This window comes from Mesorhizobium sp. PUT5 (assembly GCF_052216645.1).
Classification (GTDB): domain Bacteria; phylum Pseudomonadota; class Alphaproteobacteria; order Rhizobiales; family Rhizobiaceae; genus Mesorhizobium.
This window is the reverse complement of the sequence record NZ_JBQOSO010000003.1, coordinates 3,903,446-3,957,873: the sequence shown is the minus strand read 5'-3', so window position 1 is coordinate 3,957,873 and position 54,428 is coordinate 3,903,446. Positions and strand designations below refer to the sequence as shown.

Sequence of the window (54,428 nt, the reverse complement as noted above, 5' to 3'; positions counted from 1 at the left end):
GGCGACACGGTGACGGTGATGCTGTCCAACACGCCGCCCATGCTGGAGGCGCATTTCGGCGTGCCGATGGTCAAGGCGGCGCTGCATTGCCTCAACACGCGCCTCGATGCGGCCGTCGTCGCCTTCCAGCTCGACCATGCGGAGGCCAAGGTGGTGATCGTCGACCGCGAGTTCTCCGCAGTGGTCAAGGAGGCGCTGGCCATCGCCAGGGTTCGGCCGCTGGTCATCGACTATGACGATCCCGACTACGGCGACGACGCGCCCTATCCCAAGGGCGAGCGCATCGGCACGCTGGACTACGAGGATCTCATCGCCGGCGGCGATCCCGATTTCGCCTGGTCGATGCCCGACGACGAGTGGGACGCCATCTCGCTCAACTACACATCCGGCACCACCGGCAATCCCAAGGGCGTGGTCTACCACCATCGCGGCGCGGCGCTGATGGCCTACGCCAACACGATCCATGCGGGCATGGGCAAGCATTGCGTCTATCTGTGGACATTGCCGATGTTCCACTGCAACGGCTGGTGCTTTCCCTGGACGCTGGCGGTGCAGGCGGGCACGCATGTGTGCCTGCGCTGGGTGCGGGCCAAGGCCATGTACGCGGCCATCGCCGACCACGGCGTCACCCATCTGTGCGGCGCGCCGATCGTCATGTCGCTGCTCATCAACGCCGCCGACGAGGACCGGCGCGGCTTCCCGCAGACGGTCACCTTCAACACCGCCGCGGCACCGCCGCCGGAAGCGGTGCTGTCGGGCATGGCGGATGCGGGTTTCGCCGTCACCCATCTCTATGGGCTGACCGAGACCTACGGGCCGGCGGTGGTCAATGAGTGGCACGGCGAATGGGACGCGCTCGACAAGGCCGCGCGCACGGCCAGGAAGGCGCGCCAGGGCGTGCGCTATGCCGCGCTGGAGGACCTGACCGTGATGGACCCCGAAACGATGGAAAAGACGCCGGCCGACGGCGAGACCATCGGCGAGGTCATGTTCCGCGGCAACATCGTCATGAAGGGGTATCTGAAGAACCGCAAGGCCAGCGACGAGGCCTTCGCCGGCGGCTGGTTCCACTCGGGCGACCTCGGCGTCATGCATCCGGACGGCTATATCCAGCTCAAGGACCGCTCCAAGGACATCATCATCTCCGGCGGCGAGAACATCTCCTCCATCGAGGTGGAGGACGTGCTCTACAAGCATGCGGCGGTCGCCTCCTGCGGGGTCGTCGCGCGCCAGGACGACAAGTGGGGCGAGGTGCCGATCGCCTATGTCGAGCTGAAGCCGGGCAGGAGCGCCACCGAGGCCGAGATCCTCGAACATTGCCGCGCGCTGCTGGCCCGCTTCAAGGTGCCCAAGGCGATCATCTTCGCCGAGATCCCCAAGACCTCGACCGGCAAGATCCAGAAGTTCCGCCTGCGCGAGATGGCCAGGGAAGCGGCCAAGGGCGCCTGACGGCAGCCTGTCCGCCGTCGGGCGCCGGGAAGAACACATCGTCAGGCATGCGCGGGCTTCATGGCCCGCGGATTGCTGGACAGCGCGAGCGCCGCCCCGCCCAGCACGACCAGCGCCATCGCGCCCAGCACGAAGCCGTCCTCGAGCGTGGGCTTCAGCACCATGTCGGCGACGATGACCAGCATGACCGAATAGTCGAAGCGCGCCGCGCTCAGGATGCGCCGGCCCTGCGCCAGGGCGGCGGGGGTGACGCCATCCTTGGCGATCATCTTGCCCATCCTTTCGGCGGTGGGCTTGAACACCAGCATGCCGACCGAGAAGGTGACGAAGTAGCCGGCCAGGCCGATCACGATCCAAAGCTCGGAAAAGCCGACCCAGAAGCCGCACATGACCAGGCCGAAGGCCAGCGTCAGCAGCGACAGCGGCGCGAACAGGCGGTTGCCCAGCTCTCCCGTGGCGCGCATGGCCTGCAGCATGGCCTCGACATTGCCGGCGCGTTGGGCGCGGACGGCCAGCAGCATGAGCGTGAAGCCGCCGCCCACCCACACCAGGGCGCAGGCGATGTGAAGGAATTTGACGATCGAATACCAGTCCATGATATGTCCCTTGCGTTGCTGTTGGAAGCATTGCCCGTGACGGGCGGAGCGGCGGGAGCGATGCCCTGGCCGCCTTGAGGAGCGGGCGTTTACCACCGGGCCTGTTTCGGGACGATGCCGGCCCGGCGCCGGCTCTGTTTCAGGCGGTGCGGCTGAGGCTGCCGGGCGGCGCGGTGCGGGCTGCCCGCGCGGAAAAATCCGCCTGCCATTAAGCCGCGGTTAAGCTTTACGGGCGTTTACTGTGGGCATCCAGTGATCTGGATTCTTACCGAGTGGTTGGAGCCACTTTGTTTGACGCCTCCCTGTTAAACTCCTGAGAGCCGCCTCATCCGCGGCTCTTTTTTTATTCCGGCCGCCACCAATCCGCCGTTAACCGTTTGTTAAACATGCGCTTGCCTTGGAACGAGACGAGGCGCATTTTCGCGGCCCGGTCATATAGGGTGCGGGCCGGCGGCGAAGCCGAATCGGTGCACGACAGGCGGGCACAGGGTGGTGTTTATGAACGAACCTTCGAGGGAAAGCGCGAAGACGATCAAGCTGGCGGAGCGCCGGGTTTTCTCGCAATCTTTCAAGCCGCTCTACGGCGAAGGCATGGGGCTGGTGGAGCAGGCGGCGGAATATCTCGACGGCAAGGGCCGGGTCGAAGCCAAGACGCTGTCGCGCCTCGGCGCCACGCTCTATGCCGCCGAATCGATGCGGCTGACCACCCGCCTCATGCAGATCGCGTCCTGGCTCCTGCTGCAGCGCGCCGCCAATTCCGGCGAGATGACGCGCGACCAGGTCGCGTCCGAGAAGGTCAAGGTCCGGCTCGATACCGCTTCCGCGCATGAGGACGCCGCCGGCTGGAACGAACTGCCGCCGGATTTCCTCGACCTGGTGCAGCGCTCGCTGCGGCTGCAGGCGCTGGTGCGGCGCATGGACGAGGAAATCTATGGCGGCGGCGCGGCGCGGCGGCCGGCGGCCGGCCGCTGCAATCCCGTGTCCGACCAGATCACCCTGCTCAACACCGCGTTCGGGCGCGGCTGACCTTTCCGTCCCGAAGTTTCCGGTTTGTTCACATTTTGCTGGCATCGCTGGCCGCCTCGACTAGGCTGGGGGCGATGGGACAGGCGATTCGAATCATCGGCATCGATCCGGGGCTGCGGCGCACCGGCTGGGGCATCGTGGAAAGCCTCGGCAACACGCTGCGCTTCGTCGCCTCCGGCACCGTGCGCTCCGACGACAAGGCGGCGCTGGCCGCAAGGCTGTGCCAGTTGCACGACGGCCTCGCCGAAGTGCTTTCGGCCGCCATGCCGCATGAGGCGGCGGTGGAGCAGACCTTCGTCAACAAGGATGCGGTCGCGACCCTGAAACTCGGCCAGGCGCGCGGCATCGCCATGCTGGTGCCGGCGCGCGCCGGGCTCGCCGTCGCCGAATATGCGCCGAATGCGGTCAAGAAGGCGGTGATCGGCGTCGGCCATGGCGACAAGAAGCAGATCCACATGATGGTGAAGGTGCTGCTGCCGAAGGCTTCCTTCGACACCGAGCATGCCGCCGATGCGCTGGCGATCGCCATCTGCCATGCCCATCATCGCCAGAGCGCGGCCTATCGCATGGCATTGGCCGGATAGGTTTGTTCTTGACTTGTTCCTGTCTGCCGGGTAAGTAATACCTTTGAGGTATTACTGATGCGGGTGACTGAAAAAGGCCAGGTGACGATTCCGAGGAACGTTCGCCGCAAGCTGGGGATCGTGCCGGGAAGCGAGGTCGAGTTCAGCCTCCAGGATGATGTCGCCATCCTGCGCCGGGCGTCGCCTTCCGATGTCGGGGGCGAGGTCGCGGAATTCATGGATCACATTCGCCGGCACAAGGGAACCATGGATCTCGGCGGCATGAGCGCCGACGAATTCCTCAAGCTGCTGAGGGATTGATGCCGACGCTGGTCGACACGAACGTGCTGATCGATCTGTTCGACGTGGGCAGCCCGTGGGAAGATTGGTCGACCCGCGCCATCGAACGGCTGCGAGCCCAGGGGCCCATCGTGATCAATCAGGTCGTCTATGCCGAGATGGCGGCGGGGTTTGCCCTGGAAGCGCGTCTCGACGCGGCATTGTCCCCGTCGCGCTTCGTCCGGGAGGATTTGCCGTGGGAGGCGGCATTCGTTGCCGGGCACGCCTTCCTGGCCTATCGCCGCGGCGGCGGCCCGAAGCGCTCGCCCTCGCCGGATTTCTATATCGGGGCCCATGCGGCCATACGTGGCTATTCGCTGCTCACACGGGATCTGCACCGATACCGGGCCTATTTTCCAATGTTGCGGATCGTCGCCCCGGAAACACACCCATGAGATGGAGCCTTCGATGATCGGCAAGCTCAAGGGCACTCTGGAGGAAGTCGACGAGGACCATTGCCTCATCGACGTGCACGGTGTCTGCTATGTCGCCTTCTGTCCCTCGCGCACGCTGGCAGCGCTTCCCGCGCCCGGCGATGCGGTGGTGCTGTTCATCGAGACCTATGTGCGCGAGGACATGATCCGGCTCTACGGCTTCCAGTCGGCGCTGGAGCGCGAATGGTTCCGCCTGCTCATGAACAACGTGCAGGGCGTCGGCGCCAAGGTGGCGCTGGCGGTGCTGTCGACGCTGGCGCCGGCCGACCTGGCCAATGCGATCGCGCTGCGCGACATCGCCATGGTCAGCCGTGCGCCCGGCGTCGGCAAGAAGGTGGCCGAGCGCATCGTCACGGAATTGAAGAACAAGGCGCCCGCCTATGCCGGCGAGGCGACCGGCACCATAGGCCTCAAGCAGGAACTGGGCGAGGGCGTGGCGCCCGCGCCGGTGGCCGACGCGGTCTCGGCGCTCACCAATCTCGGCTATTCGCGCGACATCGCCGCCAATGCGGTCGCGGCGGCACTGAAGACGGCGGGCGAAGGCGCGGATTCGTCCAGGCTCATCCGCCTCGGGCTGAAGGAACTGGCACGGTGATTCCTTGATTGGAGAGACATTCCTTACTATGATCGTAGGGTAAGGAGAAGCGCCATGGGTATGATCGGCAGCATTACATCTAAAGGCCAGACGACCGTGCCGAAGGAAGTGCGGGACAAGCTCGGGCTGGCGCAAGGGGCGCGCATCGAGTGGATCGTCGAGGGCGACAAAGCGATCGTCAGGCCACGCAAGCTGCGTGCGGTGGATCTTGCCGGTATCCTGGGTCCGCCTCCTTCGGGTAGGTCGTTGAGTATCGAAGAAATGGACGAGGCCATCATGGAGGCCGTCGCGGAGGACGATGAACGCATCCAGCGCGAATGGCATGAGGGCATCGATTGATCGGGGTCGATACCAACGTGCTTGTCCGGCTCGTCGCTCCGGACGATCAACGCCAGAATGAGATGGCTCGCATCTTTTTCGCGGGACGGACGGTGAACGATCCCGCCTTTGTCAGTTCGATCGTCCTCGCCGAAACCGTATGGCTTCTCCGGCGGCACCTCGGCTATTCCCGGGCTGCGGTCGAGAATCTGGTGCGCAACCTGCTGGCTAGCGACGATTTCGTGCTGGAGCATGGCGACCGGCTCGCCGTGCTACTTGACGAGCCGGCTTCGGCACGCTCGCAGCTTGCCGATCATCTGATAGCATGGTCGGCTGAAAGGATGGGCTGCACGGCTACCGTCACTTTCGATAAGGTTGCCGCCCGGCGCGTCCCTTCCATGGAACTTCTGTCTTGAACCCTTCTCCCCGCCTGATCAGTTCCGAAAAGCGCGGCGAGGACGCCGACCAGACGCTGCGCCCGCAGACGCTCGACGATTTCGTCGGACAGGCGGCGGCGCGCGCCAATCTGAAGGTGTTCATCGAAGCGGCCAAGACGCGCGGCGAGGCGCTCGACCATGTGCTGTTCGTCGGCCCGCCCGGCCTCGGCAAGACCACGCTGGCCCAGATCATGGCGCGCGAAATGGGCGTCAACTTCCGCTCGACCTCCGGCCCGGTCATCGCCAAGGCCGGCGATCTCGCCGCCCTGCTGACCAATCTGGAGGACCGCGACGTCCTGTTCATCGACGAAATCCACCGGCTGAACCCGGCGGTGGAAGAGATTCTCTATCCGGCCATGGAGGACTTCCAACTCGACCTTATCATCGGCGAGGGGCCGGCGGCGCGTTCGGTCAAGATCGACCTCGCCCGCTTCACGCTGGTTGCCGCCACCACGCGGCTCGGCCTGCTCACCAATCCGTTGCGCGACCGTTTCGGCATTCCGGTGCGGCTCAATTTCTACACGGTGGAGGAGCTGGAACTGATCGTGCGGCGTGGCGCGCGCATCCTTTCCATGCCGCTCGGCGACGACGGCGCGGTGGAGATCGCGCGCCGCGCGCGCGGCACCCCGCGCATCGCCGGACGCCTGCTCAGGCGCGTGCGCGATTTCGCCTCGGTCGCGGGGGCCGAAAAGGTCACGCGGCACGTTGCCGACGAGGCGCTGTCCAGGCTGGAGGTGGACTCGCTCGGGCTGGATGCGCTCGACCGGCGCTACCTTTCCATGGTCGCGCAGAATTTCGGCGGCGGGCCGGTGGGCATCGAAACCATCGCGGCGGCCCTGTCGGAGCCGCGCGACGCCATCGAGGACATCATCGAGCCCTACCTGCTCCAGCAGGGCTTCATCCAGCGTACGCCGCGGGGCCGCGTGCTGGCCGCCAACGCCTGGCGCCATCTGGGCCTGGAAGCGCCCGTGGAGCCGGGGCAGGATCGCTTCGACTTCTGAAAAAACCACCCGGCCGCGGCCACGAGCGGCCTGGCAACCGGCCCGCTTCGACCCGGCGGGGCCGCTATTGTGGAGACCTTCCGCCTGTGCCAGCATGCCGGGCTGGAGGAACGCCGGCGGCCGGGGCGCTGTCGCAGGGTTCGAACGCCTCGCCCCCAGTTGCGGCTGCGCCGCCCGACGCTCCCCCGCTTGCGGCGCGAAGCAAAGGGCCGCGCAAGGCAAAGGGAGAGAGACATGCTCGACAAAGCCCCCACCGCGAGGATGCAGGAACTGCTGGACAAGTTCGGCGCCGCGCTGGCGGGCGGACGCATCGACGAGGCGGTCGAAATGTTCGCCGACCAGTGCTACTGGCGCGACCTCGTCGCCTTCACCTGGAACCTCAAGACGATGGAGGGCCGCGACCAGGTGCGCGACATGCTTCTCGCCCGGCTCGCCGACGTCAGGCCGTCGAACTGGCGGGTGGCCGAGGGCGAGGAGGCCACCGAGGCCGACGGTGTGGTGCAGAGCTGGATTTCCTTCGAGACCGAGGCGGCGCGCGGCTATGGCCTGATCCGGGTCCGGGACGGCCGCATCTGGACGCTGCTGACCACCATGGCCGAACTGAAGGGCCATGAGGAGAAGGCCGGCTTCACCCGTCCGCTCGGCGCCAAGCACGGCCAGAATGTCGGCGTCAAGAACTGGATCGAGGAGCGCGAGGAGGAACTCCGCACGCTCGGCTTCGAGAAGCAGCCCTATGTCGTCGTCATCGGCGGCGGCCAGGGCGGCATCGCGCTCGGCGCCAGGCTGCGCCAGCTCGGCGTGCCCGCCATCATCGTGGAGAAGAACGAGCGCGCCGGCGATTCTTGGCGCAAGCGCTACAAGTCGCTGTGCCTGCACGACCCCGTCTGGTACGACCACCTGCCCTATATCGACTTCCCCAAGAACTGGCCCGTCTTCTCGCCCAAGGACAAGATCGGCGACTGGCTGGAGATGTACGCCAAGGTGATGGAGCTGAACTACTGGTCCTCCACCGAGGCCAGGTCGGCCCGCTGGAACGAGGACAGGAAGGAATGGGAGGTTGTGGTCGACCGCCACGGCGAAAAGATCACGCTGCGGCCCAAGCACCTGGTCTTCGCCACCGGCATGTCGGGCAAGCCGAACATCCCCGCCTTCAGGGGCAGCGACCGCTTCAGGGGCGAGCAGCACCATTCCTCCAGACATCCCGGCCCCGACGCCTACCGCGGCAAGAAGGTCGTCGTCATCGGCTCGAACAATTCGGCGCACGATATCTGCGCCGCGCTCTACGAGGCCGGTGTCGATGTCACCATGGTTCAGCGCTCCTCGACGCATGTCGTCCGGTCGGACACGCTGATGGACGTCACGATGCAGGAGCTTTATTCCGAGCGCGCGGTGCAGAACGGCATGACCACGGCCAGAGCCGATCTCATCTTCGCCTCCCTGCCCTATGCGGTCCTGCCCGAGATCCAGAAGCCGCTCTACGACAAGATCCGCCAGATCGACGCCAAATTCTACGAAGACCTGGAAAAGGCGGGCTTCCTGCTCGATTTCGGGACGGACGATTCCGGCCTGTTCATGAAATATGTCCGCCGCGGCTCGGGCTACTATATCGACATCGGCGCCTCGCAACTGGTCATCGACGGCAAGATCAAGCTGGCCTCCGGCCAAGTGGAGGAGATCACCGAGGATGCCGTCAGGCTGGCCAACGGCACCGAGATCGCCGCCGACGTGATCGTCTACGCCACCGGCTACGGCTCCATGAACGGCTGGGTGGCCGACCTGATCGACCAGGAGACGGCCGACAGGGTCGGCAAGGTCTGGGGCCTGGGCTCGGACACGCCGAAGGACCCCGGCCCGTGGGAGGGCGAGCAACGCAACATGTGGAAGCCCACCCAGCAGGAAGCGCTATGGTTCCATGGCGGCAACCTGCACCAGTCGCGCCATTATTCGCAATTCCTGTCTCTGCAATTGAAGGCGCGCATGGAAGGCATCCCGACGCCGGTCTACGGCCTCCAGCAGGTGCATCACACCAAGTAGGGCTGCGGCATCAGCGGCGGCTTGCCAGGAAGGCTTCTATCTCGGCCAGGGTGCTGTTGCCTTCCATGGGGCCGATCCTGCCGACGGCAAGCGCGCCGGCGGCATTGGCGCGGGCCAGCGCGTCGCGGAAGCCGAAGCGGCCGGACACGGTAAGCGCCACGAAGGTGGCGCAGAAGCAGTCGCCGGCGCCGGTGGGGTCCACCACCTCCACCGCATGGCCTGCGAGTGCTTCCACGGCCCCGCTTGGGTCCGATCCGATGCAGCCCTGCGCCCCGCGCTTCAGCACCACGCAGCGCGCGCCCCCGGCATGCAGGCGCGGCGCGAAGTCGGCGAAGGATTCGCCGGGAAACAGCACCTCGGCGTCTTCGCTGCTCGGCAGCACGTAGGCCGCGAGGCCGAGCAGCGCCGTCACCGTTTCCATATAGGCCGGGTCGGCCAGCAACTCCTTGCGGACGTTGGGGTCGAAGGAGATTTCCACGCCGGCCGCGTGCAGACCCCGGCATATTTCCAGCGCGGCTTTCGCCATGGAGGGGTCGCCCAGCGTCGAGCCCGAGATGTGAAAGACGTCCGCGCCGAAGCCGCACACGGCTTCCACGGCTTCGGCCCCGGCCGGGAAGCGCGCGGCGGCCGAGCGGGCGATGTTGAACACGAAGTCGCGGCTGCCGTCGCTGTTGTAGCTGACGAAGGCGGTGCCGGTCGGAACGCCGGCCACGGTCCTGACCAGGTCGCGGGACACGCCCGCACTTGCCAGGCGCTCGCGCAGCACCTGCCCGAAGGCATCGTCGCCGACCGCGCCCGCGAATATCGCCCTTGCCCCGATCCGCGCCGCCTGGTCGATGAAGATGGCCGGGGCGCCGGAGGGGAAGGGGCCCATATAGGTCGCGGCGCGGCGGTTGCGGCCGTCCCGCTCGGTGCAGACGAACTCGACCAGAAGCTCGCCCAGAGAGCCCACCGAACCCGTCGAAAGCGCTGCCGGCTTCACGTCCATGCCCGTCTCCGAACAATCTTTTGGCGCGTAAATATCATAATTTCGGCGCGGAAATTTGAATTTGATTCCCGGCTTGACCGGTGGCAATTTCGCTGGATATGCACACGCCCTGCACGGCTGGCAAGCGGTCGGGCAAGGGGTCGAGAAGGCGGGAACCATGACGAGGAAGCGCGTGCGGACCATGGAGGAGTTCGCCGTGGCCGTGGGCCTGTCCCGGCCGACGGTCTCGAAATATTTCCAGGACCCGGCCTCGGTGCGGGCCAAAGTGCGCGAGCGCATCGAGGCGGGGCTGAAGGAGACCGGCTTCCGGCCGAACCTGTTCGCCGTCAACCTGAACCGCCGCCGCACCAAGATCATCGGGCTGATCTTCCCGAACTCGCTCGATCCCTTCTACATGGGCCTGCGCCGCCGCATCGAGAGCGAAGCGGCGAATGCCGGCTACCTGCCCTTCGTCTTCTCCTCCGACGGCAAGGCCGAGATGGAGGCGCAGGCGCTCGAAACGCTGACCTCGCTCAACGTGGCGGGCGTGCTCATGGTGCCGGTGGGCGGCGATGCGGCGCACCGCGCCAAGGTCAAGGCGCTGGCCCGCACCGTTCCGGTCGTCTTCATGGACGCCCCCTTCGATGCCGAGGAAACCTTCGTCGGCACCAACAACGCGCAAAGCATGGCGCTGATCACCGACTACCTGACCCGGTTCGGCGAGCGACCGTGCTATTTCGACATGCCCTGGGTCAATTCCAACGGCGAGGGGCGGCGCGACGCCTATGTCGCCACCATGCGGCGGCGCGGGATGGAGCCGCTGCTGGTCGAACTCAGGCACTCCATGAGCTGGGATTTCGAGCGCTATGCGTTCGAGGAGGCCAACCGCGTGCTGGGCGAGGGCGGGTTCCCGAGCCGGATCGTGCTGTGCGGCAACGATCGCGTGGCCTTCGGCGTGCTGGCGGCGGTCAACCAGGCCGGCATCAAGGTCGGCATCGAGCCCGGCTGCGAATTGCGCGTGGCGGGCCACGACAATCAGCCCCTGTCGGAATATATCTGGCCGCCGCTGACGACGGTGCAGCAGAACACGGCCGAGATGGGAAGGATCGCCATCAACCTGCTGCTTTCGCGGCTGGACAGTTCGCGCGTGTTCGACGCGCCGCCGACGCGCGGCGCCCACATCCTGCTCGACGCCGAACTGGTGCTGCGCGCTTCCGCGTGAGGCGGGCGGCGGGGCGCCGGCGTCAACCGCCCACCATGAGCTTGACCACTTCGTCATGGGTGGTTTCGGAAATCCTGCGCTCGCCGGCCGTCACGCCGCGCCGCAACACGATGATGCGGTCCGACACGGCGAAGATGTCCTGCAGATTGTGCGAGATGAAGATCACGCCGCGCCCCTGCGCCTTGAGCTGGCGGATGAGCGAGATGACCTTGCGCTGCTCGGGCACGCCCAGCGCCGCCGTGGGCTCGTCCATGATGAGGATCTGCGCGTTCCAGTAGACGGCGCGCCCGATCGCCACCGCCTGCCGCTGGCCGCCGGAGAAATTGCTCACCGGGGCGTCCAGGCGGCTGACGTGGAAATCCAGCACCGCCATGGTTTCGCGCGCCGCTTCCGCCATGGTCCTGCGGTCGAGCACGGGCAGGAAGCCGAGGGCCCGGCGCATCGGCTCGCGGCCGAGGAAGATGTTGGCCCCGATCGACAGGTTGTCGGCCAGGGCGAGGTCCTGGTAGATCGTCTCGATGCCCTTGTCGCGCGCCTCCTGCGGCGTGGTGAAGGAGACCGGCTCGCCCTTGATGCGGATTTCGCCGGAGGAGGGCCTGAACACGCCGGAGATGGTCTTGATGAGCGTGGTCTTGCCGGCGCCGTTGTCGCCGGCCAGCGCCACCACCTCGCCGGGGTGCACCACCATAGAGAAGTCGCTCAGCGCCTGCACCGCGCCGAAGTTCTTGGACAGGTTGCGAACCTCGAGCAGGGGCTGGACTGCGTCATTCATCCTGCCTGCCTCCGCTGAAGCGGCGCTGCGCCTGGTCGATCAGCACCGAGATGATGATGACCACGCCGACGCCGATGAACTGCCAGAACGGCTCGACATTCACGAATACCAGCCCGTACTGGATGATGGCGATGACCAGCGCGCCGGCGACGGTGCCGAGGATGGTGCCCGATCCGCCGAACAGGCTCGCCCCGCCGATCACCACCGCCGCGACGCTGTCGAGCAGCAGGGGCTCGCCCGCCTGGGCGGCGCCGGCGTTGAAGCGCGCCGAATAGAGCACCCCCGCCAGGCCCGCGCATGCGGCCGAGAGCACATAGAGCCGCAACTGGTGCCACTTGATGTCGATGCCGGCGCGCCGGGCGGCCTGCGGGTTGGCGCCGATCGCGTAGTTGTGCTGGCCGAAACGGGTCTGGCTGAGCAGGTAGTGCATCACCAGCACGACCACGATGGCGATGATGACGATGTAGGGCACGTTCATGACGCGCCCGTTGCCGATGGTGGCGAAGAAGGAGTTGCTGACCGGCACGGTGGTGCCGCCGGCCAGCAGGAAGGCGACGCCGCGCGCCACGCCGAACATGCCGAGCGTGCCGATGAAGGGCGGCACGCGCAGGCGCGAAACGAGAAGCCCGTTGATGAAGCCGGGAATGCAGGCCACCAGCACCGCCGCCAGCGTGCCCAGCAGGACCGCCAGCGGCATGCCCATCGAGGCGGTGGCGGCATTGATGGCATGGGCCGCAACCACGGCCGCCAGCCCCATGATGAAGCCCACCGACAGGTCTATGCCGCCGGAGATGATGACGAAGGTCTGCCCCACGGCCAGCAGCAGCGGGGCGACCGCGAAGATGGCGATGGATTGCAGGTTGAACGGGTTGAGGATGAAGGTGCCGCCGAAGCTGACGCGGGCCCAGACCTCGAAGCCGATGATCAGCGCGGCAAGGAACAGCCACGCCCTGAGGTCGGCGATGCGCTGGACCAGGCTCTTGGCACGGTCGGCGTGGTCGGCTTGCGGCCTCGCATGGGCTTCGCCGGCCGGCGCCTTGCTTTCGGTTGTCGTCATCTATCCACCTGCCGGGGCTCACCCGCCGGGAATTTTCTTGCCGGGTGCCGCCCTTCGGGCGGGCATGAACGGCTTCCCGGCAGAACCGGGAAGCCCGTCATTCGCTCAGTCGGAATAAATGTACTTGGCCACGTTCGGATCGTCGACATTGTCCTTGTCGATCACGGTGAAGCCGGTGCCGATCAGAACCGGGATCGACTGGCCGGTCAGATGGGCGAAGGCCGCGACCACGCCGAAATAGCCGATCTCGGCCGGATGCTGGGCTATGGCCTCGTCGACCAGGCCGGACTTGATGTCTTCGACGATGCTGGTGGGCGCGTCGAAGGCGACCACCTTGATGTTGCCGGTCTGGCCAGCCTGCTTCACGCCGTTGCCGGCGCCGAGCGCGGAGAACAGGTTGGCCCCGAACACGCCCTTGAGGTCGGAATTGCGCGCGAACATCGCCTGCAACTGGCTGGCCGCCTTGTTGGCGTCGTCTTCGTTGAACTGCGTCTCGAGCACGGTGATCTTGGGGAAGTGTTCGGCGATCTCCTCCTTGAAGCCCTGCTCGCGCTGGTCGGTGGTGGAGATGCCCGGCTTGACGTTGGAGACGTAGACCTTGCCTTCCTCGCCGATCGCCTTGGCCAGCGACCGCGCCGCTATGCGCCCGCCGAGGATGTTGTCCGATGCGATATAGGAGAGCGGGAAGTCGGCGTCGCCGGAACCGGTCTGGTACTTGCCGTCGCCGATGAAGGTGTCGACGGTGATGACCGGTATGCCGGCGTCGAAGGCCTTGCGCAGCGGCTCGATCAACTGCCTGGTGTCGGTGGGCGCGATCAGGATGGCGGAGGGCTGGCGCGCGATCACCGCGTCGAGCACCGGAACCTGCAGCACCGCGTTGAATTCGGGCGCGCCCTGGAACGCCAGTTCCACGCCCAGCGCGTCCGCGGCGGCCTGCGCGCCCTTGCGCATGGTGATGTAGAAGGCGTCGGTGGTCAGGCCGGGGATCAGGGCGATCGTGAATTTCTTCTCGCCCTGTGCAAGGCCGGGGCTGACGGTCAGCCCGAACGACGTGGCGACGACGGCTGCCGCGGCAGTCTTGAGAACAGTACGGCGCTCCATGGTTTCCTCCCTGAATGAGCTTTGTACGAACCTGTGACTGAATGACGATTTGGTCTGCCCGCTCGGTGAAGTGACGGATCACGCCGGCAAGCGGCTGGCACCGAGTGCAATTTCCTGTGCAGTCCTTTCTCTTTTCCCGGCCGGCGAGGGCCTTGTCCTCCAGGGGGCGGAAGCGCGGGCACGGCCTGGTGTCCAGGCCCTCCTTCCGTTCCCGATCTTGTCGCGCTGGCTTCGCCCCCGGCGCCGTGCCGTCCTCCACGGCGACCAGATTAGCATGCCGCTGGAGGAGTTGGAGTCAATATAGTTGATGCGCGAAAATGTGAAAATTTACGCGACGAAAGATCGGGCGGCAGGTACCCTGTCCGAAATTCACGGCAAGGTTCCGGATTGGCCGACGGCCGTTCGATGGTCTTTTCCGGGTTCAGGAGCGAAACCCCATGAAGGCACTTGAGGAAGTGGTGCGTCGCAACCGGGCGGGCGAGGCGGTGGCGCTGACGGCCGTCTGCTCGGCCCATCCCGACGTGCTGTCCGCTTCCCTGCTGCTCGCCGGCGAGGCGGGAAAGACGCTTCTGGTCGAATCCACGAGCAACCAGGTCAACCAGTTCGGCGGCTACACCGGGATGCAGCCCGCCGATTTCGTCGGCTTCGTGCACCGGCTTTGCGACCGGCTGGCCGTTGGGCGCGATCACGTGCTGTTCGGCGGCGATCATCTGGGGCCGCAGGCCTGGCGTGCGGAGGACGCCGCGTCTGCGATGGCGAAGGCCAGGGACATGGCGAGGGCCTATGTCGAGGCCGGGTTCTCCAAGATCCATCTGGACTGCTCCGAAGGGTGCCGCGGCGAGCCTGCGCAGGTGGGCGACGAGCTGGCGGCCGCGCGCGCCGCGGACCTGGCCGAGGTCTGCGAGACGGCGGCGGCCGATGCCTCTGCGATCAGCTATGTCGTCGGCACGGAAGTGCCGCCGCCGGGCGGCGCGCGCGGCGGCGGGACGCACCAGCCGATCGAGGTGACGACGCTGGCACGCGCGGCGGCGACGCTGGACCGGCACGACGCGGCGTTCCGCGCGCGGGGGCTGGAGGCCGCCTTCCGGCGCGTCGCCGGCCTGGTGGTGCAGCCCGGCGTCGAATTCGGCCCCGATCATGTCGACCTGTTCGATCCGTCCGTTCCCGACGAACTGTCGTCGGCGCTTGCGGGCCGTCCCGGCATCGCCTTCGAGGCGCATTCGACAGACTATCAGCCCGACACCGTGTTCGCCGAACTGGCACGCCGGCACTTTGCCGTGCTGAAGGTCGGGCCCGCCCTGACCTTCGCCTATCGGCGCGCGGCCTACGCCCTCGATGCGCTCGTGCGCCTGTGCCGTCCCGCCACGCCGCTGCGGCCGCTGCCGCAGCTCATGGACGAGCTGATGCTGTCATATCCGGATCATTGGCGGGCGCACTATTCCGGTACGGAAGACGCCGTCGCGCTGCTGCGTCACTTCGGCTATGCCGATCGCATACGCTACTACTGGGCCAGGCCCGAGGCGGCAGCCGCCGTTGCGGATCTCGAAGCGGCATTCGACGCGCTGCGGCCGGCCGACCCGGTCCTTCTGCAGCACTTCTCCCGCCACGTGGCGGAGCGGGCGCAGGCGCTGCGCGAAGCCGGGTATTCCCCGGCCAAATCCTTGATCTTCGCCGAGGTCCAGTCGGCGCTCGCGCCCTATCTCGCGGTCGCCCCCGGCGGCCAGGGTCTTGATCAGGGCCGGTGATGCTGTCATCGGGTTCATGGGCAGCCACCACCTGTCTGCCCGGGATGGAAGAGGAAGCGCAATGGTCGATCATGCTGAAACGGCGGACCTGGCCGCCGGCCTGTCGGGCGCGCTCACGGATTTCGGCCACCGGCTGATGGCGCGCGTCTACTATGCCGACACCGATTTCTCCGGTGTCGTCTACCACGCCCGCTATCTGGAGTTCCTGGAGCGCGGCCGTTCCGATTTCCTGCGGCTGGCGGGCGTGCACCATACGGAGCTGGCCGAAGGCAAGCATGGCGAGCGCATCGTGTGGGTGGTTCGGCGCATGGAGATCGACTTCCGCGCGCCGGCGCGCATCGACGACATCCTCACCGTGGAAACGCGCACGCAAGGCATTTCGGGCGCGCGCATCGTCATGGCCCAGCAGTTGAAGCGGGCGGACGAGGTTCTGGTGGAGGCCAGGGTCGAGGCCGCCATCATCGGCGAGGGCGGCCGGCCGCGCCGTTTTCCCAAGGAATGGGTGGCGGCCTTCATGCCTCGCACGGCGGCCGCGCCGGACCGCCGCTGAGGCGGTCAGTTCCCGGCCTGTTGCGCCAGTTCGGCGAGGCGCTTTTGGGCCGAGGGCGGCAGCGGCGGCGGATTTTTACCCTGCGCGGCCTCCACGAGCAGGGCGTCGCAGGCCGCCTCGGTTTCGCCGATCAGGCGGCGCATGAACTCGTCCTTGGCAAGGCCGGGCGGAATGGGCGGCAGGAAGCGGGCGCGGATGGTGCCCGGATAGCGCAGGAACTTGCGGCGCGGCCAGTAGAGACCCGCCACATGGGCCACCGGCACGACCGGCAGGCCGAGCTGCATGTAAAGCTCGACGATGCCGTATTTGTAGGCGGGCTCCGCGCCCGGCGGGCGGCGCGTGCCCTCGGGATAGATGATGAGCTGGCGCGGATTGCGCGCCATTTCCTGCTTGGTGGCGGCCACCACCTGCCGCAGCGCCTTGGCGCGGTTGCCGCGGTCGACCGGTATCATGCGCATCTTGAGGATGTACCAGCCGAAGAACGGGATCCAGGTCAGCTCGCGCTTGAGGATGTAGAGCGGGTCGCGGAGGAAGGGAAAGAAGGCGATCGTATCCCACAGCGACTGGTGCTTCGGCGCCAGGATGAAGGAGCCCTGCGGCAGGTTTTCCAGGCCGGTGATGTCGCTGCGGGTGCCTGCGATCTTGTCGTAGAGCCACAGGCTGCTGCGCGACCAGAATTTCGGCACGAACCAGGCGCGGCGGCGCGGCGCCAGGAAATAGAAGGGCGCCCAGAATATCATCTGGGCGATCATGCTGGCGTAGAAGGCCAGGTTGAACGCCAGCGAGCGGATTTGAAGCATGCGCGGAAAGCCCGGTGGGAGACCCGCGCTGGTTACACCAAACAGGGCCGAAAAGGAAAGCGCAGACATGCGGGCACCGCTGCCCGGCGCCGGCCAGACGTCGCGGCGGTTCAGTTGCGGTGCGGGCCTGCGTCGGCGAGCGCGATGCCGCCGGCCGTGGGACGAACCGGCACCACGCCGCGTGCCAGCGCCAGCAGATATTTGTTGTATTCGGTGAAAAGAACCCGCAGCGCCTCCGGCTTGGTCAGCCAGCCGCCATTGCCGAGATTGGCGTTGACCACGGGATAGGGCTCCAGCCGGGCGCCGTGCAGCAGGCGGCCCATCTCCAGCAGGCTGCGCGGCATGTGGTAGTTGTTGGTGACGAGGATGATGCTGCCATAGGCGTGGCTCTCCACCCATTTGGCGCTTTCCTCGGCATTGCCGATCGTGTCGAGGGCGGCGTGGTCGATGTCGACGCAGCAGGAGAAAAGCTGCTTGTCGCCGCCGATCGCCTTCTGGAGCTGGCGCCGGCTGGCGGCCGGATGCACGCCGCTGATCAGCAACCGCTCGCCCTTGCCCGATTCCAGAAGATCCAGGGCGGCGTCGATGCGTGACTGGCCCCCGGTCAGCACGATGATGGCATCGGCCTTTTGCGGGTCGGCAGGCGTGCGCAGATGGCTGACATGGCTGGCGAACCAGCCGAAACCGCCGAGAAAGGCGATTGCCGACGCCGCCAGGAGCAGCAGGCCGGCGCGCAGGCCCATGCGCGCGCGCGGCGAAGGCCGCGCAGCACCGACCGCCACCGGCGCGGCGCCAGCCGTTTCGATGGAATCAGAGCCCTTCATCATGCCATGGTTAACCTTGAACCGCCGCCTTTGACAGGGGGCGCTACCCCACATTGCGTTACGGCGGGTTTCCGTTGCGTGAAGTGGGCGCGCGCTCGCCGTCGCCTCCTCATCTCAGCCGTCCGTCTGACGCTCGTCAATGTCGCTCAGATAGGCAATCACCGTGGCGTGCGACGTGCCTGCCGTCAGCGCGCCGATCACCGCGACCATCAGGGCGACGCCGAGATAGCCGCTCCAGCCGATGGCGAAGGTGCCGAACAGCGCCGCGGCCTGGTCGGCCTGCGGGGTCGCCATGTTGCGGCCCGCCCACCAGGAGAAGGCGACGAAGACGAGGATCGCCGCCACGCCGCCGGCCACGGCGCCCTTCATGCCGGTGACGAGGAACTGATGGCGGAATTCGCGCGCGATGAAGCGGGCCTCGGCACCGACGAAATGCAGCACCTCGATGATATGCCCGTTGCCGGCCATGGCGCCGCGCGTGGCGAACACCACCGTCAGCACCGTCGCCGAAAGCATCAGCGCGAGCACCGCGATGCCTGCCGTGACCGTGGTGTGGGCCATCGCCACCAGCCGGTCCACCCAGGTGCGGTGGTCGTCCAGCGTGGCGCTGGGCAGTTTCTGCGCGAGCGCCTGGCGCATGGCGGCAAAGTCGGGCGGCCCGGCCTGGTCGATGGTGACGACCACCAGCCGCGGCACCGGCAATTGATCGATGTCGAGGCCGGGGCCCAGCCAGGGCTCCAGCAGGCGCGCGGTTGCGGCACGATCGACGATCTTGGTGTTCTTGACGCCGGGGAAGGCGGCGGCGATCTCGGCGGCGGCGGCAAGGGCCGCCTCCATGTCGAGCCCGTCGGCCGGCTTGATCTGCACCGTCGCCTCGCGCGAGATCTGGTTCTCCCAGATGGCGGCGGTGTCGCGCACCAGCGTCACCGCGCCGAAGGTCAGGCAGGACAGGAAGGTCATGATGGCGATGACGCAGACCAGCGCCCGCCCGGCGATGTTCTGTGCCGGCACCAGGGGCGCCATGCGGCGCTGCATGCGCGCCTTGGGATAGGCGTCCGGCACGTCGTGGATGTCGTCGTCTTCGGCGGGCAGCTCAGTCATAGATGTCCAGCCTTCCGCCCGACAGGATCAGACGCCTTGCGTCCACCTGGTCCATGAGGCCGAGATCGTGGGTGGCGATGACCACGGCGGTGCCCAGCCGGTTCAGCTCGATGAACAGGCGCAGCAGGCGGCGCGCAAGCTGCGGGTCGACATTGCCGGTCGGCTCGTCGGCCAGCAGGATCTCGGGCTGCTCGATCAGGGCGCGGGCGATCGCGGCGCGCTGCTTCTCGCCGCCCGAGAGCACCGGCGGCAGCACATGCATGCGCTCGCCGAGGCCCACCCATTTCAGCAGTTCCGTCACGTCGGTGCGGTAGCTCGCCTCCTCGCGCCCGCGCACGCGCAGCGGCAGCGCGACATTCTCGTAGGTGGTCATGTGGTCGAGCAGGCGGAAGTCCTGGAACACCACGCCAATGCGGCGGCGCAGCAGCGGCAGTTCCTGGCGGGTGATGCGGGAACGGTCCTTGCCGAAGACGGTGATGAGCCCGCGCGTCGGCTTCAGCGACAGGAACAGCAGCCGCAGCAGCGTGGTCTTGCCTGCGCCCGAAGGGCCGCTGAGGAACTGGAACGAGCGCTCCGGGACGTGCAGGGAAATGTCGCGGAGGATCTCGGGTCCCATGCCGTAGCGCAGGCCGACATTTTCGAAGCGGATCACGGCAATGGACCTGGAACTGCGGACGGGAACGGCGGCCGGCCAGGCGAGGGCCGTCCTTCGCCACGACCATCGGGCGCCTTGGTTAACCGCAGGTTAAATTTCAATGCATTTCGACTCGGCAAAACGGCTCCGGTGGCAAAACATTAATCATTTTCATTTACGCGCCGGTAACGGACAGCGATCGCGGACGGACGAGACCGGCCAATAGACGGGATCTTCATACCCCATGCCCGACAAGCGTAGCGCACGCCGGGTTTCCGGCGAAATCATGACCGGGCAGGAAGCCGGCCCGGAGCGGCGGCGGCGCATGGCGGCGCCCGGCCTCGACATAGTGGACGCCGATTTCGAGATTCTGGAAAGCCCGGCGGCCGGGCGGCGTTCGCGCCCTGCGCCCCGCGATTTCGTCTCGGCCGGGGATGGGCCGCCGCGCGAAGGCATGGCGATGCTGCGCAGAAACGCAGCGCCGCAGGCACGCGGGCAGGCCTCTCGCGGCGGGCCGATCTTCTGGACCGCCGGCCTTTTCCTGGTGCTGGTGGCCTTCTGGATCGCGGGCGGTCATGCGCTGGTGCGCGGCCTGCCGCTCTTCGCACAACAGGACGCGGCGGCCGTGCTCAGCATTTCGGGCGTCACCTCTCGTGTGGACGGGACCGGACTGCGGCCCGTGCTTCTGGTGGATGGCGAGGCCGGCAACGACGGCGCCGCCGCCGTGCCGCTGCCGCCGCTCGACATCAAGGTAACGGGCAATGACGGCCGCATCACGCGCTACAGGCTGGGGACATCCGGCCGTCCCCTGGAGCCGGGCGAAAGATTTGTCTTTTCCAGCCGCGTCGAGGTGCCTAGAAACGGGGTCACGGCCGTCACGGTCGGTTTCGCCGAATAGGCGTCTTGAAGGGAAGGGCGTTGCATGCCGGTCGTTCGCGGCAAGAACATCGAGGTTCTGTATTCGGCGTCGGCCATCGCGCGCCGCAACCTGGAACTCGCCAAGGAGATCGCCGCGCGCGACTATCACGACCTTTTGGTCATCTCGATCCTGAAGGGCTCATTCGTCTTCGCCGCCGACCTGATCCGGGCCATGCACGATGTCGGCCTGTCGCCGGAAGTCGAATTCATCTTCATCTCCAGCTATGGCGCCGGCACCACCAGCGGCGAGGTGAGGGTGCTGCGCGACATCGACAACGAGGTCGCCGGCCGCGATGTGCTGCTCATCGACGACATACTCGAATCGGGCAAGACGCTGTCGTTCACCCGCGAGCTGATGCTGTCGCGGGGCGCAAAAAGCTGCTCCGTCGCCGTGCTGCTCGACAAGCGCATGCGCCGCCAGACCACGCTCAACGCCGACTATGTCGGTTTCGACTGCCCCGACTATTTCGTCGTCGGCTACGGCATGGATGTCGGCCATGCCTTCCGCGAGCTGCCCTTCGTCGGCGTGGTGACGGGCGACGCCTGAGATCGCCCCGGCGGGACGTATTTCAGCGAAAGTTTAACTATTGGGCGCCATTGTCCGGCGCATGACAAAGCTTCTGATCGTCGAGGACGACGAGTCCGTCCGCACACTTTCCGCCCGAGCGCTGGAGCGCGCCGGTTACAGCGTCGAACTTGCCGCCGACGGCGCGCAGGGGCTCGACTGCATCCGAGCCGCGCAAGGCGGCTACGATCTCGTCGTCTCCGACATCCGCATGCCGGAGATGGACGGCATCGAAATGGCGCAGGCGGCCGCCGCCGCCTTCCCGTCGCTGAAGATCATGCTGATGACCGGCTATGCCGACCAGCGCGAACGCGCCGAGGAACTCAACGGCATCGTGCTGGACGTGATGCAGAAGCCGTTCACGCTGGCCGAGATCCGCGACAGGGTCGGCCGCGCGCTGGCCCTGGCCGCGCAGCCGGCGGCCTGACGGGGAGCTATTTCAGCTCCAGCAGCCGTTCGAGATAGGAGCGTTCGATTTCGGGCGAGAGCGCATTGCCCAGCCGCTTTCGGATGGCTTCGAGGATCTGACGGGCGCGCTGGACGTCGATCTCGTCCGGCACCTTCACCGAATCGCCGAAATCCGGCCCGTTGGTGGCGCGCGGCCGGCCGAGCGGGTCGCGGTCGGCATTCTGCCCGCGGGCCCCGCGGCCGCCGCTGCCCTCGTCGCCCTGCATGGCCTGCAATTGCTGCATCATGTCCTGGGCGCCCTTGCGCAGCGCCTCCAGCGCGCGGCCCTGCTGGCCCACGGCGCGCTCGCCGCGCCCCTCGCCAAGCGCCTGCTCGGCATCGCCCATGGCGCGGCCGGCCTCGCCGAAACCTTCGTTGGGCGCCAGGCCCATGCCTTCCAGGCCCTTCCCCAACTGCTCGAGGTCACCCTGCAGCTTGCCCTGGCCCTCCTGAAGCTGCTTCAGCGCGTCGGCGAATTCCTGCGGCGTCATCGGCCTGCCGTTGCGGCCCTGGCCGCCCTGTCCGTTCTCGCCCCGCTGCCCTGGTTGCTGCCCCTGCTGGCCGTCCTGGCCGAATTCGTCCTGCCCTTCCTGTCCGTTCTGGCCGCGCTGCATCTGGTCCAGCCGGAAGGTCTCGTTCATCATTTCCTGCTGGCGGCGCATGATCTCGCCGAGCTTGTCCATCTGCTGGCGCAATTCGCCGTCCTGCTGGCCCGGCTGCTGGCTGCGGCCGGCTTGCAGATTGTTCATCATGTTTTCGAGCTGCGACAAAAGCTCCTGGGCCTTGTCGCGGTTGCCGGACTTGGCCAGATTCTCGATCTGGTCCATCAGGCGCTTCAGGTCGCTCTCGCGCAGTTCCTGGCCATCGGGCGGCATCTGCATGGCGTTGGGGTTCTGCTTGTTGCGCTCGGCGAACTCGCGCAGGAACTCCTCCATCGCCTGGCGCAGCTCCTTCATCGCCTTGTCGACCTCTTCCTCGCTGCCGCCGTTCTTGAGCAGATCCTGCAGGTTCTGCTGCGCCTGGCGCATCCGCTTTTCGGCGGCGGAAAGATCGCCTTCCTCGATGCCGAGGGCGATGTCCCACAGATAGGAGACGACGCCGCGAAGCTGGTCGTCGGTGCGGGCCAGCTTCAGCCGGCTGCGCGCGCTCATCAGCGCCAGATAATGCGCCATGTTGTCGAACGTGTCTTCCGGGCGCAGGGTGATGGCGTCCATGAGATCGAGCACGCGCGGCTTGGCGTTGGCGTCGAGCCCCAGCAGGCGGCGCTGCTCGATTACCGCGCGCGCCAGCGGGTTGGTGAAGGGCCGCTCCGGCAGGGCAAGCGTTTTTGTCTCGCTTCTGCCGCTCTGGCCGGCGTCGTCGGTCGCTTCCAGCGTCAGGCGGATGGCGCTGCCCGCCCACACGTGCTGGGTCAGGTCCTTGATCGTCTTGGCGGCGTCGGTCTTGCCGCCGCGGCGGGGCAGGGCGAGCGGCATTTCGGGCGGCCCGTAGAGCGGGCGCGCATTCGGCGCCTGCGGGTCGGCCAGCGCGAATTCGGCCTTGGCGGAGGCCGCGCCATAGTCGTCCTCGATCTTGTAGTTCAGCTCGAACGCGCCGTTGACGGCACGCTTGGGCTCGCCCGCGAAGCTGATCTGCGGCGGCCGGTCGGGAACCACCGTGAAGGCCCAGTGGCCCAGTTCCTGCTCGCCCGATTTCAATATCAGCGTGCCGTCGGCGTCCAGCCTGCCGGCGAAGCGGCGGGCGGCCGCTGTCGCGTCGCCGGACGCCGAAGCGGTCTGCGGCCCGGCTTCGGGCTGTTCCGGCGCGATGGCGCGGCTGGCGCCGGCCTTGTCGGTATAGTCCAGCGTCTCGTCGCCTGCGCCGCCGGAAATGCGGAGCGCAACGGCACTGCCGGCGGGCACCGTGAAGGAACTCGTCGCCTGGTTGACGCCGGCGGTGAGCAGGATCGGCGGCTTGCCGGTGTAGGCGGGCGGCGTCACCCAGGCGTCGATGCGCGCCGGTACGGCCTCGGCCGTGGCACGCGGCCGGAAGGCGTCGGCGACCCGCCCGCCAAGCGGGCCGCTGGAGAAGGCCAGCGCCACGACGAAAAGCAGCGCCACCGCAGCGCGCAGGCCCCACGGGTCGCGCTCGGGAATGCGGGTGCGCGGCAGATCGGCGCCCAGCGCGCCCAGCCTTTGCGCCATGCGCCGCTGGTGCTCGCGCCAGAGCGCCCGCGAAAAGCCGGTCTCATGCCCGCTCGGGCGGTCGGTCTGGGTGCGGAGGGGAGCATGGAGAAGCGCATTGGCGGCCTCGATGCGGCGGTCGATCTCCAGCGCCTGCGGCAGGCGGAAGAAGCGCAGCGGGTAGAGGCAGGCGAGGCCGGACAGGCCGAAAAGCGCGAGGACGGCCAGCCGCGCGGTATCCGGCAGGCGCGCGAACAGGCCGAGCCAGGCGAAGGAGAGGAAGAGCCCGGCCACCAGGACGAGCGGCAGCACCAGAGGCCAGCCGCGTTCCAGCACCATGACCGCGCCGGTGGCCAGCCGGCTCGCGGCCAGGCGCGCCCGGAGGCTACGATCGTCGTCTGCTGCGGGTCGTTGCGTCATCGGCCTTTCGTCATCGGCCCTTCGTCAACGGGCCTTGCTTTTCGAGGCCGGGCCAGGCGGGCGCGGCCCCATCGCAAAAGCATAACAGCAAACACGGCAAAGGCGAGGCAGGTTCCGCGAAAAGGCGGCGATCGCCGTCCCGCCCGCTTCTATAGCCAGTCCGGCAGACGGTCCAGGCCGATCAGTTCCTCATAGGTGCCGCGGGGGCGCACCACGGCGAAACGGTCGCCGTCGACCAGCACTTCCGGCACCAGCAGGCGGGTGTTGTAGGTGCCGGCCTGCACGGCGCCATAGGCGCCGGCCGTGCCCACGGCGATCAGGTCGCCGGCCTGCAGGCGCGGCAGGTCACGGTCGAGGCCGAGATAGTCGCCGGTCTCGCAGACCTGGCCGACGACGTCGACCTTCATGCGTGGCGCATCGACGGGTGGCTGCACGACCGGGCGGATGCTGTGGAAGGCTTCGTAGAGGGTCGGCCGGATCAGGTCGTTCATGGCGGCGTTGACGATGAGGAAGTTCTTCGCCTCGCCCTCCTTCACGTAGATGACTTCCGAAACCAGGATGCCGGCATTGCCGGCGATCATGCGGCCGGGCTCGAACATCACCTTCAGGCCCAGCCGGGCGACATGCTTGCGCACGATGGCGGCATAGGCGTCGGGCAGCGGCGGCGGGTCGTTGTCGGCGCGGTAGGGAATGCCCAGCCCGCCGCCGAGGTCGACATGCTCGATCGCGTGGCCGTCGGCGCGCAGCGTGCCGACAAGCTCGGCCAGCAGCCCGAACGCGTCGTCGAAAGGCTGCAGTTCGGTGATCTGGCTGCCGATATGCATGTCGATGCCGGCGACCTTGATGCCCGGCAGCTCGGCCGCGCGCGCATAGACGGCGCGCGCGCTCTGCCGGGCAATGCCGAACTTGTTCTCCGCCTTGCCGGTGGAGATCTTGGCGTGCGTCCTGGCGTCCACGTCCGGATTGATGCGCAGCGACACCGGCGCGGTCCTGCCCAATGCCACGGCGCGGGCCGATAGCAATTCCAGCTCCGGCTCGGATTCGACGTTGAAGCACAGGATGCCCGCTTCAAGGGCGAAATCCATCTCGCGCGCCGTCTTGCCGACGCCGGAGAACAGGATTTTTTCGGCCGGGATGCCCGCCGCCAGCGCCCGCCGCAACTCGCCCTCCGAAACCACATCTGCACCGGCGCCGAGTTTGGCCAGCGTCTTCAGCACGGCCTGGTTGGAATTGGCCTTCATGGCGTAGCAGACGAGCGCGTCGAGGTCGGAAAAAGCTTCCGAAAAGACGCGGAAATGGCGCGTCAGCGTGGCGGTCGAATAGCAGTAGAAGGGCGTGCCGACCTCAGCGGCGATGTCGGGGATCGCCACGTCCTCGGCGTGCAGCACGCCGTCGCGATAGTCGAAATGGTTCACTGTGTCCGGTCCGAAGCGCTACTGGATGAGCTTGTCGAGGATGAAGGGCTTGTCGGTCTCGGGTTTCTGCGGCTCCGGCGGCAGCGGCTGCTTGGCCTTCTCGGCATCCTTGCGCGCCTGAACGGCGGCCTGGTAGGGCGTGTCGAGGCCGCTCCTGCGCCCGCAGGCGGTCACGGCCATCATCGTGGCCAGAAGCGCCAGCGTCACCACCATCCTGCCTGCGGTCATCGGTCCACCCGTGCGTGCTGTTCGTGTGATGCTTCTAGCGGAGTTGCGCGCCCTTTGCACCCCGCTATCAGGCCTTGGCCAGCCGCTTCTTCCAGTAGCGGACCTGCTTTCTCACCTCGGCCGGCGCGGTGCCGCCGAAGCTCGAACGGCTCTTCACCGAATTCTGCACCGTGAGCACGGAAAAGACGTCGTCCTCGATGCCCGGATGGATGGAGCGCAGCTCTTCCAGCGAGAGCTTCTCCAGCCCCGCCTTTTTGCTCTCCGCCAAGGCCACCGCACGCCCCGTGACGTGGTGCGCCTCGCGGAAGGGCAGGCCGAGCCGCCGCACCAGCCAGTCGGCGAGATCGGTGGCGGTGGAATAGCCGGAGCCGGCCGCCTTTTTCATGGCCGCCTCGTTGACGGTCATGTCGCGCACCATGCCGGTCATGGCCGCCAGCATCAGGTCCAGCGTCTCGGCCGCGTCGAAGACGGCTTCCTTGTCTTCCTGCATGTCCTTGGAATAGGTCAGCGGCAGTCCCTTCATGACGGTGAGCAGGCCGATGAGATGGCCGTTCACGCGGCCGGTCTTGGCCCGCACGAGCTCGGCCGCGTCCGGGTTCTTTTTCTGCGGCATGATGGAGGAGCCGGTGGAGAAGGAGTCGGACAGCCGCACGAAGCCGAATTGCGGCGTCGACCAGATGACGATCTCCTCGGCCAGCCGCGACAAATGCGTGGCGCAGATCGCGGCAAGCGACAGGAATTCCAGCGCGTAGTCGCGGTCGGAGACGCTGTCGAGCGAATTGCGGGTCGGCTCGCGGAAGCCGAGCGCGCGCGCCGTCATGTGGCGGTCGATCGGAAAGCCGGTGCCGGCGAGCGCGGCCGCGCCCAGCGGGCTCTCGTCCAGGCGCGCAAGCGCGTCGCGCACGCGCGACAAGTCGCGCGAAAACATCTCCACATAGGCCATGCAATGGTGGCCGAAGGTCACCGGCTGTGCCGTCTGGAGATGGGTGAAACCGGGCATGACGGTGGCGGCATGTTCTTCCGCGCGCTCCAGGAAGGCGGCGATCAGGCCCTTCAGCGCTTCCGCGACCCGGAAAAGCTCGTCCTTGACCCAGAGGCGGAAATCCACCGCCACCTGGTCGTTGCGCGAGCGCGCCGTGTGCAGGCGCCCAGCCGCCGGGCCGATCAGCTCGGCGAGGCGGGCCTCGATGTTCATGTGGATGTCTTCGAGCCGGGTCGAGAACTCGAACCTGCCCTCCTCGATCTCCTTCAGGATCGTGTTCAGTCCGTGAGCGATCTTTTCTTGATCGGCGGCCGAAATGATGCCTGTCTTGGCCAGCATCTCGCTGTGGGCGAGCGAGCCGCGGATGTCCTGCGCGTAGAGCTTCCTGTCGAAGCCGATCGAGGCATTGATCGCTTCCATGATCGCCGCGGGGCCCGAGGCAAATCGTCCGCCCCACATCTGGTTGCTGGCCTTGCTGTCGTCCATCGCTATAACCCGTTGCTATAACCCGTATCGGGAGCAGTTTTGAAAATGGCAGAGCGCAAACGACTCTTTCCGACCCCGCGCCTCGTCCTGGCGGCCCTCGTGGCGGGGGCGCTGGCGGGCGTGGCCGCGGTATATGTCAAGGAAAGCCACCTTGGCAACGACGGACAGGACCGGGTAGCGGCCGCGGACCAGGCCGAGACAGGCGCGAGCACCGCGGACGCGGCTGCCTGTGCGGCCAAGGCCGGCCGCGCCAAGACGGTGGCCGCCGCGGCAACGGGGCAGGTGGCCGCGCTGATGGCGGCCGAGCCGCCGCAATCGGTCAAGGGTTTCGCCTTCGACGGGCCCGACGGCAAGAAGATGACGATCGCCGACTTCAAGGACAGGAATGGGGCCGGCCGGACGCTGCTGGTCAATCTGTGGGCGACTTGGTGCGCGCCCTGCCGCGCCGAGATGCCGGCGCTCGACGCGCTCCAGCGCGAGATGGGCGGCGACAGGTTCGAGGTGGTGGCCGTCAATGTCGACACAGGCTCCGACGAGAAGCCGAAGAAGTTCCTCGAGGAAATCGGCGTCAAGTCGCTCGGCTTCTACCGCGACGCCTCCATGGGCCTGTTCAACGAAGCCAAGCAGCGCGGGCTGGCGCTCGGCCTGCCGGTGACGCTGCTGGTCGACGGCGAAGGCTGCCTGATCGGCCACATGAACGGGCCGGCGGAATGGGCCGGCGCGGACGCCAGGAAACTGGTGGAGACGGCGCTCGGCGGCTGACGCGGCAGGCTTGCGCCGCGCCATCCGGTCCGGCCGGCGCCGCTCAGGTCAGATACTGGCCGCCATTGGCCGTCAGCGTCGATCCGGTGATGAAGCCGGCCTCGTCGGAGGCGAGGAAGACCACGCAGCGCGCGATCTCCTCGGCTTCGCCGAGTCGCCCGACCGGGATCTGCGCGATGATGCCCTCCCGCACCTTTTCCGGTACGGCCATCACCATGTCGGTGGCGATGTAGCCCGGGCAGATGACGTTGACGGTGATGCCGGCGCGCGCGCCCTCCTGCGCCAGCGCCTTGGTGAAGCCGATGTCGCCGGCCTTGGCCGCCGAATAGTTGGCCTGGCCCATCTGGCCCTTCTGGCCGTTGATGGAGGAAATGGTGATGACGCGCCCGAACTTCCTGTCGCGCATGCCCCCCCACAGCGGATGCGTCATGTTGAAGACGCCGCTCAGGTTGGTGCCGATCACCTCGTCCCACTGCTCGCGCGTCATCTTGTGGAACATGGCGTCGCGGGTGATGCCGGCATTGTTGACCAGCACGTCGACGGGGCCGAGGTCGGCTTCGACCTTGGCGATGCCTTCCGCGCAGGCGTCGTAGTCGGCGACCGACCATTTGTAGACGGCGATGCCGGTCTCGGCCTTGAACTTCTGGGCCGCCTCGTCATTGCCGGCATAATTGGCCGCAACCCGATAGCCGGCCTTCTTCAGGCCCACCGAGATGGCGGCGCCGATGCCGCGGGTGCCGCCGGTGACGAGTGCTGTCCTGCTCATGCTGCTGCTCCTCCAACAACTGTTCGGACAGTAAAGCGGGCAATGGGGCGCAAGAGCAACAGAAAAATCGGAGGGTATGAAAATAGCGGAGTTCGTCGGGAAAAGAAGGAATTGCAGGCAAAACGCAAGCAACTAACCGGGACCAAATGTCCCGGCCATCCACACGGCATTATAGGGCAGCCTTATTCTTCGGCCGCCCTGGTCCCTACATGGCTTCCACGCACATGGCCACGCCCATGCCGCCGCCGATGCACAGCGTGGCGAGGCCCTTCTTCGCGCCGCGCCGCTTCATCTCGAAGACGAGCGTGTTGAAGATGCGCGCGCCCGAAGCGCCGATCGGGTGGCCGATGGCGATCGCGCCGCCATTGACGTTCACGATGTCCGGGTTCCAGCCCAGGCCCTTGTTGACGGCGCAGGCCTGCGCGGCGAAGGCTTCGTTGGCTTCCACCAGGTCGAGGTCGCCCACCGACCAGCCGGCTTTCTCCAGGGCCCGCTTCGAGGCGGGGATCGGGCCGGTGCCCATCACGGCGGGATCGACGCCGGCAGTCGCCCAGGAAACGATGCGGGCAAGCGGCGCGATGCCGCGCCGCGCCGCTTCGGCCTCGCTCATCAAAAGCACGCCGGCCGCGCCGTCATTGATGCCGGAGGCGTTGCCGGCCGTCACCGTGCCCTCCTTGTCGAAGGCGGGCTTCAGCTTGGTCATGGCGTCCAGCGTCGCGCCGTGGCGGATGTATTCGTCCTGGTCGACGATCGTGTCGCCCTTGCGGCCCTTGACCGTGACGGCCACGATCTCGTCCTTGAACCTGCCGGCCTTCTGGGCGGCCTCGGCCTTGTTCTGCGAGGCGAGCGCGAACTGGTCCTGGTCCTCGCGGGTGATCTGGAACTGGCGCGCCACGTTCTCGGCGGTGACGCCCATGTGGTAGCCGTTGAAGGCGTCCCACAACCCGTCCTTGATCATCGTGTCGATCATCTTGTAGTCGCCCATCTTCACGCCGGCGCGCAGGTGCTCGGCATGCGGCGACAGCGACATGGATTCCTGGCCGCCGGCCACGATCACGCTGGCGTCGCCGGTGGCGATCTGCTGCATGCCGAGCGCGATGGCGCGCAGGCCCGAGCCGCAGACCTGGTTGAGGCCCCAGGCGGTGGTCTCCTTGGGCAGGCCGGCCAGCACGGAGGCCTGGCGGGCGGGGTTCTGGCCCTGCGCGGCCGTCAGCACCTGTCCCAGGATCACCTCGTTCACCTCGGCCGCCTCGACGCCGGCGCGCGCCAGCAGTTCCTTGATGACCAGGGCGCCCAATTCATGGGCCGGCACGGCGGCGAAAGCGCCGTTGAAGGAGCCCACGGGCGTGCGCGCCGCGCTGGCGACGACGATGGAGCTGGAAGCGGACATGGCGGTCTCCGGAGGACGATTTCGATAGATGATGGACTTTTCTTGCCCTTTCCCGCGCCCGAGTCAAACCGGAAATGGCCGCAGGCGACCCGCCGGATCGGCCATGTTGCAGTGCAACAAACGGCGGGTGTCCCGGCTGTGCCATCCATGCTGCGCAGCATTTTGCGCAGCAAAAAAACCGATGTTGTTTCCCGCACTGCACAAACCGCTTGGAATTGCGGAGGTTTTGCGCATATCCTCGGCCCACGCGCAATCGTTACCGGCGGCCCGCAGGCCTGCCGGTGTCCTCGGGAGGGATGCGGATGGCAGCGAAAGACGGGCCGGTGGTCATCAAGAAATACGCCAACCGCCGCCTCTACAACACGGGCACGAGCACCTATGTCACGCTCGAGGACCTGGCCGAGATGGTGAAGAAGGGCGAGGAGTTCACCGTCCAGGACGCCAAGACGGGGGAGGACATCACTCACCCGGTGCTGACCCAGATCATCTTCGAGCTGGAGAACAAGGAGGGGCAGAACATGCTGCCGATCCCGTTCCTGCGCCAGCTCATCGCATTTTACGGCGACCAGATGCAGATGATCGTGCCGTCCTTCCTCGAACAGTCGATGATGGCCTTCACCAGGGAGCAGGAGCGCCTGCGCGAGCAGATGAAATCGGCCCTGGGCAAGACGCCGATGGACATGATGAAGCTGTCGGCGCCGATGAAGGCGATCGAGGAGCAGACGCGCCGCAACATCGAGATGTTCCAGAACGCCATGCGCATGTTCACGCCCTTTCCGCCGGCGGGCGTCGGCCCCGCTGCCGCGTCCGAGCCGGCCGGGAAGGAGGAGGCGAAGGCATCGGAAAAGACCGACGATCTGCTGGAGCTGAAGGAGCAGATCGCGGCCATGCAGCGCAAGCTCGACAAGATGTCGTGATAAGGGCGCCCGGGACGCCGGACGGCTGAAACAAGACGCGCTCAGGTTCGCTCGGGCTTTGCGTTCGTCATCCCGGCCGACCGGAGCGCAGCGGAGGGAGAGCCGGAACCCGTTCCGTGATCTCGAAAGGTTCCGGAATGGGTCCCGGATAGCCGCTCTCCGCTGCGCTGCGATCGGCTTCCGGGATGACGCGCGGAGAGGTGTGCCGCTCTATCCGAAACTGTCCTTGTAGCGCTCGCGCAGCACGTTCTTCTGCACCTTGCCCATGGTGTTGCGCGGCAGTTCGTCGGCCACGAAGATGCGGCGCGGCTGCTTGAAGCGGGCCAGCCGGCCGGCGATGCCGGCAATGAGCGCGGCCTCTTCCGGTTTTGCGCCGGCTTTCGCCACCACCACGCCGACCACCGCCTCGCCGAGGTCGGGATGCGGCACGCCGATCACCGCGGATTCGGCGACGCCGGGCTGCTCGTCCAGCACCAGCTCGATCTCCTTGGGGTAGATGTTGTAGCCGCCGGAGATGATCAGGTCCTTGGCGCGGCCGACGATGGCGACGTAGCCGTCGGCATCCATCGTGGCGAGGTCGCCGGTGATGAAGAAGCCGTCCGGCCTGAACTCCTGCGCGGTCTTTTCCGGCATGTTCCAGTAGCCCTTGAAGACGTTGCGGCCTTTCACCTCGATGATGCCGACGTCGCCCCGGGCCACCGGCGCGCCGGTTTCGGCATCGGCGATGCGCAGGTCCACCCCCGGCAGCGGCAGGCCCACGGTGCCGGCGCGGCGTTCGCCGTCATAGGGATTGGAGGTGTTCATGTTGGTTTCGGTCATGCCGTAGCGCTCGAGGATCCTCTTGCCCGTTCGCGCCTCGAACTCGCGGTGGGTCTCGGCCAGAAGCGGCGCCGAGCCGGACACGAACAGCCGCATATGGGCGGTCAGCGCCCTGTCGAGCCGCGGGTCGGCCAGCAGCCGGGTGTAGAAGGTGGGCACGCCCATCATGGAGGTGGCGCGCGGCATGTTCGCCACCAGATCGTCCATGTCGAGGCCGGGCAGGAAGATCATCGACCCGCCGGCCAGCAGCATGACGTTGGTGGCCACGAACAGGCCGTGCGTGTGGAAGATCGGCAGGGCGTGCAGCAGCACGTCCTCGCCCGTGAAGCGCCAGGCGTCTACCAGCGCCTCGGCGTTGGACAGAAGATTGTCGTGGCTGAGCATGGCGCCCTTGGAGCGTCCCGTGGTGCCGGAGGTGTAGAGGAAGGCGGCGAGGTCGTGCGGCCCGCGCGCGGCCGGCGTGAAGGTTTCGGGCTGGCCGCGGGCGAGATCGGCCAGCGTGCCGGTGCCGTCGGCGTCGAGCGTCAGCAGGGCCGCCCCCGCTTTTTCCGCCACCGGCGCGAGGGCCGCGCGCGCCGCGCCGTCGCAGATCAACAGCCTGGCGCCTGCGTCGGTGACGAAATACTCCACCTCGGCGGGCGTGTAGGCGGTGTTGAGCGGCAGGAACACCGCACCCGCCGCCACGCAGGCGGCATAGACGGCCAGCGCCTCGGGCGATTTTTTCGCCTGCAGCGCGACACGGTCGCCGGGTGTGATGCCGCTGGCCGACAGCGCATGGGCGAAGCGCGCCGCCAGACGCAGGAATTCGGCATAGGAAATGTCGCGGCCATCCTTCAGCGACAGAAAGGCTGCACCGCTCGCCTCATGCGGGCGAAAGAGCGCATCATAGAGCGTGTTGGGCATGAAGGACCTGCTGCTGTGTCGGAACCACCTCGTCTCCTTCCAGCATTCCGCGGGCGCAGCCACAAGGCCAAATATCGTCGTGGCATTTGCGCTCCGCGCTTCTCTTGCCTACACAGAACCGTCAATCAAACGCATGGCCCCCATCATGAGCGCACTTGTCCCGGTCTTCGACGGCCACAACGACACCCTCCTTCAGCTCTACCGCTCTCCGGAGCAGGACAAGGAAAAGCTGTTCATGCAAGGGGCGCCGGCAAGCTGGCACATCGACCTGCCGCGCGCCAGGAAGGGCGGTTTCGCCGGCGGCATGTTCGCCATCTTCTCGCCCTCGCCGGAAAAGGCCGGCCTCTCTGCGCCGACCGCGCCGAGCAGCGACGAGAAGCTGCCGCCGGACCTGCCGATGAAGGAGGCCCGCGTCTCGATGCTCGGCATGGCCTCCATCCTGTTTCGGCTGGAGCGGGCAGGGGCGCTGAAAATCTGCCGCAGCGCCGCCGATATCCGCGCGGCGATGGCGCAGGATACGATCGCGGCCGTCTTCCACATCGAGGGCGTGGAGGCGATCGATCCCGGGCTCGACATGCTGGACGTGCTGCATGCCGCCGGCCTGCGCTCGCTCGGGCCGGTGTGGAGCCGGGCCAACGCCTTCGGCACGGGCGTGCCGTTTCGCTTCCCCTCCTCGCCGGATGTCGGGCCGGGGCTGACGGATGCCGGCAAGGCGCTAGTCAAGGCCTGCAACCGGCTGAAGATCCTGGTCGACCTGTCGCATCTCAACGAGAAGGGGTTCCGCGACGTGGCGGCCATCAGCGCCGCGCCGCTGGTGGCCACCCATTCCAACGTGCACGCCATCAGCGCCAGCGCGCGCAACCTCACCGACTGGCAGCTTGGCGCCATCCGCGATACGCGCGGCATGGTGGGCCTGAACTTCGCGCGCGGCTTCCTGCGGCCGGACGGCTCGATGGTCCAGGACGCCGATCTCGACACGGTGCTGCGTCACGTCGATGCGCTGCTGGACAAGCTCGGCGAAGACGGCGTCGGCCTGGGCTCGGATTTCGACGGCGCGCAGATCCCTTCCGCCATCGGCGACGTTTCCGGCCTGCCGCGGCTGATCGAGGCGTTCGAGCGGCACGGTTTCGGCCGCGAGTTGGTCGAGAAGATCGCCTGGAAGAACTGGGTCGACGTGCTGGAACGCACGATCGGGTAAAGGGCTGCCGCTATTCGGCGGAAAAACCCATCCGCTCCAGCCAGTGCCTGCCGGCGCCGCGTTCGCGGATGATGGGCAGCGGGTCCTCGCCGTCCAGCCGCGAGCAGATGCGGTAGACTTCCAGCGTTTCGGCGTCCATCTCGCCGCGCCTGTAGAAATACATGGCCGCCGCATAGCGCGCGCGGCCCGACCATTCCTCGCCGAGCGGCGTGTTGACCAGCGCCCATTGCTCGGCCGCTTCGCGGTCGGCTCGCGGGCCCATGGTCAGAAATCCGCCGGCGGGCTGGCGGTGCGGCGGTCGAGCTTGACGAAGGGCCGCGGCACCACCTTCGCCCGCTTCATCAGTCTTTCGTATTTCAGCTCGCGCATGGCGTAGATCTCGACCCAGAGATCGTCCGTCACCTCGTCGCCGAACGGCCGCCGCAGCGAGGCGATGGCGATGTTCTTCTTGGCCATGGGCGACCACATGGCGGCGCTGACCAGCCCCACCTCCCGGCGCTGGCGATGATAGACGATGGCGTGCTCTGCGGGAATGTTGCCCTCGATTTCCAGCCCGACCAGCACGTGCCGCAGCCCCTTCTTGCGCCGCGTCTCGAGGATGGCGCGGCGGCCGTTGAAATGGCCCTTTTGCGGATCGACCATGAAGCCGAGGCCGATCTCGTCGGGCATGCGCATGCGGTCGGCGCGGATGGCGTGTTCGGCGGTGACGAAATCGGCGTTGGCGACGATCAGCCCCGCCTCCAGCCGCGCCCGGTTCAGCGCCGCATAGCCGATGGCGCGGATGCCGTGCCGCTCGCCGGCCGCCATCAGCCGGTCCCAGAGCGGAAGGGCGCCGGCACTTTCGACGAAAAGCTCGTAGCCGAGGTCGCCGGTGAAGCCGGTGCGCGAGATGGCGACCTTGCCGTCCTCATGCGGGAATTCGGCGAGATCGAAGATCTTCAGCCGTTCCGCGCCCGCGAAGCCGGCATCGCGCAGCACGGCGAAGGAGGTCGGCCCCTGCAAGGCGAGGGCGGCGACGGCCTCGGTCTCTTCCTCTATCGAAACGTCGAAGCCGACGGCCGAATCGAGCAGCCAGGGCAGATGCCGCTCCTGGCAGCACAGGCGGAAGCGGTGCGGCGCGAGGCGGAACAGCGTGCCGTCGTCCAGGACAAAGCCGGCGTCGTCGCACCAGGCGGTGTAGTGGACACGCCCGGGCTTCAGCTTCGATACGTCGCGCAGGGTGAGCCTGTCGCAGAAGGCTTCCGCCTCCGGCCCCTCGATGCGGTATTTCACCATCGGCGAGATGTCGAACAGCGCCGCCTGGCTGCGGATGGCGAAATATTCCAGTTCCTCGTCCCATAGCGATTGCGGGGCGCGATAGCCGGCCCAGTTGTACCATTCGTCGGTCTTCGCCAGCGCGTCGATGCGCGGCTGGAACGGCGTGCCGAGCCGCAGCGTGCGGAAATGGGCCTGTGCGGCCTGCCGCGCTTTCGTCGCGGCGTCGACCCTGGCCCTGCCCGGTTTCTTCTTCGTTGCCTGATCCATGGCCTACGCCTTCATCGCGATGATGCGCCGCGCCGCGTTGAGCCCCGGCACGCCGGAGACGCCGCCGCCGGGATGCGAGCCGGCGCCGGCGAGGAACAGGCCGGAAACCGGCGTGTCATAGCCCGACCAGCCGGAGATGGGGCGCGAGACCAGCATCTGGTCGGCCTGCAATTCGCCATGGTGCCAGTGCCCGCCGGGCATGCGCCAGCGCGTCTCGATGTCGGCCGGCGTCAGCAACTCCGCGTGGCGCACCAGGGCGCCGATGCCGGGCGCGTAGGCTTCGAGCTGCGCCATGACGGCAGCCAGGAATTTTTCCCGTCCGGCCTCCCAGCCTTCCTTCAGTTCGTAGGGCGCATATTGCACCACGGCCGAAAGCACGCAGGCGCCGTCGGGCGCGAGCGCAGGGTCGCTGAGCGAGGGCAGGGTGATCTCCATCACCGGCTCCGGCGAGAACTCTCCATATTTGGCCGGGTTGAAGGCGCGCTCGACATCATCGGGCGAGGGCGCGATGACCAGCCGGCCGCGATGGCCGGCGGCATCGACTCCGGAAAATTCCGGAGCCCAGTCGAGTGCCAGATGGAGCTTGGCGGCGTCGCCCTTCATGCGGATGTTTCTTACCCGCCGCACGACGCCGGTGTCGATCTGGCGGGGGCCGACGAGGTCGAGGAAAGTCGCGGCCGGATTGACGGCCGACACGATCGTCGCCGCGCGCAGCTCCTCGCCGCTCTCCAGCGTCACGCCCGTCGCGCGGCCCTTGTCGACGACGATCCGCTTCACCGCCGCGCCGGTGCGGATTTCGGCGCCGGCCGCTTCCGCCGCCGCGCGGATGGCGGCGGCGACGGCGCCCATGCCGCCCCTGGGCAGCACCTGCCCGCCCGGCTCGCCGCCCGCCTCGCCGCAGAGGCGGTACAGCAGGCCGAGCAGGGAGGTCGGCGAGCGGGGGCCGAGATGGGAACCCAGCACTGCGTCGAAGGCGAGGAGGCCCTTCAGGCGGTCGTCCTGCAATTGCTCGTCGAGCAGGTCGGCCACGTTCATCAGCAGCACGCGCAGGAAGTCGCGTATGTCCTCGCGGCCGAGCCGCTTCAGGGCAAGCGCCGCCCCGCCGAGCGCGGCGCCGTCGGCAAGCGACAGGCCGTCCAGCGCCGGCGGCCGGCGGGTGAGGAACGGCTTCAGCACTTCGGCATAGCGCAGGAGCTGAGCGCGCAGATCGCGCCACGCCGCCTGTTCGGCAGGGCTCGCGCCGGAGAGCGTCTCGCCGTAGGCGCCGTGAAGCGTGAGCGGCCGGCCGTCGCGCGCGAGTGCGACGCTGGGCGCAAGCTGGATACCCCTACCCCTGGCCCCTCCCCACAAGGGGGAGGGGGACGATGCCGCCGCCGGTTCCGCTGAGATCGTTGACCTTTCGCGATGAACAGAGCTGACGCCAGGTTCCCCTCCCCCTTGTGGGGAGGGGTCAGGGGTGGGGGTCGTTCCGGACACGGTTACCGGAGGTCGAAAAAGCCCGTGCTTCTCCAGTTCCAGCGTCTTCACCACGTCAGGGTGAAGGCGGTTCAGCACATGGGCGAGGCTGGAGACGCGGAAGCCCGGAAAGAACTCTTGCGTGCGCGCCGCGCCCCCGGTCTCGCCGGCGGCCTCCAGCACCAGCACCTTGCGGCCGCTCCGGGTCAGGACGGCGGCGGCGGTGAGGCCGTTGTGGCCGCCGCCGATGACGACCACATCCCATTTGGGCAAATCATATGACGTCATGGGCTGGGCTCACATGCTGTGTGGGCTTGGCGAGGTCGCGCAGGATCTCCCTGGCCGCATTGCGGCCGGGGGCGCCCATCACCCCGCCGCCGGGATGGGTGGAGGAGCCGCACATGTAAAGGCCGCCCACCGGCGAGCGGTATTGCGCGTAGCCCGGCACCGGGCGGTTGAACAGCAACTGGTCGAAGGTCAGCTCGCCCTGGAAGATGTTGCCCTCGGTCAGCCCCACTTCGGCCTCCAGTTCGCGCGGCGTGCGCACCTCCATATGCACGATGCGGTCGCGGAAGCCGGGCGAATAGGCGGCGATCTGCGCCACGACGGACTCGGCGAAGCCGTCGCGGTCGGCGTCGGTCCAGTCCGCTCCCCCCACCTTGGGCGGGGCGTATTGCACGAAGCAGCTCATGAAGTGCTTGCCCGGCGGCGCCATGGTCGGGTCCAGCATGGTGGGGATCACCATGTCGAGGAAGGGGTCGGCCGACCAGCGCCCGGCCTTCCAGTCGTCATAGGCGCGCTCCATGCGCTCGACCGAATCGGTGAAGTGCATGTCGCCGCGGATGCAGGGCGAATCCTTGGGCAGGGCCGGAAACTCGGGCAGCGAATCCAGCGCGATGTTGACCTTGCCCGACGAGCCGCGGATCTTGAAATTCCTGACACGGCGCAGGAATATGTCCGGCAGTTCTTTCTCTTCGACGAGCTTGAGGAAAGTGCGCTTGACGTCGGCGTTGGAGACGACGAGCTTGCTGTGGATTTCCTCGCCGCCTGCCAGCACCACGCCCCTGGCCTTGCCGGATTTCACCACGACATGATCGACCTCGGCGCCGGTGCGGATGGTGCCGCCGGACGCGCGGAAGGAGTCGGCCAGCGCCTTCGTCACCGCGCCCATGCCGCCGCGGGCATAGCCCCAGGCGCCGACCGAGCCGTCCACCTCGCCCATATAATGGTGCAGCAGCACATAGGCCGTGCCGGGCGACATGGGGCCGAGAGCCGTGCCGATGATGCCGGAAAGCGCGAAATTGGCCTTGATGACGTCGGTCTCGAAATATTCGTCGAGGAAGTCGGAGATCGACATGGTCCAGAAGCGCAGCGTCAGCGCCATCTCCTCCGCCGTCAGCCCGGCGAATTTCCTGCCGAGATAGAGCAGTTCGGAAATGTCGCGCGGCCGAAAGCTGGTCGGGTCGGGCGCGGTGCGCATCAAAAGCGGCTGGATGAAGCGGCACTGGCGGGTGACGTCGCGGGCGTAGCGGTCGTAGGCTTCCGCGTCGCGCGCGGAGAAGCGGGCGAATTCGCGCCGGTGGGCGTCGTGGTCGCGGTAGTTGGCGAGATAGTCGCCGTCCTGCGTGAACACCGCGCCGCCCTCATAGGCGATGACCTGCAGGCCGAAGCGCGGCAGTTCCAGGTCGCGCATGATCTCGGGCCGGAACAGCGAGCAGACATAGGAGCAGTTGGAATAGAGGAAGCCGGGCGTGAGCGAGCGGCTGGTGGCGGCGCCGCCGATCCAGTCGTTCTTCTCCACCACCAGCACGTCGAGCCCCGCGCGCTGGAGGTAGCAGGCGCTGACCAGCCCGTTGTGACCGCCGCCGATGACGATCGCGTCCCAGGTCTTCATTCCGTTCCCGCTCTTCGTTTTGTCCAAATCTGCCACGGCCGTGCCCCTGCTGTCCAGTAGTTCTGAATGAATGTTCAACAAATGACATTGCGTTTTGCGGAGAGAGGAGTAGGCTTTTCGCGGGAATCTCGACCATGGCGAGGCGGGAGACGATGAGCGCAGCGAAGGCAGCAGCCGGGGCCGTCCGCGACGGCGCGCCGAACGGCGGTGCGCAAGATGCTTGACAGCGGCGCGCACCGTCACGCTCATCTGCGCTCCGGAGCATCGGACCGAAAAATGTACTCGCTTTTCGGACCGGTCCGATGCTCGATCAAGATGTCGGAGCGTCCTTTGTGCGTCCGGAAGGACGCACGGCGCTCTGGGAGGCCGACACGGAGCATGGCGACGGCGATGAAGATGATGCAGGCGGCGGCTGACAGGGCGGCGGAACCGGGCGAGCCGGAGCGGCGCAGCCGCAAGGCTTCCAAGGAAACGCGGCAGTTGCAGCTCATCGAGGCGACCATCGATTCGCTTGCCAGGCGCGGTTATTCCGACACCACCATGGCCGACGTGGCCGACGGCGCAGGCCTGTCGCGCGGCATCGTCAACTTCCATTTCGAGAGCAAGGAAAAGCTGCTGGTCGCCACCTTGCAGCATATGTACGACGAATATTCCGCCCATTGGCGCAATGCGCTGGCCAGGGCGGGCGACAACCCCGCCAGGCAGTTGCAGGCGCTGGTGGCGGCCGATTTCGACCGTTCCGTCTGCAACAGGCGCAAGCTCGCCGCCTGGTGCGCCTTCTGGGGCGAGGCGAAGTCGCGCCCCACCTACCAGGCGCTGTCGGGCGCGCGCGACGCGGACTACCAGAACACCATTCTCGAGCTGTGCCGCAGGCTGAAGGAAGAGGCAGGCTACCCCTATGAGCCGCAGGCGACGGCGCTGGCGCTCAGCGCCCTGCTGGAGGGGCTGTGGCTCAGGCTGATGATCGGGGCGCAAAACGTCAGCCGTGAAAGCGCGCTGCAGAGCGGCAACGAGTTCCTGATGTCGGTGTTTCCGGCGCATTTCGCGCGGGAAGCCGAGGGGGAGGCGAAGGACTGAAACCGAGAAAAACCGGGAGGACAAGACGATGAAGGCAATCACCCGCCGCCTGGCGCTTTCGCTGGCGCTGGCCGGCTCCATGGCGGTTTTGGCCGCCACGGCGGCCCGCGCCGAGGACAAGGAACTGACCATATTCGACTGGGCCGGCTACGAGGACCCGAGCTTCCATCCCAAATATGCCGAAAAGCATGGCGATTCGCCCAGCTTCGCCTTTTTCGGCGACGAGGACGAAGCCTTCGAGAAGATGCGGTCCGGCTTCAAGGCCGACCTCGGCCACCCCTGCTCGCAAAGCGTGGTCAAGTGGCGCGAGGCCGGGCTTCTGCAACCGTTGGACACGTCGAAGATCGCCGGCTGGAACGATCTCAACCCGCAGATCGTGGCCATGAAGAACCTCGTCACCTCCGAGGACGGCACGGTTTGGTTCATGCCGTGGGACTGGGGCAACACCGAGGTGAGCTACAATTCCGAGAAGGTCGACGAGAAAGATATCCATTCGCTCAAGGCCTTCGCCGATCCGAAATTCAAGGACCGGGTTTCCATCGGCGACAATGTCGACGACGCCTATGCGCTGGCCAGCCTCGCCATCGGCCTCAAGGACTGGTCCAAGATGACCGACGACCAGTTCAAGCAGGCCTCCGACTTCCTGCGCCAGGTGCACAAGAACGTGCGCCTCTACTGGACCGATACCACCGATATCGTGCAGGCGATGTCGGGCGGCGAGGTGGACCTCGCCTGGGCCTGGAACGACGCCGCGGTCCAGTCCGTGGCGGCCGGCGCGCCGATCAAGGCGAAGAAGGACACCGACGAGGGCATCTCGACCTGGGTGTGCGGCTATGTGATGTTCAAGGACGCGCCCGGCAGCAATGACAAGGCCTATGACTACCTCAATGCCGTCAACGACCCGGAAGTGGCCAAGACGCTGGTGGGCGACTGGGGCTACGGCCAGGCCAACGTCAAGGGCATGGATGGCGTCGACCAGGAGGTGCTGAAGGAAAAGGGCTATGACGACGTCCAGAAATTCGTCGACAAGACGCTGTTCCAGTCGCCGATACCCTCGGACCTGAAGCTCAGGATGATCGCCGAGTTCGAGAAGATCAAGGCGGGCTATTGAGCCGCCCGGCCGGGCGGCCCGCGCTGCCCGGCCGCGTCCCGCGCTTCAGGCGGCCAGGAATTCGGGATTCTGCCTGACCAGCTCCACCTTCAGCTTCTGCAGGGCGCGGGCCTCGATCTGGCGCACCCGCTCCTTCGAGATGCCGAGCGTGGCGCCAAGCTCCTCCAGCGTCGCGCCCTCGTCGGTCAGCCGGCGCTCCTCGATGATGCGCAGCTCGCGCGCGTTGAGCGCGCCGAGCGCGGCCTTGAGCCAGCCGGAGCGGCGCTCGAAATCGATCGCCTCGCCCACCACCTCGTCGGGCAGCGGATCGTCCGAAACGAGGAAATCCATCCGCTCGCCCGTGCCGCTGCCATCGGCCAGCGGGGCGTTGAGCGAGCTGTCGGGCGCGGAAAGACGCGAATCCATCATCGCCACATCGTTCTCCGGCACGCCCAGCGCCTGCGACACTTCCTGGTAGAGCGCGGCGTTGGAGAGCGGCTCCGGCCCGCTGGCCAGACGGGCGCGCAGGCGCCGCAGGTTGAAGAACAGCGCCTTCTGGGCGGAAGAGGTGCCGCCGCGGACGATCGACCAGTTGCGCAGGATGTAGTCCTGCATGGAAGCGCGTATCCACCAGGTCGCGTAGGTTGAAAAGCGCACGTCGCGCTCCGGCTCGAAGCGGGCGGCGGCCTCAAGCAGGCCGACATGGCCTTCCTGGACCAGGTCGCCGATCGGCAGGCCGAAATGCCGGAAACGGGTGGCCATGGCCACCACCAGCCGCATGTGCGAGACCGCGATGCGATGCAGCGCCTGCTGGTCGGCCCGTTCCTTCCAGCGGAGAGCCAGCTCGTGCTCCTCTTCCCGCTCCAGATAGGGCGCGCTCATGGCGGCACGGATGAATAGGCGGCCAGCGTTGTCTTCCATGGCTATCCCTCCCGCCGACGTAACCGGGTTTCGGCCGTTGCTGCCGTCCGCTTGAAAAGCCGGCCCGGCGCCCTACAACAGCAGACACAACAACGTGCCGCGGGAACGAATGGTTCCAGCGCGCGGCACCGGAATGCTCCGGGCGTGTCGTGAAGGGCGTCGATGCGGGAGGGAGGCGTTGCCATAGCGGTTTCGACGCTTTTCGAGCATGGAATTCCTGAAATCCAGTTTGTTTGAAATTTTCTTCCTTAAACGGCTGCCCGGCTTCTGCCAGATTCCGCTGCATCCGCATCGGCCGGCGATTGCTCTCCGGCCTTCAAATCCAGGATCACAAAAAGATGAAATGGCTGAAATCGCTGCTCGTGGCCGCCACCGTCCAGGTGCTGGCCCTCACCGCCGCCCATGCCGGCGACGATCTGGACAAGATCAAGCAGGCGGGCGCCTTCAGGATCGGCACGGAAGGCACCTATGCGCCGTTCACCTACCATGACGCGTCCGGCGCGCTGGTCGGCTTCGACGTCGAGATCGGCCGCGAGATCGCCAAGCGGCTCGGCGTCAAGGCCGAGTTCCTCGAAGGGCGCTGGGACGGGCTGATCGCCGGCCTCGACGCCAACCGCTATGACGCCGTCATCAACCAGGTCGGCATCACCGATGCGCGCAAGCAGAAATACGATTTCTCCGAGCCCTACATCGCCTCCAAGGCGGTGCTGATCGTGCGCGGCGACAATGACAGCCTGAAGACCTTCGCCGACCTGAAGGGCAAGAAGTCGGCGCAGTCGCTGACCTCCAATTTCGGCAAGCTGGCCGAGCAGAACGGCGCCGAACTGGTCGGGACCGACGGCTTCGACCAGTCGATCCAGCTCGTGCTCAACGGCCGCGCCGACGCCACCATCAACGACAGCCTGTCCTTCTACGACTTCAAGAAGCACAAGCCCAATGCCGACGTGAAGATCGCCGCTCAGGAGGAGAACGCCGACTATTCCGGCGTCATCGTGCGCAAGGGACAGCCCGAACTGGTGGCGGCCATCAACAAGGCGCTGGACGAGATCAAGGCCGACGGCACCTACAAGAAGATCGCCGACACCTATTTCGGCCAGGACGTCTCGCAGTAGGTGCGATGGTGGCGGGGCCGCATGGCGACGGCCCCGGGCCCTGGCGGCGCGCCGGTCCGGCACGCCGCTTTTTCGTTTGCTTTGACTGCGGCTTGGGCGATCGTAGCAAGGCCGTCGCGAGGGAGAACATAAGTGCCGCACTGGCTGCAACTGATGCTGGAGTCGCTCGGCCCCCTGTTGTGGGCCGCGCTCGTCTTCACCGCGCCGCTCACCCTGCTTTCCTTCGCGCTCGGGCTCACCGTCGGCCTGATCGTGGCGCTGGTCCGGCTGTTCGGGCCGGCACCGCTGGCGGCGGTGGTGCGCTTCTATGTGTGGATCATCCGCGGAACGCCGCTTCTCGTGCAGCTTTTCCTGATCTTCTACGGCCTGCCGGCGGCCGGCATCGTGCTGGATGCCTTTCCGGCAGCGCTGATCGGCTTCACGCTCAACATAGGGGCCTACTCCTCCGAGATCATCCGCGCCGTGATCGGCTCGGTGCCGAAGGGGCAATGGGAGGCCGCCTATTCCATCGGCATGACGTGGAGCCAGGCCATGCGCCGCACCATCCTGCCGCAGGCGGGCAGGGTGGCGGTGCCGCCGCTGTCCAACACCTTCATCTCGCTGGTCAAGGACACTTCCCTGGCCGCCGCCATCACCGTGCCGGAGCTGTTCCAGGCCGCCCAGCGCATCGTGGCCGTCACCTACGAGCCGCTGATCCTCTACATCGAGGCCGCGCTGATCTATCTGGCCATGAGCTCGGTGCTTTCGGCCCTGCAGGTCAGGCTGGAGAAGCGGCTCGGCCGCTATGGCGGTTTCCTGGAGGCGCGGTCGTGATCGAACTGAAGAACATAGAAAAGCGCTTCGGCGACAATCTCGTCCTGAAGGACGTCAGCGTCATCACCCGGGAGGGCAGCGTGACCGCGCTGGTCGGGCCTTCCGGCGGCGGCAAGAGCACGCTGCTGCGCTGCATCAACCTGCTGGAGATCCCCACATCCGGCACGGTGCGCATCGGCGACGAGGAACTGACCTTCCATCCCGGCGGGCACGTCGCCGCGCGCGACATCCAGCGCCTGCGCCGCCAAACCGGCATGGTGTTCCAGAACTTCCAGCTCTTTCCGCACCGAACGGCGATCGAGAACGTCATGGAAGGGCTGGTGACGGTGCTGAAATGGCCGGCTGGGCGGGCTCATGCACGCGCGCTGGCGCTGCTCGAAAAAGTCGGCATGGCAGCCAAGGCCGATGCCTGGCCGGCAACCCTGTCCGGGGGCCAGCAGCAGCGCGTGGCGATCGCGCGCGCGCTGGCGCCGTCGCCCAGCGTGCTGCTGTGCGACGAGCCGACCTCGGCGCTCGACCCGGAACTGGCGCAGGAGGTGGTCGACGTGCTCGGCCAGCTCGCCAGCGAAGGCACGACCATGGTCATGGCCACCCACGACCTCAGGCTCGCCTCCAAGGTCGCCGACGAGGTGGTGTTCCTGGAGGCCGGGGCGATCGTGGAGAAGGGCCCGGCGGCCCAGTTGTTCTCCAATCCCGTCCATCAGCGCACCAGCCGCTTCATCGCCACGCTGCGGCAGGAGCAGGCTGCAAAAAGCGAATAGATGCTTAGTGCCCGCCCTGGCCGTCCGGTCCCAGATAGGCGATGCGCAGCAAGTTGGTGGAGCCGGGGGTGCGCAGCGGCACGCCGGCGGTGATGATGATGCGGTCGCCCGGCTTGCCGAAGCCTTCGTCGAAGGCGATGCGGCAGGCGCGGTCGACCATGTCGTCGAGGTCGCGGGCGTCCTCCGAGATGACGCAGTGCGTGCCCCACACCAGCGACAGCCGCCGCGCGGTCTCCACGATGGGCGACAGCGCGATGATCGGCACTTGCGGGCGCTCGCGCGCGGCGCGCAGGCCGGTGTTGCCGGAAGCCGTGTAGGTGACGATGGCCGAAAGCTTCAGCGTCTCGGCGATCTCGCGCGCGGCAAGCGATATGGCGTCGGCCCCGGTCGCCTCGGGTGCGGAGCGCTGGCCGTTGATGACGGCGGCGTAGGTCGGGTCGCGCTCGACATGCTCGGCGATGCGGTTCATGGTCGCCACCGCCTCGGCCGGGTAGGCGCCTGCCGCCGATTCGGCCGAAAGCATGATGGCGTCGGCGCCTTCGAACACGGCGGTCGCCACGTCCGACACTTCCGCGCGCGTCGGCACGGGAGCCGAAATCATCGATTCCAGCATCTGGGTGGCCACCACCACCGGCTTGCCGGCGCGGCGGGCGGCGCGGGTGATCTGCTTCTGGATGCCGGGCACGGCCTCCAGCGGCATCTCCACGCCGAGATCGCCGCGGGCGACCATCAGCGCGTCCGAAAGGTCCATGATCTCGTCCAGCCGCTTCACCGCCTGCGGCTTCTCGATCTTGGACAGGAGCAATGCGCGTCCGCGCGCGATCTTGCGCGCCTCGGCAAGGTCTTCCGGCCGCTGGATGAAGGACAGCGCGATCCAGTCCACACCCGCCGCCAGCACGGCATCGAGATCCTTGCGGTCCTTTTCGGTCAGCGCGCCCACCGGCAGCTCGGTGTCGGGCAGGCTCACGCCCTTCCGGTCGGAGATGTTGGTTCCCACCACCACCGTGCAGACGATCGACCTGCCGTCGCATTCCCGCGCCTGCAGTTCCAGCCTGCCGTCGTCGATCAGCAGCCGGTGTCCGGGCTCGACCGAGCGCAGGATCTCGGCGTGCGGCAGGTTCACGCGCGTGGCGTCGCCCGGCGAGGGGTCGTCGTCCAGCGTGAAGGTCTGGCCGATCGCGAGCGTCTCCCTGCCCTTGGCGAACTTGCCGACGCGCAGCTTGGGTCCCTGCAGGTCGGCCAGGATGCCGATCGGCCGGCCCACGGCCTTCTCGACGGCGCGGATGCGGCCGACCAGCATGCGCATCAGCTCATGGTCGGTGTGGCTCATGTTGATGCGGAACACGTCGGCGCCGGCCTCGAAGAGCCTCTTGAGCATGGCCTCCTCGGCGGAGGCGGGGCCGATCGTGGCGAGGATCTTGACCTTGCGGCTGCGTCTCATGGATTCCCGTTGTTTCCCGTGGATGCGGCGGCGCCCGCGGTCGGGGCGTCGCCATCGTTTGCGGGCTGGTCGGTGAGCTGGACCATCCAGCTCGCCTGCTCGCCCGTGTCATATTCCTGGAAGCCGGCGCGCTGGAAACCGCGGGCGACGCAGTCGGCCACGCCGGCGATCTTGAATTCCTTTTCGGCCACGCACATGCTGATGGGGCCGTCCCAGCGTCCGCCGCGCTCGGCATCCTCGGCATAGAGGTAGTAGAAGCGCGACGACAACGGCCCCTCGATGAGCGTCTTGCAGCTCGAGGCGTCGATGTGCCACCAGCCCTCGGTGATCCAGCCCGCCTTGGCGCGGTAGCCGATGCCGACGCCGACGAGGTTCTGCGTGGCGTTGCAGACGCGGAAATCCGCCCGCGCCGGCGTGGCCGCCATCAGCGGTGCAAGCACGAGCGCGGCAAGCGCCGGAAGCGGCAGGGCCACGCCCAGGCGCGCGCGCGGCTTGCCGGCGGAAAGCATCGTAAAACCCCTCGGGAACGTCAGCGGCATGTTCGTGTGCCCCTTTTCGGCAAAGTCCGGGCGCATGTCAACGCGCCGCGCCGTTCAAATCCAATCGATTTAGATGCGGCTGCGGCGCATCGTTTGCGGCGCTTCGCCTGATTTCGGGAAAAACCTTGGCCAAACAACGGCATTGCATGCGCGTCCGCTTCGTGGGATCACCCAGCCTACACATCCTGCCTCCGGACGAACGGACCGAATCTCGCCGCCGATGACCCGATCCACAGTTTTCGCGCCCTTCGACCTGATCGAGGGCGACCGCAGCAAGGGCCTCGTGCTGGTGGCCGATCACGCCCGCCGCACCTTGCCGCAGGACTATGGCGATCTCGGCCTGCAGGCCGCCGAGTTCGGCCGCCACATCGCCTACGACATCGGCGTGGAGGCGGTGACGCGCGAACTGGCCGCGCTGACCGGCGCGCCGGCCGTGCTGGCCGGTTTCTCGCGGCTGCTCATCGACCCCAACCGCGGCGAGGACGATCCGACGCTGATCCGCCAGCTTTATGACGGCACCGTCGTGCCTGGCAACTACCCGCTGGCAGAGGAGGAGCGCGAACGGCGGCTGGAGCGCTTCTACCGGCCGTATCACGATGCGGTCGCGGCCATGATCGCCTCTGTCGCGGAAGCCTCCGGGCGGGCGCCCTTCGTCTTTTCCGTTCATTCGTTCACCCCCGTCATGCAGGGCCGTGCGCGGCCCTGGCATGTCGGCATCTTGTGGGACATGGACGACCGCGCGCCGCGGGCCCTGATCGAGGCGCTGGCCGCCGACAAGGACCTGATCGTGGGCGACAACGAGCCCTATGACGGCGCCCTCGCGGGCGACACCATGTCCCGGCACGCCACGGCCAACGGCCTTGCCCATGCGCTGGTCGAGATCCGCCAGGACCTGATCGCCGACGACGCGGGCGCGCTTGCCTGGGCGCGGCGCCTGGCGCCCATCGTTGACGTCATCAACAGCCGGCCCGATATACATGAGGTGAAGATGTTCGGCTCGCGCACGGACCCGTCTGTGGCAGCCGAAGCAAAGGAGGCGAGGCGATGAAGGTGTTGAGCAGCGAACAGAAGCGCGACTTCGAATCCGCCGCCTTCCGCCGGCTGGTGCAGCACCTGCGCGGGCGCGGCGACGTGCAGAACATCGACCTGATGAACCTTGCCGGATTCTGCCGCAACTGCCTGTCCAACTGGTATCGCGAGGCCGCGGAGGCCGAGGGCGTGGCCATGACCAAGGACGAGGCGCGCGAGATCATCTACGGCATGCCCTATGGCGAGTGGCAGGCCCGCCACCAGACGGAAGCGTCCGACGCGCAGAAGGCGGCCTTCGAGGCGAACCGGCCGAAGGATCATTGACGGCCTTTTTGCGCCGCGCCCGAAAGGGGCAGCCGCGGCGTTGTTGCGCTTGACTGGAATTTAAACCGATCTAATTTGCCGCGCGACCGCAACCGAGCCGCCAGGACGACGCGATGCGCGCATCTGCTTCCATGCAATCGGCCACCGCCGGCCGCTGGGCCGTGGCCACGATGTTTTTCATCAACGGCTTCCTGACCGGAAGCTGGGCGCCGCAGATTCCGGTCTTCCTTGTGCGGCTCGACATCTCCAAATTCACGCTCGGCGTGCTGATCCTCGGGTTCGGCCTCGGTGCGCTCACCTTCATGCCGCTGGCGGGCTATCTCATGTCCAGGCATGGCTCGCGCGCGGTGATGCGCGGCTTCGGGGCGATGGCCGTGTTCGGGCTGCTTCTGGTTGCGGCGGCGCCCAACATGCCGTCGGCGGCGGTGGCCATGTTCCTGTTCGGCGGGCTGATCGGCGGCATGGACGTGGCCATGAACGCCAATGCGGTGGCGGTGGAGCGGCGGCTGTCGCGCGCGGTGATGTCGTCGTCGCACGGTTTCTGGAGCCTCGGCGGCTTCGCCGGCGGCGCCCTGGGCGGCCTCGCCATCCAGACCTTCGGCCATCTGGTTCACGCCGTGGCGGTGACGGGCATCGCCATCCTGCTGCTCGCCGCAGCCTGGCAGCATCTGGTCGCCGATCCGAAGCCGGTGGCGCGGACGCACCGCAAGTTCAGCCTGCCGGGCACGCCGGCCGTCTATCTGGTCGGGCTGATGGCGCTCATGTCCATGGTCCCGGAAGGCGCCATCCTCGACTGGGCGGCGCTTTATCTCAAACAGGAACTGGGTACCGACCTTGCCACCGCCGGCCTCGCCTTCGCCTTCTTCTCCGCCGCCATGGCCCTCATGCGCTTTGCCGGCGACGCCGTGCGCAACCGCTTCGGCGCGGTGGCGACGCTGAGGGTCTCCAGCCTTCTGGCGGCTGCCGGAATGCTGGCGGCCGCGCTCTCGCCGTGGCCCTGGCTGGTCATCGCGGCCTTCGCCTTTGCCGGCCTCGGCATCGCCAACATGGTGCCCATCGCCTTCTCGGCCGGGGGCAACCAGCCCGGCATGGCGCCGGGCACGGGCATGAGCGTGGTCACCACCATGGGCTATTCCGGCATATTGCTTGCGCCTTCGGCCATAGGCTTCGCCGCCGAGCATGTCGGCTTTTCGCCCGTCTTTGCCGTGCTTGCCGGCCTACTGGTGGTGGTATGCCTGATGTCCGAACTCGCCCGGGCGGCGGACTTCTCGCCCCAGCCGGCCGAATAGCGCCCCGGCGTCAGATCCGGCCCATCAGGAGCAGGATCAGGACCACCACCAGGATCACGCCGACAATGCCGGACGGACCGTAGCCCCAGCCGCGCGAATAGGGCCAGCTCGGTACTGCGCCGATCAGGATCAGGATCAGGATGATGACCAGTATGGTGGTGAGCGTCATGAACAATCCCTCGCTTTACGTGCCGCGATAGGGAAACAATGCGAAAGGCCGCCCGCGAGTTCCGGGCGGCCTTTTTGCGCGCTGCGCGTCGGCTGGCTCTATTCGGCAGCCCTGGGCAAGGCTGCCGCCGGCTCCGCATGCCGCCCGTCTGCCGGCGCTTCGGCGGCCGCGGCCGTGTCGCTGCCGCGGCGGAACAGCCTTGCGAACAGGCCGGGGCGTGCGCCTTGCCTGCGCTTGGCGCGGGTGAACACCATCAGCATGGAGGGCGTGACCACCAGCGTCAGCACGGTGGCGAAGGACAGGCCGAAGACGATGGCCGAGGACAGCGAGATCCACCATTGCGTCGACGGCGCATTGATCGTCGTCTCGTGGTGGAAGATCTCCAGCCCCAGGCCGAAGGCGATCGGCAGCACGCCGAGAATGGCCGACACCGCCGTCAGCACCACCGGCCTGGCGCGCTCGCGGCAGGTCTGCAGCACGGCCTCCATCTTGTCCCAGCCCTCCTCGCGCAGCCGGTCGTAGGTGTCGATCAGCACGATGTTGTTGTTCACCACCACGCCCGCCAGCGCGATGACGCCGATGCCGGACATGACGATGCCGAACGGCTCGGCGGTGAGCAGCAGGCCCAGGAACACGCCGATCGTGGCCATGACCACGCAGGACAGCACCAGCCACACGCTGGTGAACTTGTTGAACTGCGCCAGCAGCACCAGGAAGATCAGGAAGATCGCCGCGCCGAACGCCTTCGACAGGAAGGCGCTGGCCTCGGCGCTGTCCTCGTTGGAGCCGGCAAGCTTCCAGCGCACGCCGGAAGGCAGACCCATGTCGCTGATCGTCTTGGCCACTTCGGCCTGCACGGCCGCGACCTGGCTGTCTGCGGAGACGTTGGCCTGGACCACGATGGTGCGGGCGCCGTCGATGCGGTGCAATATGCCGACGCTGGCTTCGGGCTTGCGCACCACGAAGTTGGAGATCGGCACCGAGCCCTGGCTGGTCTCGACGCGCAGTTCGTCCAGCGTCGAAAGAGTGCGCCGGTCCTCGGGCAGCCGCAGGCGGATGTCGACGGCGTCGTCAGCGCCGGCCGGGCGGTATTCGGTGAGCTTCAGCCCGTTGGTCACGAGTTGCACCACCGTGCCGACCGAATTCGGGCTGATGCCGTATTGCGCCGCCTTGGCGCGGTCCACCTGCAGGGCCCAGTCGACGCCGGGCGGCGGCAGGCCGTCGGAAATGTCGATGACGCCGGGAACCTTGGCGATGTGCTGGGCCACGGACTGCGCCACCTTGTCGAGGCCTTCCGGATCGGCGGCGGAGAGCCGGACCTGGATCGGCTTGCCGGTCGGCGGCCCCGCCTCCGGCACGCGCACCTCCACGTCCACGCCCGGGATGCCGGCCATGGCCTTGCGCAGGTCGTCGAGGATCTGGTTGGCTGGCTTGCGCTCGCGCCAGTCGACGAACTCGTACTGGATGACGCCCACCACGTCCTCGGGGACGTCGGCGCCGCCGCCCTGGGTCTTGCCGACGCGGGTGTAGACCGATTTCACGCCCGGCCAGCCGAGCAGCCGGTCCTCGGCCTGCGTGGTGGCGGCGTCCATCTCGGCCAGCGAGAGGTTGCCGCGCGCGTGCACGTAGAGCAGGCCGTAGTCCGGCTCGACATTGGGGAAGAACTCGACGCCGGCGCCCCATTTTCCGTAGGCCATCACCACGCCCACCAGCAGCGCCACCGTCAGCACCAGCACGGTGACGGGAAAGCGCACCGCCTGCTTGACGACGGCCATGTACCAGCCGTCGCGGTGCTCGCCTTCCTCGTGCTGGTGGGCCTTGGCGAATATCGCCCCCAACGTCGGGGTGAACACCAGTGCATAGAGCATCGAGGCGGCCAGCGTGACGATCAGCGTGATCGGCAGATACTTCATGAAGTCGCCGACGATGCCCGGCCAGAACAGCAGCGGCGAGAAGGCGGCGATGCGCGTCATGGTCGCGGCGATCACCGGGCCGGCCATGCGTTTGGCGGCGAGCGCGAAGGCTTCCTCCTTGGGCATGCCCTCGTTCATGCGCCGTTCGGCGAATTCGGTGACGATGATGGCGTCGTCCACCAGCATGCCGACAGCCAGGATCAGGCTGAACAGCACGATCATGTTGATGGTGAAGCCCATCAGCGTGAGCGCCAGTATGCCGATCAGGAAGGAGGAGGGGATGGCCAGGCCGATCAGCAGTGAGGCCCGGCCCGAAAGCGCATAAAGGATGACGATGAAGACCAGGATGACGGCGATCATCACATGGTTCTGCAGGTCGCCGAGCAATTGCTTGACGAAGACGGACTTGTCCTGGGTGTAGGTGACCTTCACGCCTTCGGGCATGGACTTGACGAAATTGTCGGCCACCTGCTTCACCTCGCCGATCGTGTCGATCAGGTTGGCGCCGATGCGCTTCTTCACCTCGATGGCGATGGCTGGCTTGCCGTCCAGCCGCGTGATCGTCTCGGCGTCCTTGAAGGTGGAGCGCACGGTGGCGATGTCCCTGGCCTGCACCACGGCGTTGGGTGTGGCGAGGACCGGCAGGTTGGCCACATCTTCCGGCGTCTCGATCAGCGAGGGCACCTTGACGGCGTACTTGCCCTCCGAGCCTTCCAGGTTGCCTGCTGCCACCAGGCTGTTGGAGGCGCCCACCCCTTGCATGAGCTGATCGAGCCGCAGCCCGTAGGAGGCGAGCTTGACCGGATCGATGACGACCTCCACCAGGTCGTCGCGCGAACCCTGGAGCGCGCCTTCCAGCACGCCCGGAACCTCCTCGATGCGGTCGCGCAGCTCGCGTGCGGCCGCGGTCAGCACCCGCTCCGGCACGTTGCCGGACAGCGTCACGACCAGCACCGGGAACTCCGAGATGTTGACCTCCGTCACCGTCGGCTCGTCGGCTGCCTGCGGCAGGTCGGCCTTGGCGTCCTGCACCTTGGAGCGCGTGTCCTGCAAGGCGGTGGCGAGGTCCGTTTGCGGCTGGAACTCGACCAGCACGTAGCCGCCGCCCTGGAAGGCGGCCGAGCGCATCTCCTTCAGTCCCTTCAGGCTCTTCAGCTTGGTCTCCATCGGCCTGAGCAGCAGGCGTTCGGAGTCCTCCGGCGAGATGCCCTGATAGGACAGGCTGATATACATCATCGGGATCGGCACGTCCGGTTCCGCTTCCTTCGGCACCGACTCGTAGGCGAGGGCGCCGGCCAGGATGAGGAACAGCAGCGCCGATATGGTCAGCCGCGAATTGCGGATGGCGAGCTTGACGATGTCCATGGTCAGAGCGCCCCGAGATGCGCATCCGCGGCCAGCTTCCGGATCTCGTCGGGGTCGGCGGCCACCGGCTTGACGGTGTCGCCTTCGGTGACCAGCGCCTGCCCGGCGACGATGATGCGCGCGTCGGCGGGAATGCCGCCGAGCACGAGGCCGGCCGGCGTATCGTCGACGAGGTCGATGGGGAAGAACACGACCTTGTTCTGGCCGTCCACGGCGCGGATGCCGAGGTCGCCCTTGTCGCCGAGCGTCACCACCGAGCGCGGCAGCAGGATGGAATCGGTCGGCTGGGCCGCCAGCGCGATCTCGGCCGTCATGCCCGCGGGAATGGAGCCATCGGCATTGGGCACGGCGATCTCGACGCGGAAGGTGCGGGTGGCCGAAGAGGCATCGCGGCTGATGTAGCGCACCGTTCCCTCCGCCACGCGCCCGTCGACGAGGCGGACCTTGGCCTTGTCGCCGGTCTTCAGGTAGCGCAGGTCGCGCTCGGACACCTCGCCGCGCGCCACGATGGGATCGAGGTTGAGGATGGTGGCCACCTCGCCGCCCTGCATGACGGCGCTGCCCAGCTCCACCGGCACGCGGTCGACGATGCCGTCGAACGGCGCCTTCACCTCGTTGCGGGCAAGCTCGGCCTCGGCGGCGTCGAGCAGCGAGACGGCCGCCGCCTGCGCGGAGCGGGCATTGTCGAGCTGGAGCTTGGCCAGGTTGCCGGACTTGGCCAGGCGTTCGGCGGCGTCCAGCTCGCTCTGGCGCTGGGTGAGGAGCTGCTTTGCGTTGGCCGCGGCGGAAATCTTCTCTTCCGCGTCCAGCATCAGTATGAGGTCGCCGGTCTTGACGTGGTCGCCCTGCTTGACCGGCAGCTCGGCGATGACGCCGCCGACCCGCGTGGCCAGAACCGCGCGCTTGTCGGCCTCGGTCAGCCCTGAAATGCGGATGGCGCGCGCGTGTTCGCTGCGCGGCGGCGTCACCACCTTGACGATGCGGGAGGCTGCCGTCGCCGCCGCGTCGCCGGTCCCGGCGCCCTGGGCGTCGCCGGCCTTCTCGGCAGCCTTGGGCTGCTCGGCATTGGAGGCGCTGCCGACGGAGGAGAATTCGCCCGAGGCGACCCAGGCCGCGAAGCCGATGAGCACCACGATGGCGGCAAGCTTGTGAAACCTGAACTTGGACATCTTCGTCGTTCCAATGGGCGGGCAGCCCTCGCTTCCGGGGTGCGGCGCGCCGCTCGATATGGGGGCGCTCGGGGCTGCATTCAAATTGCCGTGATCGGCGGAGCGCGTCTTCTACAGGAAAGTCGCGGCGCGAAACAGTCAGAAAAATTCATGCAGCCATGAGAGCGGCCGAGAAAAGCCGCCTTTTCCGGCACTTGCCGGGCGCCGGCCGCAATGGCAGCAGGCGTCAGCATGATGACGGGCGTCCGCCGCGCCCCGGACCGAAAGGCATGGAAGCCGTGCGCGATCCCAGAAATGTTGACTTACGAACTCATCTATTGCTATCGGCTGGCCGTCGAGATCGCGAACATCGAGGGATGACGCCATGAAATCCATTCTTTCCATGCTGGCCGGAGCCGCCGCGCTGGCAGTCGGGCTTGCCGCAGCTCCGGCTCTGGCCGACGACGAAGGCATCGTCGTCTACAACGCCCAGCACGAGAGCCTCGCCAAGGAATGGGCCGAGGGCTTCACCAAGGAGACGGGCATCAAGGTGACACTGCGCAACGGCGGCGACAGCGAGTTTTCCAACCAGATCGTCGCCGAGGGCGCTTCCTCGCCCGC

55 protein-coding genes (2 of these 55 running past the window's edge) are annotated in these 54,428 nt (G+C 67.2%); 29 read left to right on the top strand and 26 right to left on the bottom strand.

Annotated elements, in window-relative coordinates:
- Positions 1 to 1,449: the 3' portion of an acyl-CoA synthetase gene (locus tag ACTDI4_RS20870; protein WP_442842976.1), read on the top strand. 204 nt of this gene lie to the left of the window's left edge; 1,449 of the gene's 1,653 nt are visible here — the last part of the coding sequence; its start codon lies off the left edge, out of view; its stop codon occupies positions 1,447 to 1,449.
- Between the two features lie 41 nt (positions 1,450 to 1,490).
- Here ACTDI4_RS20870 and ACTDI4_RS20865 read toward each other — a convergent pair whose 3' ends face one another.
- Positions 1,491 to 2,045: a DUF2269 family protein gene (locus ACTDI4_RS20865; protein ID WP_442842975.1), complete on the bottom strand. Its 555-nt coding sequence runs from the start codon at positions 2,043 to 2,045 to the stop codon at positions 1,491 to 1,493.
- A 498-nt stretch (positions 2,046 to 2,543) separates the two neighbouring features.
- On the opposite strand from ACTDI4_RS20865, the gene rcdA reads away from it, so the two are divergent.
- From rcdA to ACTDI4_RS20820, 9 genes are all read left to right on the top strand, one after another.
- Complete coding sequence (rcdA, locus tag ACTDI4_RS20860) at positions 2,544 to 3,071, top strand: protease adaptor protein RcdA (RefSeq protein WP_442842974.1); 528 nt, start codon at positions 2,544 to 2,546, stop codon at positions 3,069 to 3,071.
- A 74-nt stretch (positions 3,072 to 3,145) separates the two neighbouring features.
- On the top strand, positions 3,146 to 3,655 hold the full coding sequence (gene ruvC / locus ACTDI4_RS20855) for a crossover junction endodeoxyribonuclease RuvC (protein WP_442842973.1): 510 nt from the start codon (positions 3,146 to 3,148) through the stop codon (positions 3,653 to 3,655).
- Positions 3,656 to 3,712: 57 nt separating this feature from the next.
- Positions 3,713 to 3,955 (top strand): AbrB/MazE/SpoVT family DNA-binding domain-containing protein, encoded by a 243-nt coding sequence (locus ACTDI4_RS20850; protein WP_442842972.1) that lies wholly within the window; start codon positions 3,713 to 3,715, stop codon positions 3,953 to 3,955.
- Positions 3,955 to 4,368 (top strand): type II toxin-antitoxin system VapC family toxin, encoded by a 414-nt coding sequence (locus tag ACTDI4_RS20845; protein WP_442842971.1) that lies wholly within the window; start codon positions 3,955 to 3,957, stop codon positions 4,366 to 4,368. Before ACTDI4_RS20850 ends, ACTDI4_RS20845 begins: the two co-directional genes overlap by 1 nt.
- A 13-nt stretch (positions 4,369 to 4,381) precedes the next feature.
- Positions 4,382 to 5,002: a Holliday junction branch migration protein RuvA gene (gene ruvA / locus ACTDI4_RS20840; protein ID WP_442842970.1), complete on the top strand. Its 621-nt coding sequence runs from the start codon at positions 4,382 to 4,384 to the stop codon at positions 5,000 to 5,002.
- Between the two features lie 54 nt (positions 5,003 to 5,056).
- Positions 5,057 to 5,341, top strand: coding sequence for an AbrB/MazE/SpoVT family DNA-binding domain-containing protein (locus tag ACTDI4_RS20835; RefSeq protein WP_442842969.1), 285 nt, complete (start codon positions 5,057 to 5,059; stop codon positions 5,339 to 5,341).
- Complete coding sequence (locus ACTDI4_RS20830; RefSeq protein ID WP_442842968.1) at positions 5,338 to 5,736, top strand: PIN domain-containing protein; 399 nt, start codon at positions 5,338 to 5,340, stop codon at positions 5,734 to 5,736. The genes ACTDI4_RS20835 and ACTDI4_RS20830 overlap by 4 nt, the downstream gene beginning before the upstream one ends.
- Positions 5,733 to 6,758: a Holliday junction branch migration DNA helicase RuvB gene (gene ruvB, locus ACTDI4_RS20825; RefSeq protein WP_442842967.1), complete on the top strand. Its 1,026-nt coding sequence runs from the start codon at positions 5,733 to 5,735 to the stop codon at positions 6,756 to 6,758. Before ACTDI4_RS20830 ends, ruvB begins: the two co-directional genes overlap by 4 nt.
- Positions 6,759 to 6,992: 234 nt before the next feature.
- Positions 6,993 to 8,792, top strand: a complete 1,800-nt coding sequence (locus ACTDI4_RS20820) for an NAD(P)-binding domain-containing protein (protein ID WP_442842966.1) — start codon at positions 6,993 to 6,995, stop codon at positions 8,790 to 8,792.
- Positions 8,793 to 8,802: 10 nt separating this feature from the next.
- On the opposite strand, the gene ACTDI4_RS20815 is transcribed toward ACTDI4_RS20820, so the two are convergent.
- A complete protein-coding gene (locus ACTDI4_RS20815) occupies positions 8,803 to 9,780 on the bottom strand; it encodes a sugar kinase (RefSeq protein ID WP_442842965.1) in 978 nt (325 codons plus the stop codon).
- 181 nt (positions 9,781 to 9,961) lie between these two features.
- Between ACTDI4_RS20815 and ACTDI4_RS20810 the strand changes: the two genes are divergently transcribed.
- A complete protein-coding gene (locus ACTDI4_RS20810) occupies positions 9,962 to 10,981 on the top strand; it encodes a LacI family DNA-binding transcriptional regulator (RefSeq protein WP_442843420.1) in 1,020 nt (339 codons plus the stop codon).
- A 22-nt stretch (positions 10,982 to 11,003) separates the two neighbouring features.
- Here ACTDI4_RS20810 and ACTDI4_RS20805 read toward each other — a convergent pair whose 3' ends face one another.
- The 3 genes from ACTDI4_RS20805 to ACTDI4_RS20795 all read right to left on the bottom strand — a co-directional run bounded on the left by ACTDI4_RS20805 (position 11,004) and on the right by ACTDI4_RS20795 (position 13,911).
- Entirely contained in the window at positions 11,004 to 11,753 is a 750-nt protein-coding gene (locus ACTDI4_RS20805; RefSeq protein WP_442842964.1) for an ATP-binding cassette domain-containing protein, read from the bottom strand.
- On the bottom strand, positions 11,746 to 12,810 hold the full coding sequence (locus tag ACTDI4_RS20800; protein WP_442842963.1) for an ABC transporter permease subunit: 1,065 nt from the start codon (positions 12,808 to 12,810) through the stop codon (positions 11,746 to 11,748). The genes ACTDI4_RS20805 and ACTDI4_RS20800 overlap by 8 nt, the downstream gene beginning before the upstream one ends.
- 105 nt (positions 12,811 to 12,915) lie before the next feature.
- On the bottom strand, positions 12,916 to 13,911 hold the full coding sequence (locus ACTDI4_RS20795; protein ID WP_442842962.1) for an ABC transporter substrate-binding protein: 996 nt from the start codon (positions 13,909 to 13,911) through the stop codon (positions 12,916 to 12,918).
- Between the two features lie 437 nt (positions 13,912 to 14,348).
- On the opposite strand from ACTDI4_RS20795, the gene ACTDI4_RS20790 reads away from it, so the two are divergent.
- Entirely contained in the window at positions 14,349 to 15,656 is a 1,308-nt protein-coding gene (locus ACTDI4_RS20790) for a class II D-tagatose-bisphosphate aldolase non-catalytic subunit (protein ID WP_442842961.1), read from the top strand.
- 61 nt (positions 15,657 to 15,717) lie between these two features.
- A complete protein-coding gene (gene ybgC, locus ACTDI4_RS20785; protein WP_442842960.1) occupies positions 15,718 to 16,206 on the top strand; it encodes a tol-pal system-associated acyl-CoA thioesterase in 489 nt (162 codons plus the stop codon).
- Between the two features lie 5 nt (positions 16,207 to 16,211).
- Here ybgC and ACTDI4_RS20780 read toward each other — a convergent pair whose 3' ends face one another.
- From ACTDI4_RS20780 to ftsE, 4 genes are all read right to left on the bottom strand, one after another.
- Positions 16,212 to 17,006: a lysophospholipid acyltransferase family protein gene (locus ACTDI4_RS20780; RefSeq protein WP_442842959.1), complete on the bottom strand. Its 795-nt coding sequence runs from the start codon at positions 17,004 to 17,006 to the stop codon at positions 16,212 to 16,214.
- A gap of 110 nt (positions 17,007 to 17,116) precedes the next feature.
- Positions 17,117 to 17,833 carry a YdcF family protein gene (locus tag ACTDI4_RS20775; RefSeq protein ID WP_442842958.1) on the bottom strand — a complete coding sequence of 239 codons (717 nt, stop codon included), beginning with the start codon at positions 17,831 to 17,833 and terminating at the stop codon, positions 17,117 to 17,119.
- 111 nt (positions 17,834 to 17,944) lie between these two features.
- Positions 17,945 to 18,931, bottom strand: a complete 987-nt coding sequence (locus ACTDI4_RS20770) for a cell division protein FtsX (RefSeq protein ID WP_442842957.1) — start codon at positions 18,929 to 18,931, stop codon at positions 17,945 to 17,947.
- Positions 18,924 to 19,583 (bottom strand): cell division ATP-binding protein FtsE, encoded by a 660-nt coding sequence (gene ftsE, locus ACTDI4_RS20765; RefSeq protein ID WP_442842956.1) that lies wholly within the window; start codon positions 19,581 to 19,583, stop codon positions 18,924 to 18,926. Before ftsE ends, ACTDI4_RS20770 begins: the two co-directional genes overlap by 8 nt.
- 226 nt (positions 19,584 to 19,809) lie before the next feature.
- Between ftsE and ACTDI4_RS20760 the strand changes: the two genes are divergently transcribed.
- The 3 genes from ACTDI4_RS20760 to ACTDI4_RS20750 all read left to right on the top strand — a co-directional run bounded on the left by ACTDI4_RS20760 (position 19,810) and on the right by ACTDI4_RS20750 (position 21,475).
- Complete coding sequence (locus tag ACTDI4_RS20760; RefSeq protein WP_442842955.1) at positions 19,810 to 20,463, top strand: hypothetical protein; 654 nt, start codon at positions 19,810 to 19,812, stop codon at positions 20,461 to 20,463.
- A gap of 24 nt (positions 20,464 to 20,487) precedes the next feature.
- Positions 20,488 to 21,030 carry a hypoxanthine phosphoribosyltransferase gene (gene hpt / locus ACTDI4_RS20755; protein WP_442842954.1) on the top strand — a complete coding sequence of 181 codons (543 nt, stop codon included), beginning with the start codon at positions 20,488 to 20,490 and terminating at the stop codon, positions 21,028 to 21,030.
- A gap of 61 nt (positions 21,031 to 21,091) precedes the next feature.
- Positions 21,092 to 21,475, top strand: a complete 384-nt coding sequence (locus tag ACTDI4_RS20750; RefSeq protein WP_442842953.1) for a response regulator — start codon at positions 21,092 to 21,094, stop codon at positions 21,473 to 21,475.
- Positions 21,476 to 21,482: 7 nt separating this feature from the next.
- Here the strand turns inward: ACTDI4_RS20750 and ACTDI4_RS20745 are convergent, their stop codons facing one another.
- From ACTDI4_RS20745 to argH, 4 genes are all read right to left on the bottom strand, one after another.
- Positions 21,483 to 24,077 carry a TIGR02302 family protein gene (locus ACTDI4_RS20745; protein ID WP_442842952.1) on the bottom strand — a complete coding sequence of 865 codons (2,595 nt, stop codon included), beginning with the start codon at positions 24,075 to 24,077 and terminating at the stop codon, positions 21,483 to 21,485.
- A 149-nt stretch (positions 24,078 to 24,226) separates the two neighbouring features.
- Positions 24,227 to 25,492: a diaminopimelate decarboxylase gene (gene lysA, locus ACTDI4_RS20740; protein ID WP_442842951.1), complete on the bottom strand. Its 1,266-nt coding sequence runs from the start codon at positions 25,490 to 25,492 to the stop codon at positions 24,227 to 24,229.
- An 18-nt stretch (positions 25,493 to 25,510) separates the two neighbouring features.
- Positions 25,511 to 25,720 (bottom strand): hypothetical protein, encoded by a 210-nt coding sequence (locus ACTDI4_RS20735; protein WP_442842950.1) that lies wholly within the window; start codon positions 25,718 to 25,720, stop codon positions 25,511 to 25,513.
- 67 nt (positions 25,721 to 25,787) lie between these two features.
- Positions 25,788 to 27,188: an argininosuccinate lyase gene (gene argH, locus ACTDI4_RS20730; RefSeq protein ID WP_442842949.1), complete on the bottom strand. Its 1,401-nt coding sequence runs from the start codon at positions 27,186 to 27,188 to the stop codon at positions 25,788 to 25,790.
- Between the two features lie 45 nt (positions 27,189 to 27,233).
- On the opposite strand from argH, the gene tlpA reads away from it, so the two are divergent.
- Complete coding sequence (tlpA, locus tag ACTDI4_RS20725) at positions 27,234 to 27,950, top strand: thiol:disulfide interchange protein TlpA (protein WP_442842948.1); 717 nt, start codon at positions 27,234 to 27,236, stop codon at positions 27,948 to 27,950.
- A 43-nt stretch (positions 27,951 to 27,993) separates the two neighbouring features.
- On the opposite strand, the gene ACTDI4_RS20720 is transcribed toward tlpA, so the two are convergent.
- A complete protein-coding gene (locus tag ACTDI4_RS20720; protein ID WP_442842947.1) occupies positions 27,994 to 28,716 on the bottom strand; it encodes a beta-ketoacyl-ACP reductase in 723 nt (240 codons plus the stop codon).
- A 205-nt stretch (positions 28,717 to 28,921) separates the two neighbouring features.
- Positions 28,922 to 30,106: an acetyl-CoA C-acetyltransferase gene (locus ACTDI4_RS20715; protein ID WP_442842946.1), complete on the bottom strand. Its 1,185-nt coding sequence runs from the start codon at positions 30,104 to 30,106 to the stop codon at positions 28,922 to 28,924.
- A 302-nt stretch (positions 30,107 to 30,408) separates the two neighbouring features.
- Between ACTDI4_RS20715 and phaR the strand changes: the two genes are divergently transcribed.
- The gene (phaR, locus tag ACTDI4_RS20710; protein ID WP_442842945.1) at positions 30,409 to 31,023 is read left to right on the top strand and encodes a polyhydroxyalkanoate synthesis repressor PhaR; all 615 of its coding nucleotides are present in this window, start codon (positions 30,409 to 30,411) and stop codon (positions 31,021 to 31,023) included.
- A gap of 210 nt (positions 31,024 to 31,233) precedes the next feature.
- On the opposite strand, the gene ACTDI4_RS20705 is transcribed toward phaR, so the two are convergent.
- A complete protein-coding gene (locus tag ACTDI4_RS20705; protein WP_442842944.1) occupies positions 31,234 to 32,745 on the bottom strand; it encodes a malonate--CoA ligase in 1,512 nt (503 codons plus the stop codon).
- Between the two features lie 145 nt (positions 32,746 to 32,890).
- On the opposite strand from ACTDI4_RS20705, the gene ACTDI4_RS20700 reads away from it, so the two are divergent.
- Complete coding sequence (locus ACTDI4_RS20700; RefSeq protein WP_442842943.1) at positions 32,891 to 33,943, top strand: dipeptidase; 1,053 nt, start codon at positions 32,891 to 32,893, stop codon at positions 33,941 to 33,943.
- A gap of 10 nt (positions 33,944 to 33,953) precedes the next feature.
- Here ACTDI4_RS20700 and ACTDI4_RS20695 read toward each other — a convergent pair whose 3' ends face one another.
- Genes ACTDI4_RS20695 through ACTDI4_RS20680 form a run of 4 tightly spaced genes read right to left on the bottom strand, consistent with a single transcriptional unit; the run spans position 33,954 to position 38,816 of the window.
- Positions 33,954 to 34,205, bottom strand: a complete 252-nt coding sequence (locus ACTDI4_RS20695; protein WP_442842942.1) for a hypothetical protein — start codon at positions 34,203 to 34,205, stop codon at positions 33,954 to 33,956.
- A gap of 2 nt (positions 34,206 to 34,207) precedes the next feature.
- Positions 34,208 to 35,467, bottom strand: coding sequence for an aminomethyltransferase family protein (locus ACTDI4_RS20690; RefSeq protein ID WP_442842941.1), 1,260 nt, complete (start codon positions 35,465 to 35,467; stop codon positions 34,208 to 34,210).
- Positions 35,468 to 35,470: 3 nt separating this feature from the next.
- Positions 35,471 to 37,210 carry a phytoene desaturase family protein gene (locus ACTDI4_RS20685; RefSeq protein ID WP_442842940.1) on the bottom strand — a complete coding sequence of 580 codons (1,740 nt, stop codon included), beginning with the start codon at positions 37,208 to 37,210 and terminating at the stop codon, positions 35,471 to 35,473.
- The gene (locus ACTDI4_RS20680; RefSeq protein ID WP_442842939.1) at positions 37,197 to 38,816 is read right to left on the bottom strand and encodes a phytoene desaturase family protein; all 1,620 of its coding nucleotides are present in this window, start codon (positions 38,814 to 38,816) and stop codon (positions 37,197 to 37,199) included. The genes ACTDI4_RS20685 and ACTDI4_RS20680 overlap by 14 nt, the downstream gene beginning before the upstream one ends.
- A gap of 378 nt (positions 38,817 to 39,194) precedes the next feature.
- Here ACTDI4_RS20680 and betI point away from each other — a divergent pair, with 378 nt between their 5' ends.
- Both betI and ACTDI4_RS20670 read left to right on the top strand, forming a co-directional pair.
- The gene (betI, locus tag ACTDI4_RS20675; protein WP_442842938.1) at positions 39,195 to 39,893 is read left to right on the top strand and encodes a transcriptional regulator BetI; all 699 of its coding nucleotides are present in this window, start codon (positions 39,195 to 39,197) and stop codon (positions 39,891 to 39,893) included.
- A gap of 28 nt (positions 39,894 to 39,921) precedes the next feature.
- On the top strand, positions 39,922 to 41,004 hold the full coding sequence (locus ACTDI4_RS20670) for an ABC transporter substrate-binding protein (RefSeq protein WP_442842937.1): 1,083 nt from the start codon (positions 39,922 to 39,924) through the stop codon (positions 41,002 to 41,004).
- A 45-nt stretch (positions 41,005 to 41,049) separates the two neighbouring features.
- Here the strand turns inward: ACTDI4_RS20670 and ACTDI4_RS20665 are convergent, their stop codons facing one another.
- Positions 41,050 to 41,904, bottom strand: a complete 855-nt coding sequence (locus ACTDI4_RS20665; RefSeq protein ID WP_442842936.1) for an RNA polymerase factor sigma-32 — start codon at positions 41,902 to 41,904, stop codon at positions 41,050 to 41,052.
- A 338-nt stretch (positions 41,905 to 42,242) separates the two neighbouring features.
- Between ACTDI4_RS20665 and ACTDI4_RS20660 the strand changes: the two genes are divergently transcribed.
- The 3 genes from ACTDI4_RS20660 to ACTDI4_RS20650 all read left to right on the top strand — a co-directional run bounded on the left by ACTDI4_RS20660 (position 42,243) and on the right by ACTDI4_RS20650 (position 44,590).
- The gene (locus tag ACTDI4_RS20660; RefSeq protein WP_442842935.1) at positions 42,243 to 43,016 is read left to right on the top strand and encodes an amino acid ABC transporter substrate-binding protein; all 774 of its coding nucleotides are present in this window, start codon (positions 42,243 to 42,245) and stop codon (positions 43,014 to 43,016) included.
- A 132-nt stretch (positions 43,017 to 43,148) separates the two neighbouring features.
- On the top strand, positions 43,149 to 43,829 hold the full coding sequence (locus ACTDI4_RS20655) for an amino acid ABC transporter permease (protein WP_442842934.1): 681 nt from the start codon (positions 43,149 to 43,151) through the stop codon (positions 43,827 to 43,829).
- Positions 43,826 to 44,590: an amino acid ABC transporter ATP-binding protein gene (locus tag ACTDI4_RS20650; RefSeq protein WP_442842933.1), complete on the top strand. Its 765-nt coding sequence runs from the start codon at positions 43,826 to 43,828 to the stop codon at positions 44,588 to 44,590. The genes ACTDI4_RS20655 and ACTDI4_RS20650 overlap by 4 nt, the downstream gene beginning before the upstream one ends.
- Before the next feature lie 4 nt (positions 44,591 to 44,594).
- Here ACTDI4_RS20650 and pyk read toward each other — a convergent pair whose 3' ends face one another.
- Positions 44,595 to 46,031, bottom strand: a complete 1,437-nt coding sequence (pyk, locus tag ACTDI4_RS20645; protein WP_442842932.1) for a pyruvate kinase — start codon at positions 46,029 to 46,031, stop codon at positions 44,595 to 44,597.
- Positions 46,028 to 46,510: a DUF1036 domain-containing protein gene (locus ACTDI4_RS20640; RefSeq protein ID WP_442843419.1), complete on the bottom strand. Its 483-nt coding sequence runs from the start codon at positions 46,508 to 46,510 to the stop codon at positions 46,028 to 46,030. Before ACTDI4_RS20640 ends, pyk begins: the two co-directional genes overlap by 4 nt.
- A gap of 280 nt (positions 46,511 to 46,790) precedes the next feature.
- Here ACTDI4_RS20640 and ACTDI4_RS20635 point away from each other — a divergent pair, with 280 nt between their 5' ends.
- The 3 genes from ACTDI4_RS20635 to ACTDI4_RS20625 all read left to right on the top strand — a co-directional run bounded on the left by ACTDI4_RS20635 (position 46,791) and on the right by ACTDI4_RS20625 (position 49,212).
- Complete coding sequence (locus ACTDI4_RS20635; RefSeq protein ID WP_442842931.1) at positions 46,791 to 47,618, top strand: N-formylglutamate amidohydrolase; 828 nt, start codon at positions 46,791 to 46,793, stop codon at positions 47,616 to 47,618.
- Positions 47,615 to 47,923 (top strand): DUF1244 domain-containing protein, encoded by a 309-nt coding sequence (locus ACTDI4_RS20630; protein WP_442842930.1) that lies wholly within the window; start codon positions 47,615 to 47,617, stop codon positions 47,921 to 47,923. The genes ACTDI4_RS20635 and ACTDI4_RS20630 overlap by 4 nt, the downstream gene beginning before the upstream one ends.
- A 113-nt stretch (positions 47,924 to 48,036) precedes the next feature.
- Positions 48,037 to 49,212 carry an MFS transporter gene (locus tag ACTDI4_RS20625; protein WP_442842929.1) on the top strand — a complete coding sequence of 392 codons (1,176 nt, stop codon included), beginning with the start codon at positions 48,037 to 48,039 and terminating at the stop codon, positions 49,210 to 49,212.
- A gap of 10 nt (positions 49,213 to 49,222) precedes the next feature.
- Here ACTDI4_RS20625 and ACTDI4_RS20620 read toward each other — a convergent pair whose 3' ends face one another.
- The 3 genes from ACTDI4_RS20620 to ACTDI4_RS20610 form a co-directional block, all read right to left on the bottom strand.
- Positions 49,223 to 49,381, bottom strand: coding sequence for a DUF3309 family protein (locus tag ACTDI4_RS20620; protein WP_442842928.1), 159 nt, complete (start codon positions 49,379 to 49,381; stop codon positions 49,223 to 49,225).
- A gap of 98 nt (positions 49,382 to 49,479) precedes the next feature.
- Positions 49,480 to 52,659, bottom strand: a complete 3,180-nt coding sequence (locus ACTDI4_RS20615) for an efflux RND transporter permease subunit (RefSeq protein WP_442842927.1) — start codon at positions 52,657 to 52,659, stop codon at positions 49,480 to 49,482.
- 2 nt (positions 52,660 to 52,661) lie between these two features.
- A complete protein-coding gene (locus ACTDI4_RS20610; protein ID WP_442842926.1) occupies positions 52,662 to 53,828 on the bottom strand; it encodes an efflux RND transporter periplasmic adaptor subunit in 1,167 nt (388 codons plus the stop codon).
- Positions 53,829 to 54,041: 213 nt separating this feature from the next.
- On the opposite strand from ACTDI4_RS20610, the gene ACTDI4_RS20605 reads away from it, so the two are divergent.
- Entirely contained in the window at positions 54,042 to 54,188 is a 147-nt protein-coding gene (locus ACTDI4_RS20605) for a hypothetical protein (protein WP_442842925.1), read from the top strand.
- A gap of 4 nt (positions 54,189 to 54,192) precedes the next feature.
- A protein-coding gene (locus tag ACTDI4_RS20600; RefSeq protein WP_442842924.1) for an iron ABC transporter substrate-binding protein crosses the window boundary here: on the top strand, positions 54,193 to 54,428 show its beginning. 772 nt of this gene lie beyond the right edge of the window; 236 of the gene's 1,008 nt are visible here — the first part of the coding sequence; the start codon lies at positions 54,193 to 54,195; its stop codon lies off the right edge, out of view.

Coding starts and splice junctions, on each gene's coding strand:
- ACTDI4_RS20735 (WP_442842950.1), bottom strand. CDS start 25,720: ATGACCGCAGGCAGGATGGTGGTGACGCTGGCGCTTCTGGCCACGATG.
- ACTDI4_RS20750 (WP_442842953.1), top strand. CDS start 21,092: ATGACAAAGCTTCTGATCGTCGAGGACGACGAGTCCGTCCGCACACTT.
- ACTDI4_RS20635 (WP_442842931.1), top strand. CDS start 46,791: ATGACCCGATCCACAGTTTTCGCGCCCTTCGACCTGATCGAGGGCGAC.
- ACTDI4_RS20865 (WP_442842975.1), bottom strand. CDS start 2,045: ATGGACTGGTATTCGATCGTCAAATTCCTTCACATCGCCTGCGCCCTG.
- ACTDI4_RS20845 (WP_442842971.1), top strand. CDS start 3,955: ATGCCGACGCTGGTCGACACGAACGTGCTGATCGATCTGTTCGACGTG.
- ACTDI4_RS20695 (WP_442842942.1), bottom strand. CDS start 34,205: ATGGGCCCGCGAGCCGACCGCGAAGCGGCCGAGCAATGGGCGCTGGTC.
- ACTDI4_RS20680 (WP_442842939.1), bottom strand. CDS start 38,816: ATGAAGACCTGGGACGCGATCGTCATCGGCGGCGGTCACAACGGGCTG.
- ACTDI4_RS20620 (WP_442842928.1), bottom strand. CDS start 49,381: ATGACGCTCACCACCATACTGGTCATCATCCTGATCCTGATCCTGATC.
- ACTDI4_RS20700 (WP_442842943.1), top strand. CDS start 32,891: ATGAGCGCACTTGTCCCGGTCTTCGACGGCCACAACGACACCCTCCTT.
- ACTDI4_RS20705 (WP_442842944.1), bottom strand. CDS start 32,745: ATGCCCAACACGCTCTATGATGCGCTCTTTCGCCCGCATGAGGCGAGC.
- ACTDI4_RS20850 (WP_442842972.1), top strand. CDS start 3,713: ATGCGGGTGACTGAAAAAGGCCAGGTGACGATTCCGAGGAACGTTCGC.
- pyk (WP_442842932.1), bottom strand. CDS start 46,031: ATGAGACGCAGCCGCAAGGTCAAGATCCTCGCCACGATCGGCCCCGCC.
- hpt (WP_442842954.1), top strand. CDS start 20,488: ATGCCGGTCGTTCGCGGCAAGAACATCGAGGTTCTGTATTCGGCGTCG.
- ACTDI4_RS20690 (WP_442842941.1), bottom strand. CDS start 35,467: ATGGATCAGGCAACGAAGAAGAAACCGGGCAGGGCCAGGGTCGACGCC.
- ACTDI4_RS20745 (WP_442842952.1), bottom strand. CDS start 24,077: ATGACGCAACGACCCGCAGCAGACGACGATCGTAGCCTCCGGGCGCGC.
- ACTDI4_RS20770 (WP_442842957.1), bottom strand. CDS start 18,931: ATGACTGAGCTGCCCGCCGAAGACGACGACATCCACGACGTGCCGGAC.
- ACTDI4_RS20810 (WP_442843420.1), top strand. CDS start 9,962: ATGGAGGAGTTCGCCGTGGCCGTGGGCCTGTCCCGGCCGACGGTCTCG.
- ACTDI4_RS20835 (WP_442842969.1), top strand. CDS start 5,057: ATGGGTATGATCGGCAGCATTACATCTAAAGGCCAGACGACCGTGCCG.
- ACTDI4_RS20820 (WP_442842966.1), top strand. CDS start 6,993: ATGCTCGACAAAGCCCCCACCGCGAGGATGCAGGAACTGCTGGACAAG.
- ACTDI4_RS20780 (WP_442842959.1), bottom strand. CDS start 17,006: ATGCTTCAAATCCGCTCGCTGGCGTTCAACCTGGCCTTCTACGCCAGC.
- tlpA (WP_442842948.1), top strand. CDS start 27,234: ATGGCAGAGCGCAAACGACTCTTTCCGACCCCGCGCCTCGTCCTGGCG.
- ACTDI4_RS20610 (WP_442842926.1), bottom strand. CDS start 53,828: ATGTCCAAGTTCAGGTTTCACAAGCTTGCCGCCATCGTGGTGCTCATC.
- betI (WP_442842938.1), top strand. CDS start 39,195: ATGGCGACGGCGATGAAGATGATGCAGGCGGCGGCTGACAGGGCGGCG.
- ACTDI4_RS20615 (WP_442842927.1), bottom strand. CDS start 52,659: ATGGACATCGTCAAGCTCGCCATCCGCAATTCGCGGCTGACCATATCG.
- ACTDI4_RS20630 (WP_442842930.1), top strand. CDS start 47,615: ATGAAGGTGTTGAGCAGCGAACAGAAGCGCGACTTCGAATCCGCCGCC.
- ruvA (WP_442842970.1), top strand. CDS start 4,382: ATGATCGGCAAGCTCAAGGGCACTCTGGAGGAAGTCGACGAGGACCAT.
- ACTDI4_RS20790 (WP_442842961.1), top strand. CDS start 14,349: ATGAAGGCACTTGAGGAAGTGGTGCGTCGCAACCGGGCGGGCGAGGCG.
- ACTDI4_RS20670 (WP_442842937.1), top strand. CDS start 39,922: ATGAAGGCAATCACCCGCCGCCTGGCGCTTTCGCTGGCGCTGGCCGGC.
- ybgC (WP_442842960.1), top strand. CDS start 15,718: ATGGTCGATCATGCTGAAACGGCGGACCTGGCCGCCGGCCTGTCGGGC.
- ACTDI4_RS20720 (WP_442842947.1), bottom strand. CDS start 28,716: ATGAGCAGGACAGCACTCGTCACCGGCGGCACCCGCGGCATCGGCGCC.
- ACTDI4_RS20625 (WP_442842929.1), top strand. CDS start 48,037: ATGCGCGCATCTGCTTCCATGCAATCGGCCACCGCCGGCCGCTGGGCC.
- ACTDI4_RS20715 (WP_442842946.1), bottom strand. CDS start 30,106: ATGTCCGCTTCCAGCTCCATCGTCGTCGCCAGCGCGGCGCGCACGCCC.
- ACTDI4_RS20800 (WP_442842963.1), bottom strand. CDS start 12,810: ATGACGACAACCGAAAGCAAGGCGCCGGCCGGCGAAGCCCATGCGAGG.
- ACTDI4_RS20805 (WP_442842964.1), bottom strand. CDS start 11,753: ATGAATGACGCAGTCCAGCCCCTGCTCGAGGTTCGCAACCTGTCCAAG.
- ACTDI4_RS20815 (WP_442842965.1), bottom strand. CDS start 9,780: ATGGACGTGAAGCCGGCAGCGCTTTCGACGGGTTCGGTGGGCTCTCTG.
- ACTDI4_RS20760 (WP_442842955.1), top strand. CDS start 19,810: ATGCCCGACAAGCGTAGCGCACGCCGGGTTTCCGGCGAAATCATGACC.
- ACTDI4_RS20795 (WP_442842962.1), bottom strand. CDS start 13,911: ATGGAGCGCCGTACTGTTCTCAAGACTGCCGCGGCAGCCGTCGTCGCC.
- ACTDI4_RS20605 (WP_442842925.1), top strand. CDS start 54,042: ATGGCAGCAGGCGTCAGCATGATGACGGGCGTCCGCCGCGCCCCGGAC.
- ACTDI4_RS20775 (WP_442842958.1), bottom strand. CDS start 17,833: ATGATGAAGGGCTCTGATTCCATCGAAACGGCTGGCGCCGCGCCGGTG.
- ACTDI4_RS20685 (WP_442842940.1), bottom strand. CDS start 37,210: ATGACGTCATATGATTTGCCCAAATGGGATGTGGTCGTCATCGGCGGC.
- ruvC (WP_442842973.1), top strand. CDS start 3,146: ATGGGACAGGCGATTCGAATCATCGGCATCGATCCGGGGCTGCGGCGC.
- ACTDI4_RS20660 (WP_442842935.1), top strand. CDS start 42,243: ATGAAATGGCTGAAATCGCTGCTCGTGGCCGCCACCGTCCAGGTGCTG.
- argH (WP_442842949.1), bottom strand. CDS start 27,188: ATGGACGACAGCAAGGCCAGCAACCAGATGTGGGGCGGACGATTTGCC.
- rcdA (WP_442842974.1), top strand. CDS start 2,544: ATGAACGAACCTTCGAGGGAAAGCGCGAAGACGATCAAGCTGGCGGAG.
- ACTDI4_RS20665 (WP_442842936.1), bottom strand. CDS start 41,904: ATGGAAGACAACGCTGGCCGCCTATTCATCCGTGCCGCCATGAGCGCG.
- phaR (WP_442842945.1), top strand. CDS start 30,409: ATGGCAGCGAAAGACGGGCCGGTGGTCATCAAGAAATACGCCAACCGC.